The sequence below is a fragment of the Polaromonas sp. genome (assembly GCF_039930745.1).
Classification (GTDB): Bacteria; Pseudomonadota; Gammaproteobacteria; order Burkholderiales; family Burkholderiaceae_C; genus Polaromonas.
On the sequence record NZ_JBDTTH010000012.1, the window covers coordinates 1 to 57081 of the forward strand.

The window sequence follows — 57081 nt, forward strand, 5'->3', positions numbered from 1 at the left end:
CGTCATGTAACGCTTGTGCTTCGTTCCCCGTGGACCTTAATCAGCATTGCCCTAACGAATGTTTCTAGAATATCAAGTTCTTTTCATTAAACAATTTCTGAACTAACAAAATGACGTCTCTACTACACACCATGCTGCGCGTCGGCAACCTCCAGCGCGCCATAGATTTTTACACCCAGGTTCTGGGCATGAAACTGCTGCGCACTTCGGAAAACCCCGAGTACAAATACAGCCTCGCGTTTGTCGGCTACGGCAACAACCCGGAGCATGCCGAGATTGAACTCACCTGGAACTGGGGTACCGACAGCTACGACATGGGCACGGCCTTCGGCCACATTGCACTCGGTGTGCCCGACGCCTTCGCCGCCTGCGAAAAGATCAAGGCGGCTGGCGGCAATGTGACGCGCGAGGCCGGGCCGGTCAAGGGTGGTACGACCGTGATTGCGTTCGTGACTGACCCGGACGGCTACAAGATCGAGCTGATTGAGCGCAAGGAAGATGCCGGGGGCGCTGGCTTGCGTTGACTCTGCCGGGGATTTTTTTGCATCACGCGAAGATCTACGGCAGCTGGCTTGCCCACCTCAACGCGCCACCATGCGTTGTCCATCAACTACCCTGTGTTGCACTTGGACCTTAGACCGCCCCTTATTTCACAGGCGCATACCGCTATATTTTTCAGAGCGCACAGGAGCGAAACCCGCAAAAGATGTCATCCCGCTCAGGGAGATAAAAATTCCGGTACTTCGGATGTTTCATGCGCGCGCGCGTCGCGAAAGAGGCGCCGCGCAGCACCTTGTGCGTGCCGAACCAGGGCTGCGAATAATCCGCGTAGGGGCCCGGGGTGAAGCCCGGGTAGGGCCGGAAGGTGCTGCCCGTCCACTCCCACACATCACCCCAGCGAAAACCGCGCCGCGCCGCCGTGTGCGCCGCCACTTCCCATTCGACCTCAGCCGGCAGGCGGCGGCCGGCCCAGCGGCACCAAGCGTAGGCTTCCCACCAGCTCATGTGCATGGCCGGCTGGTTGCCCAGCATGCGCATGGCCTTGCCGAAACGGGTCTGCATCACCGCACCGCTGGCCACACCGATCTGCTCGACATAACGCGGCCCACGCCGGCCTTCGCTTTTCGCCGCAGCCTGAAGCCAGTCCCAACCTGCAGGTTGCCAGAACTCGGGCTGGTCGTAGCCGCCATCGTCGACAAACTCCACAAACTGCGCCCAGCTCACCGGCTGCGCATCGATCTCGAACTCGGGCACGCTGACTTCATGCTGCGCCTGCTCGTTGTCGAACACAAAACCAACCGCCTGCGCGGGCCCGGGACTGCCGAGTTTCCAGACCGTGGCCGGCACCAGCAAGGGCTCGCGCAAAGTCATGGTCGGCGGAGTGAAGGCCTGCAACAGGCCCTTGTCCAGGCTCAAGCCCAGCGTCTGCGCGGTGTAGCTCAGGGCTTCGGCATGCATGTCTTCGTGAAACAGGCAAAGGCGGTAGAAATAAAGCGCATCGTCATCATCGCCGGCCTTTTCCAGCAACTCCAGCGTACCCTCCAGCGTATCGAGCAAATAGGCCCGGCAGTTGGCCACTCCCGGCAAGTCCAGCGTCCAGCGCTGGCCATGCGGCACGTGGCCGGAGTCCCACCAGCGGTCGGCGCTGGGCTCGATCGACGCAAGTCGTGCATGAGAAGGATCACAACGCGGCCCGCGCGCGCGCTGCATATTGCGCCCGATCCACCACTCCTGGAACCAGCCGACATGGCCCAGCTCCCACAGCGGTGGATTGAGGGTAGGCAGTTCAGGCACCACAAAATGGACAACCTCCAGCGCCTGCTGGTATTGGCCGAGCAAATGCAGCGTGTGGTTGCGTGCATCCATCAGGGCCAGCGACAGGACGTCTCGCCCCGCGCTGCGCATCAGTGGCGAGTCCATCAGCCCGGTCCCCGTGGCGGTGGATGATTGAGGCGATGAATCGGGCAAAGCGTCTGAAGCCAAAACCGGTATCCTGGTAAGCCGGCCCTGCCGGATGCCACCCATGGCAACTGGCGCGCCGCGCACTGTTGGATCCAGAATAGCAGACGAAAGGCTGATCGCCGCAGCCAGCGTGCGACTTTCGGCTCCTGTGCAAAAAAACAGCTGAGCAGCCCACCAACCAGTCATGCGGCTTTCACGACCGGTTGTCAATCCGTGCCCATGCCCGGTTCCTAAGCGGCGAGGCCGGAGATAGACTCCGCAGGCCGGCCTGCGATCCAGGGCAGCTGGACGCCTTATCTGTTTTTTTTCGAACTTCAATCCACCAACCGGTCTGCCATTCATGCAATCCACCCCCCCGAATTCATCCCCCGCTGAACTCGATCTGACGGTTATCGATCTGGGCCCGCTGGCCTGGGTTCTGGACGAACTTCGAAAATCACTGGATACATCGACCAAGGCCGTGAAGCGTTTTGTGCGTGAGGCCGAGGTGGCAAGCGGTTCCGATCTGGCGGCCCTGGACGCCACCCAACTGCGCCTGGCCCGCCAACAATTGCACCAGGCAGTGGGTGCCCTGGAAATGGTCGGCATGAGCGCAGCCGCGCTGATGCTGCGGGCGATGGAAGCAACGGTGCAGAAATTCGTTCAACACCCGGCCCAATGCACCCAGGATGCTTCAGCCAAGCTTGAACTCGCCAGTTTTTCACTGACCGCCTACCTCGAGGATGTTCTGGCGGGCAAACCGGTGTCGGCAGTGTCGCTGTTTCCCCAATACCGTGACATTCAGGGCCTGATTGGCGCGGATCGCATCCACCCAGCGGATCTCTGGGCCTTTGAATGGCGCTGGATAGAGCCCCCGCTGAACCTGACTCTGGGCGCCAGAGACTACGGGGACGCATCCCGCCAGCTGCTGGATCGGCTGATGCTGACCCTGATTCGGACCGGTGACCAGGAAACGGCACAAAGCCTCAGTGATGTGTGCCTGGGTTTCGCGCAGGGACAGGCAGACGATGAGCCCCGCACATTCTGGAAAATTGCCGCGGGCTTTTTTGAAGCCCTTGCACAGGGTTTGCTGACGGTCGATCTTTATGTCAAACGGGCCACCTTGCGCATCCTGCTGCAATACGTCACCCTGGCGCGGGGCGGCACGGAGGCATCAACCAGACTCGCGCAAGACCTGCTTTTCCTTTGCTCGCAGGTCAAGCCCCACCGCCCTGGTGAAGCACCAGTGCTGGCGGCCGTTCGAAAAAGTTATGGCCTGGCCCGATTCAAACCGGTTGATTACGAGGCGGTCCAGTTCGGCCGCTTCGCCCCCGCACTGATCGCGCAGGCGCGCAAGCGAATCAGCTCGGCCAAAGAGACCTGGTCCCTGGTGACCGCCAGTGACCTGGGCAGGCTCAAGACGATGGCTGACCAGTTCAGCCTGGTGACCGATTCACTGGTGAAACTACACCCGCCCAGCGAGCCGCTGGCCCGCGTGCTGACCCGGGTGATCGAGGCCACAGCGCGCGCCGGTCAGGCTCCGCGCCCCGAACTGGCCCTGGAAGTGGCCACCGCTGTCCTCTATCTCGAAGCCATGTTCGACGATTTCGACCCCAACGATCCGAAACTCTGGACCCGGACGGCCCGGCTCGCGGAGCGGCTCGAGGGTGTGCGAACCGGTGGGCAGGCACAAGCGCTGGAATCGTGGATGGAAGAGCTGTACCAGCGCGTCAATGACAGACAAACCATGGGAACCGTGGTGGCTGAGCTGCGCGTTTCCCTGGGCGAGCTGGAAAAATCCCTGGACAGCTTTTTCCGCGCCCCGAAGGACAAGACGGTTCTGGCCGCGGTACCCGCACAGCTGGCACAGATGCAGGGTGTGCTGGCCGTGCTGGAGCTGGATCAGGCCGCCCTCGCGGTGATGCATATGCGCGAACTCGTCGAACACCTGCTCAAGAAGGATGTCACCGAACAGCAGGCCCGCGCTGCCGGTACGTTTGATCGCCTGGGCAACAACCTTGGCGCCTTGAGTTTCCTGATCGACATGCTCAACTACCAGCCAGCGCTGGCCAACAAGCTGTTTATTTACGACGCAGTGAAGGGCGAACTCAAGGCGGATGCCGTCACCGACGACGGCCAAAGCATCACCTGAGCTGTTAACCTCGTTCTTGGGCTCTTTCTGGCCCTTGAATCCGAGGTGATGATTGCGTAACGCGTCCGAAGCCAAACCCGCCAAAACCGTTGTCCTGGTCAGTCCGGCCCTCAGGGACGCCAACAACGGTAACTGGCACACCGCGAGGCGCTGGGCACAATGCCTGAGCGGTCATGCGCGTACCGCCCTGCTGCTGCAGTGGCCTCCATCCCCGCATCCGACTGATTCCGATGCCATGGTCGCATTGCACGCACGCCGATCGGCGCTCTCCATCGAAAACTGGGCGCGGCAATGTCCCGGCAAGCCATTGATCGTGGTCCTGACGGGCACCGATCTGTACCGCGACATCCATGAAAATGCTCCCTCCCGGCAATCGCTGGCGCTGGCAACTCACCTGGTGGTGCTGCAGGAAGACGGCCTGCAGGCGCTGCCCGCCGCCCTGCGAAACAAAACCCGCGTGATCTACCAGTCAGCCCGGCCCCTGAAGCCCGCGTTTAAGCCGGTGCGGCACCTGCGCGCCGTGATGGTCGGCCATCTGCGCGACGAGAAAGATCCGCTGACTTTTATGCGGGCCGCAGCGCGGCTGGCTGCGGAAAGCGCAGCCGGGGAAAAGCGCATCCTGTTTGATCACATCGGCGATGCGCTGACGTCCGACCTCGCCTTGGCCGCAAGCGCGGCGGAAAAAGCCGCTCCCGGCTACCGCTGGCTCGGGGGACTGCCACAAGCACAGACGCGCGAGCACATCAAACATGCGCATGTGCTGGTCAACAGTTCCCGCATGGAAGGCGGCGCCCAGGTCATCGGGCAAGCCATCCAGTCCGGCACACCGGTGCTGGCATCGCGGATCAGCGGCAACATCGGCATGCTGGGCACCGATTACACGGGCTATTTCCCGGTGGGTGATGATGCTGCGTTGGCGCTGCTGCTGCAGCGCTGCGCTGCTGAGCCGGGTTTTCTGGCACAGCTTGAACACCAATGCAACCAGCGCGCCCATCTGCTCGAGCCCGGGAAGGAAGAGCGCCTTGTCTTAAACTTGGTGCTCAGTGCACTCCACCCGGCACAGCCTTGAAAGTCCTCATGAACGCTCCCGACAAACGCACACCCTCCGTCCCGCGATTGAGCAGCCTTTCGCACGGTGGCGGCTGCGGCTGCAAGATCGCGCCTGGCGTGCTCAGCGAAATCCTCAGGAATTCCAGCAACCTCCCGATTCCGCCGCAACTGCTGGTCGGCATCGAAACTGCCGACGACGCCGCGGTGTACCTGCTCAACGATGAACAGGCGCTGATCGCCACGACCGATTTTTTCATGCCCATCGTTGATGATCCGTACGACTTCGGCCGCATTGCCGCCACCAACGCCATCAGCGACGTCTACGCCATGGGCGGCACGCCCATCATGGCGCTGGGGCTGGTCGGCATGCCGATCAACGTGCTGCCACTGGAGACCATAGGCGCCATTCTGCGCGGCGGCCAGGACGTCTGCCGCGATGCGGGCATTCCCATCGCAGGCGGCCACACCATCGATTCGGTCGAACCGATTTACGGCCTGGTGGTGCTCGGGCTGGTCCACCCTTCGCGCGTCAAGAAAAATTCGGGTGCCCGGGCTGGCGATGTGCTCGTTCTTGGCAAGCCGCTGGGTGTCGGCATCCTGTCGGCAGCGCTGAAAAAGGATGCACTCGATGCTGAGGGTTATGCGCGCATGATCGCCGTGACTACCCAGCTCAACAAGCCGGGCATCGCGCTGGCACAGATGGACGGTGTGCATGCCTTGACCGACATCACCGGCTTTGGCTTGCTGGGCCACGGCCTGGAGCTGGCGCGCGGCGCAAAACTCCAGATGCAACTGCAGTTCAGCGACATTCCATTGCTGCCGGGCGTGCTGGCACTGGCGGAGCAAGGCATGGTGACCGGTGCTTCGGGCCGCAACTGGGCCAGCTACGGCAGCGAGGTCAGCCTGCCCGCGACCATGAATCCGGCCCAGCAGGCCCTGCTGTCCGACCCGCAGACCAGCGGCGGCCTCCTGGTGTCCTGTGACCCTGCTATTGCCAGCGCGGTGCTTGCCTGTTTTCACAGCCAGGGCTTTACCGATGCCGCCATCATCGGCAGCATGGCCGAAGGCAACGGCGTCAAGGTTTTGTAAGGCACGCTACGGGATAACACCGTCACAAAGCTGTCAGCTGCCTTCTATAGTCGTCTATAGAATCCCATCCGCGCAGACCTGCATCCGGCACCCCTCTTCACGAGGGTCTGCCGGATGATTGTTAATGCGCGGACTCTTTTTTCTGGAGACAACAATGCGCGCCTTATTGAAATTTTCCAACGCCGTGGACTGGCTCAACGCCCAGATCGGCAAATACGTGATCTGGCTGATTCTTGCCTCCACCCTCATCAGCGCAGTCAATGCCGTGGTCCGCAAGGTTTTCAACATGAGCTCGAATGCCTATCTGGAAGTGCAGTGGTACCTCTTTGCGGCCGCTTTCCTGCTTGCCGCGGGCTACACCCTGCTCCACGGTGAACACGTCAAGATCGACGTAATTTCCAGCAAGCTGTCCAAACGCGGGCAAATCTGGATAGACATCATCGGCTTCGCCATTTTTCTCACCCCGGTTTGCCTGACGATCCTGTACTACGGCGTTCCATTCTTCCTGCAAGGCTATCGTTCCGGCGAAATGTCGGGCAATGCGGGCGGGCTGATCCGCTGGCCGGTGTACGCCATGATTCCGCTGGGTTTCACCTTGCTGATGGCGCAGGGCTGGTCCGAACTGATCAAGCGTGTGGCTTTCCTCAAAGGCTTGATTGAAGACCCGACGTCCAAGAAGGTTGAAAAGACGGCTGAAGAAGAGCTGACTGAGGCCATACGCCGCGTCGCCGAGTCCAAAACCGCCGGCTGAACAGGAACACCATCATGGCATTTTTCATTGCAAATCTCGCCCCCATCATGTTCATGGGGTTGATCGTTTTCCTGCTGATGGGCTTTCCGGTAGCGTTCAGCCTCGGCGCCTGCGGCCTGTTTTTCGGCTTCATCGGCGTCGAACTCGGTGTGCTGCCCGAGGCGCTGCTACAAGCCCTGCCTTTGCGCCTGTTCGGCATCATGCAAAACGACACGCTGCTGGCCATCCCCTTCTTCACGCTGATGGGCCTGATACTTGAACGCAGCGGCATGGCGGAGGACCTGCTGGACACCATTGGCCAGCTGTTCGGCCCGTTGCGCGGCGGCCTGGCTATTGCGGTCATTCTTGTTGGTGCACTGCTGGCAGCCACCACCGGTGTCGTGGCTGCCTCGGTGATCTCCATGGGCCTGATTTCGCTGCCCATCATGCTGCGTTACGGTTATGACCGGCGCATTGCCGCCGGTGCCATTGCGGCATCGGGCACATTGGCACAAATCATCCCGCCTTCGCTGGTGCTGATCATCCTGGCTGACCAGCTGGGCCGCAGCGTCGGCGACATGTACAAGGGTGCTTTCGTGCCCGGATTCATTTTGACTGGCATGTACGTGGGTTACGTTGTGGTGCTCGCCTTCATCAAGCCACAGTGGGTGCCCGCTCTGCCGGCCGAAGCGCGCACCATCCGCGAAGACAACGGCAAGGCCGGCCTGGTGTCGCTGCTGCTGCTGACGATTGTCTCTGCCGGTAGCGCCATCTACTTTGCCAAACACTACGCGGACGTTCTGGGTTGGTGGAAGGGTGAAGAGGTCACCTCGGTGGCCCTCGATGAAACCATCGTCGTGTCCATGTGCGTTGGTGTGCTGCTGGCATTCTTGATTGCCGTGATCAACAAGGTCACCCGGCTGGGGCTGCTGTCGCGCATGGCTGAACGCGTCACCTTTGTGCTGATTCCGCCGCTGCTGCTGATCTTCCTGGTGCTGGGCACGATTTTCCTCGGCATTGCCACCCCGACGGAAGGCGGGGCCATGGGGGCGCTGGGCGCCCTGATCATGGCATTTGCCCGCCGTCGCCTGAGTTTTTCGCTGCTCAAGCAGGCGTTGAATACCACCACCAAGCTGTCCTGCTTCGTGGTTTTCATCCTGATCGGTTCAACGATTTTCAGCCTGGTGTTTCAGGGCGTTGACGGACCGAAATGGGTGGAGCACCTGCTCAGCGGCCTGCCGGGTGGCCAGATCGGCTTCCTGATCGTGGTCAATGCGCTGATCTTCTTCCTGGCCTTCTTCCTGGACTTCTTCGAGTTGTCCTTCATCGTGGTGCCGCTGCTGGCACCGGTGGCCGAGAAGCTGGGCATCGATCTGATCTGGTTCGGCGTGCTGCTGGCGGTCAACATGCAGACCTCCTTCATGCATCCGCCCTTCGGCTTTGCACTGTTCTACCTGCGCAGCGTGGCCCCGATCAAGGCATATACCGACAAGGTCACCAAGAAGCTGATCGAGCCGGTAACGACCATGCAGATTTACTGGGGTGCCGTTCCATTCGTGGTGATTCAGGTGATCATGGTCGGCTTGATCATCTTCTTCCCGGGTATTGTGTCCAATAGTCTCGACAAGGTCGAGAAGATAGACCTGGACAAGGTCATCCTGGAGGTGCAGGAAGAGCCGGTCATGCCCGCCCCCGAGGCCGGAAGTCCGGCCGAGGCTGCAGCCGAACAGCAGCTGGCGGACGACGATCCGATGAAAGCCATGCAGGACTCCATGGACAAGGAAAAGAAAAAGAAAAAGTAAGCCTCACAGCCGTTCATCCTTAAAGCCCCGCCCCGCGGGGCTTTCTCATGAGCCTTGTAGAAGGCTGGACAGCTTTCAGCGGCTCTGGAGTCGGAACGTCGAACCCTTGCGGGCGAACCGCGCAAGCTTGTTGAGCGGGCTGGACTCATCATCGGCTCGCCAGCCGGCGCGACGGTTCAGGCAAAAAAAAGCCCCGCATTGCGGGGCTTTGAAAAGAAGGAAGCTTCAGAGCTTTTGTGCTTGCATGAAGTTGTCGAAACGCGCTTCGGTAAAGCGGAACCAGAGGTTCTGGTCTTTGCGGAAACTGGCGTAGTCGTCGTAGATCTTTTTCCAGCTCGGGTTCCGGGCGCTGATTTCGGAGTACAGGGCCATGGACTCTTTGAAAGCCAGGTCCAGCACGTCCTTGGGGAAAGGCAAAACCTTGGTCTTGCCGCCAACCAGCTGTTTCAGCGCAGTTGGGTTCTTGGCGTCGTACTTGGCTTGCATCTCGACGTGCGCATAAGCTGCGGCCGCCTCGACGATGGCCTTGTTCTCGGCAGACAGTCCGTCGTAAGCCTTGTTGTTGACGAACACGTCGAGCTCGGGACCACCTTCCCACCAGCCAGGGTAGTAGTAGTAGGGAGCCACCTTGTTGAAGCCCAGCTTCTGGTCATCGTAAGGACCGACCCACTCGGCTGCATCAATCGTGCCTTTTTCCAGTGCCTGGTAAATTTCGCCGCCAGGGATGTTCTGCGGCACCGAACCCATGCGCTCGAGCACCTTGCCGCCGAAGCCGCCGATGCGCATCTTCAGGCCCTTCATGTCCTTGACCGACTTGATTTCCTTGCGGTACCAGCCGCCCATCTGGCAGCCCGTGTTGCCGGCTGGGAAGTTCACGATGTTGTATTTCGCGTAGAACTCGCGCATCAGCTTCAGGCCATTGCCCTCGTACATCCAGGCCGTCATCTGGCGGCTGTTCAGGCCGAAAGGAATGGCGCAACCGAGTGCAAAACTCTCGTCCTTGCCGAAAAAGTAGTAAGGCGCGGTATGGCAGCACTCGACCGTGCCGTTCTGCACGCCATCAACCACACCGAAAGCGGGCATCAACTCGCCGGCTGCATGAGTGCTGATGGTGAATTTGCCACCGCTCATTTCGCTCACTTTTTTGGCAAAGGTTTCAGCACCGCCAAAAATGGTGTCCAGCGATTTAGGGAAGCTCGACGCGAGGCGCCAGCGAATAGCGGCGCCCTGGGCATGGACAGCTGGGGCTACGCCAGCAGCCAGTACACCGGCAATGCCGGCATTCTTGATAAGGGAACGACGATCCATGAGCTAACTCCTCAGTTATAAAAATTAAACAAGGTACAACCAGTCACGAGTTTAGGAGCCACCCAATCCATAGACATTGGGAGTTACCCACTCAGGGCTTAACCTCATTGACGGAAACTGCAAGCACAACGGCCTTGAGAGGCACGTTGCTGCGCGAATTGTAGGAGTGTGCCGAGGTTGACTTTCGCGGGTTTTCCCTTGAAAACCGGTCTACTGATCAGGCCTTCAGTGTTCTGTCAGCAAGCTAGGCCGGACCGGAAAAAATGGATCTGACATCGCTCACGCAAACGCAGCCGTATCCATTTTTTGTTGTACATCCATCCGAGAGATCACTCTGCAGCCCGATAGCCGTCCGGAAAGCAGCTTTCGTTTTCATGCATGCATCAGGCCACGGATTTCAGCGAGCGCCGGGCCGGTTTTGCCGGAACGGGCAAAGTGCCAAAACGGGCGACGATGGCCTGCTCGATGCCTGCTGCATCCAGTCCCTGCAGGGCCAGCAGCCGGGCCGGGTCGCCATGCTCGGTGAACTCGTCGCGCAGGCCCAGGTGCAGCAGCGGCCTGCTGATGCCGGCCGCTGCCAGTGCCTCGGCCACTGCACTGCCTGCGCCGCCCATGACAGCGCCCTCCTCCACAGTGACCAGCGCCTCGTGGCTGGCTGCGATCTGAAGCAGCAATTCCGTGTCGAGCGGCTTGGCCCAGCGCATGTTGACCACGGTGGCGCCCAGTTTTTCGGCCGCCTGCAGCGCGGGGTAAAGCAAGGTGCCAAAAGCCAGGATCGCCACCCCCGCACCCTCGCGGCGCAACTCGCCCTTGCCAAAAGGCAAGGCGTCCAGGTGCGCCTGTGTGGCTACCCCGGCGCCCGAGCCGCGCGGATAACGCACGGCCACAGGATGATTCTGTTCATAGGCGCTGCTCAGCAGCATGCGGCACTCGTTCTCGTCGGCCGGGCAGGCCACACTCATGTTGGGAATGCAGCGGAGGTAGGAAATGTCGTAGGCGCCGGCGTGCGTGGCACCGTCGGCGCCGACCAGGCCGGCACGGTCCAGCGCAAACACCACCGGCAGGTTCTGCAGCGCCACGTCGTGGATCAACTGGTCATAGCCGCGCTGCAAAAACGTCGAATAAATCGCCACCACCGGTTTCAGGCCTTCGCAGGCCATGCCGGCCGCAAACGTCACCGCATGCTGCTCGGCAATGCCGACATCGTAATAACGGTTGGGGAAGCGCTGATGAAATTCCACCATGCCGGAGCCCTCGCGCATAGCCGGCGTGATACCGACGAGGCGACTGTCCTTTTCGGCCATGTCGCAAAGCCAGTGGCCGAAAACCTGGGTGAAGGTCTGCTTGGCCGGCGCGGTTGATTTTTGCAGGCCCATGGCCGGGTCGAACTTGCCGGGGCCGTGGTAAGCCACCGGGTCGGCCTCGGCCAGCTTGTAGCCCTGGCCTTTTTTGGTCACCACATGCAAAAACTGCGGACCAGACAGATGCTTGATATTTTCCAGCGTGGGAATCAGCGACTCGAGGTCATGGCCGTCGATGGGCCCGATGTAGTTGAAACCGAAGTTCTCAAATAATGTGGCCGGCACCACCATGCCCTTGGCATGCGTCTCCAGCCGCTTGGCCAGCTCAAACAGCGGCGGCGCCACCTTGAGCACCTGCTTGCCGACGTTTTTGGCGGAGGCGTAGAACTGCCCGCTCATCAGCTGCGCCAGGTAGCGGTTCAGCGCACCGACTGGCGGGCTGATGCTCATGTCGTTGTCGTTGAGCACCACCAGCAGCTTGCAGTCGCAGACGCCGGCGTTGTTCAGCGCCTCGAAAGCCATGCCCGCGCTCATGGCGCCGTCGCCGATGATGGCGACCGCGTGGCGGTCTTCACCCTTTTGTTTCGCCGCCATCGCCATGCCGAGCGCGGCGGAAATCGAGGTGGACGAATGCGCCGTGCCGAAGGTGTCGTATTCGCTTTCATCACGCCGCGGAAAACCGCTGAGGCCGCCAAGCTGGCGCAGGCTGGCCATGCGTTCGCGCCGGCCGGTGAGGATCTTGTGCGGATAGGTCTGGTGGCCCACGTCCCACACCAGCCGGTCGTCCGGCGTGTTGAACACATAGTGCAAGGCCACCGTGAGCTCGACCGTACCCAGGTTGGAACTCAGGTGCCCGCCGGTCTGCGAAACGCTGTGCAGCACGTAGGCACGCAGCTCGTCGGCCAGCGTCTTGAGTTGCGCGCGCGGCAGCTGGCGCAGGTCGGCAGGACTGTTGATGGTTTCAAGCAAGGAGTACATCGTGGTGTCTTGTTTCTGGTGACTTGTTTCTTCGGGGGGCGCTGGCTGCCCTTCCTTCACGTCTCGCGGTTGACCAGCATGTCAGCCAGCGCGCTGAGCGCAGCCGTGTGCACGAGTTCACTGGCCTTCAGGCTGTGATGCGCCTGGGACAACAGCTCCTGCGCATAGTTGCGGGAGGCGGGCAAGCCCATCAGCGAGACAAAAGTCGGCTTGTCCTGGGCGGCATCCTTGCCGGCGGTTTTTCCCAAGGTGGCCGAGTCGGCCGTGACATCCAGGATGTCGTCGACCACCTGGAACGCCAGGCCCACGGCCGCGCCATAGTCGCGCAAGGCATTTTTTGCCGCGGCGGACGGCTTGCCGCAGGCAGCGCCCATCATCACGCTGGCCTGCAGCAGTGCGCCGGTTTTAAGCCGGTGCATGTCGTGCAACTGCTCCGACGACAAGGTCTTGCCGATACTGGCCAAATCGATGGCCTGGCCGCCGGCCATGCCCTGGTAACCCGCGGCCTGCGCCAGCATGCGGCACAAGCCTGCCTGGGTCGCAGCATCAACGGAGCCGTCTTCCGGCGTCAGAAGTTCAAACGCCAGCGCCTGCAGCGCATCGCCGGCCAGCAGCGCCTGTGCCTGGCCGAATTTCACGTGCACTGTGGGTTTGCCGCGCCGCAGCACGTCGTTGTCCATGCAGGGCATGTCGTCGTGCACCAGCGAGTAGGCGTGAATCAGCTCGACCGCACAGGCCACACGCAGTGCCGCCCGGGGATGGCCATCCACCGCCTCGCAGGCTGCCATGACCAGCAAGGGGCGCAGCCGCTTGCCGCCGTCGAGTACCGCGTAGCGCATCGCATCACCCAGCCCGGCAGGCGCCGGAACCGGTTCGAGGGGCGCTACCCAGCGCGTCAGGGCCTGCTCTACAGCGGCCAGTTGCCGGGCGCTCCAGGCGTCCAGCGCAAAAGGTGGGTGCTCAGTCAATGTCTTACTCTTGGTTCCAGGGCTTGAGCTCTTTGCCCTCCAGCACCTTGATCTGGTTTTCCACTGCTTCCAGTTTGTCGTGGCAGAACTTGAGCAATTCGGCACCGCGCTGGTAGCCGGTCAGCAACTGGTCCAGCGGCAACTGGCCGGACTCGAGGCGGACCACCAGAGTTTCAAGTTCTTCCAGCGCAGCTTCATAGCTGGCCGGTGCGGTGGGTGCGGGGGTGGGGGAGGTTTTGGCCATGGTTATTTGGTTGGAGCCTGATTTTAGGCCGTTGTGGCCCCTATTCAGATCAGCCCACCGTTCCTCAAGGCGTGGTCGCGTGTTTATGGAAGCAAGCCGCGCCCCCGGCAAGCGCGGCTTGGACGGAAAGAGCAGAGAGGGCACACGTTACAATTGAACGTAATTTTCATCCTGCCGCTCCTGGCCCGCCATGGCAAGGTTGCCTCTGCGCTTCTTGCGCTTCCCGAGTACTCACCCGAAATCCCAGTTTCGGAATCTGCATGTCTGATCTAAGCCTCCGTCTCCTGCAGGCCACCAGCCAGCTCCCCGTTTCCAGCTACTTTGATGCCGGTCTGTACCAGCGGGAGCAGCAGAAACTGTTTGCGCGCGGGCCGCGTTATGTGGGTCACGAGTTGTCGGTACCGAATCTGGGCGATTACTACGCCCTGCCGCAGGAACTTGGCGGCCGCGCCCTTGTGCGCAACGCAGGCGGCGTGGAGCTGATCTCCAACGTCTGCCGGCACCGGCAGTCCACCATGCTGCAGGGCCGCGGCAACACCGGCAGCAACATCGTCTGCCCGCTGCACCGCTGGACCTACAACACCAACGGCGAGCTGATAGGCGCGCCGCACTTTGAAGTTGATCCCTGCCTGAACCTGAACCGCTACAAGACCAGCAGCTGGAATGGCCTCGTATTTGAAGACAATGGCCGCGACATCGCCGCCGAGATGGCACCGCTGGGCGCCATGCCCGACCTCGATTTCTCGGGTTACCAGCTCGACAAGACCCACCTGCACGAGTGCAACTACAACTGGAAAACCTTCATCGAGGTTTACCTGGAGGATTACCACGTCGGCCCCTACCACCCCGGCCTGGGCGCCTTCGTGACCACCGACGACCTGCGCTGGGAGTTGACGCCAAATTACTCGGTGCAAACCGTGGGCGTGTCCGACAAGCTGGGCAAGCCCGGCACAGACGTTTATAAAAAGTGGCATGACGTGGTGCTGCAGTACCGGCGCGGCGTGCCGCCCAAATACGGCGCGATCTGGCTGACGTATTACCCCAATGTGATGGTCGAGTGGTACCCACATGCCCTGGTAGTCAGCACCCTGCACCCGCAGGGACCGGACAAGACGCTGAACGTGGTGGAGTTTTTCTATCCCGAAGAGATCTGCGCCTTCGAGCGCGAGTTCATGGATGCCCAGCAGGCCGCCTACATGGAAACCTGCGTCGAGGACGATGAGATTGCGCTGAGCATGGACGCCGGCCGCAAGGCCCTGATGCAGCGCGGCGACAACGAGTTCGGCCCTTACCAGAGCCCGATGGAAGACGGCATGCAGCACTTTCACGAGTGGTACCGCCGCGAAATGGGCGCCAGCAAGACCACGCAAATGCTCTGACGTCGGCGCTGCGCAGGCAGTTCACTATATTTTTTATAGCTGCCTGCGACCGCCCCATAAGGGCTAGAGCCACTTTTCACTCTCAACCCCCACCCAAGCCGACACATGCAAGCCCTCTGGATGTTAGCTGCCGCCTTCTTCTTCGCAAGCATGGCGGTTTGCGTCAAGTTCGCGTCGGAATACTTCAATAGCGCGGAGCTGGTCTGTTACCGCGGTCTGCTGGGCATGCTTTTCATGTGGGCCCTGGCCCGCACACGTAGCATTCCGCTGGCCACGCGTTTTCCCGGCATGCACATGTGGCGCAGCCTGGTGGGTGTGATCTCGCTGGGCGCCTGGTTTTATGCCATCGCCCACCTACCGCTGGCCACGGCCATGACCCTGAACTACATGAGCAGCGTCTGGATTGCGACCTTTCTGGTCGGCGGCGCGCTGCTGATGGGCTTGTTGCCAGCGCGCGGCGACAGCGTGGCACGAGAAGCAACAAGCGTGGGGGCTGGTCTGAGCCAGGGGCCGCTCGTCCTTACGGTGATCACGGGGTTTATCGGCGTCATCATGATGCTGCGTCCAACCATAGAGCAGAACCAGGCCTTCGCCGGCCTGATTGGCCTGATGTCCGGCCTGCTGGCGGCTTTTGCCTACATGCAGGTCATGGCGCTGGCACGCGTCGGTGAGCCCGAAACCCGCACCGTATTTTATTTCGCGGTCGGCTCGGCCGTGGCCGGCAGCGCGGGCATGCTGGTGGCCGGCATATCGGAATGGCCCGGGAAACCGGCGCTATGGCTGATCCCGCTGGGTGTGCTGGCCTCGTTGGGCCAGCTCTGCATGACGCGAGCCTACAGCCTGGCCAAAACCCGCAGCGCCACATTGGTCGTTGCAAATCTACAATACTCCGGCATTGTGTTCGGCGCCGTCTACAGCCTGGTCCTGTTTGGCGACCGGATTCCGTTGATCGGCTGGGCCGGCATGGCGCTGATCGTGGCCAGCGGTATCGCGGCTACGGTGTTGCGCGCGCGGGCCGCGCCAGGCTCACCTGCCGAGGAACATTGAGCCAGGTCTTGCAGGGATTTATTTTTCAACCGGGAGCCGCTCATGTACACCACCCTGATTTCCGCTGCGCAGTTGCAAGCCCTGATCGACAGCCGCCAGCCGCACCGGGTCTTTGACTGCAGCTTTGACCTCATGCAGCCGCAGGTCGGCAAACAGCAGTACCTGCAGGCCCACATCCCGGGTGCCGTCTATGCCAACCTCGATACCGACCTGAGCGCCAAACACGGCGTGCCCGGTGCCCACGGCGTGCTGACCGCCAGCGGCGGCGCCGATCTGCCCGCCTCAGGCGGGCGGCATCCGCTGCCGAACCGCGAGAAATTTGCGATATGGCTGTCCAGCGTGGGTTTTACCAACGACATGCAGGCCGTGGTGTACGACCGCAACGGCGCCAACTACTGCGGCCGCCTGTGGTGGATGCTCAAGTGGGCCGGCCATGAGGCCGTTGCCGTGCTCGACGGAGGACTGCAGACCTGGCAGGCGGCAGGTGGTGCCATTGCCAGCGGCGAAGAGCCGTCGCACTTCCAGTCCAACTTTTTCCCCGGCCCTGAAAAAGCAGCACTGGTCACCGCCCAAACTGTCGCCAGCCAGCTTGACCGGCCCGGTCAGACCTTGGTGGACGCGCGCGCACCCGCACGCTTTCGCGGCGAGGTCGAACCGCTGGACCCGGTGGCCGGCCACATACCCGGTGCGCTGAATCGCCCTTTCAGCGACAACATCGGCCCGGACGGCAAGTTCAAGCCCGCGGCCCAGCTCAGGAGCGAATTTGAAACATTGCTCGCCGGGCGCGACCCGGCCAGTGTGGTGCACCACTGCGGCAGCGGCGTCAGCGCGGTGCCCAACCTGCTGGCCATGGAAATCGCCGGCCTGGGCCGCACCGGCCTGTTCGCCGGCAGCTGGAGCGAGTGGTGCAGCGATCCCGGCCGGCCGGTGGCAAAGGGCTAGCTGGATCGGGTGGTGAAAACACATCCCTCCGCTGCAAGCGCCATGCATTACCATCAGCTGCAGCCCTATTCCCATGTCCTCCAACTCTTCCTTTCCTGACTCAGCCTACCTGCTTGCGGAAGAGTTGATCGACAAGCGCTATGTCTCCGGGCTGCGCTCCCTGCTGCTCGTACTCATGACAGGCTTGCCGCTGGTGCTGGGCCTGTCCGTTGCGCAACACAGCGGCGGCCTGCAGATCGCCACCGTGGCCTCTACCCTCGTCCTGACAGCCGTGTCTTACGGGCTGCTGCGCCGCGGCCACTACCAGTGGGCCAGCCACCTGCTGGTGTTTTCCCTGATCGGCTGCACGGCGGCGGGCGTCCTGGCTTACGGCTCCGTACGCGGTGCCATGGTGGTCGGTTTTGCCGGTGCCGTGATTGCTGCGGGCATGCTGCTGGAGAAAAAAGCCCTGATCGCCGCCGTGACGCTCAGCGCGGCCGCGCTGGGGGTGCTGACCTGGGCCGAGGCAAGCGGCCTGCTGGCCCAACCCGACTTCTCGGTGGGCCTCCGGTTCTGGCTAATCCACGTGCTTGTGCTCTGCGGTATTGCCATCAGCGTCTACACCAGCCGCCAGGTGGTCCTGGGTGCCTTGCGCAGCCAGCATACCGACCTGCGGCGCCGCGAACATGCCGAATACGAACTGCGCCTGAGCGAAGACCGCTTCAGCCGCATCTTCCGCAGCAGCCCGGCCGCCATCGTCGTGCAGTCGCTGGAAGACATGAAGGTGCTCGACGTCAACCCCGCCTTTGAACGGCTGTATGGCTATACGCGCGAGGAATTCCTGGGCGGCACCGATGCTGTTTTGTGGGACAAGCCGCAGGCCCGCAAGGACTTCCACCGCCAGATGGCCACCACCGGGCGCGTGATCAATCTCCCGCTGGAAGCTCGCACGAAGGAAGGCCGTCTGATCCACATCCTGCTCTCCACCGAAATTGAGGGCAAAGGCCAAGGGCGCATCGTGGTGTCCACCATCACCGACGCCACCGCCGAAACCCTGGCCCGGCAGGCAGCCCGGCAATCGGAGGAGCTGTTTTCCAAGGCCTTCGATTTCAGCCCGATCGACATGGCCATCACCCGCGTCTCCGATGGCACCTACCTTGCCGTCAATGCCATCGAAGGCCGACTCAACGGGTATACCTCAGCCGAACTGGTGGGCCGCACCTCGGTGGAAGCAAACGTCTGGCGCGATGAAGCGGAGCGTCAAAAATTTCTTGAACCCCTGCGTACACACGGCCGGGTGGAAAGCTTGGAAACCCAGATACGCCACAAGAACGGCAGTTTGATTGATTGCCGCATGTGGGCGGTGATCGTGGACATCGGCGGCGAGCCGTGCGTACTCAGTTCCGTCGTCAACATCAGCGAACAAAAGCGGCGCGAGGCCTTGCTGATCGACATGGCCAAGGGTTTGTCAGCGGAGACAGGCGAAGCCTTTTTCCGCGCCGTCGTCGAGCATTTGGGCAAGGCCGTGGCCGCCGACCTGGTGATGGTCGGCGAAACGGCGCCGGACCAGACCGTGACTTCGCTGGCCATGATGCAGGACGGTGTGCTCCAGCCTCCCCTCACCTATGCGCTGGCCGGCACACCGTGCGACATGGCCATAGGCCAGGTCGATTTGTGCATGTACGGTGACGGCGTGCAACAGCTGTTTCCGCAAGACCAGTTTCTGGTGGACGGCGGCTACCAGGCCTACGTCGGCGCGGCGCTGCGTGACGCGGACGGCACGGTCATTGGCATCGTCAACGCGTTCTGGCGGCAGCCGCAAGCCGCATCGGCGGACCGCGATGCATTGGTGAAAATTTTTGCCAGCCGCATCACCGCCGAGCTGGTCCGGCTGCGGCGCGACCGCGAAATCCGGCATCTCAACGAAACCCTCGAGCAGCGCGTCAGCGAACGCACCGAGCAGCTCAAGGCCACCAATGCGGAACTCGAATCCTTCGGCTACTCGGTCTCGCATGACCTGCAGTCGCCGCTGCGCAGCATCGAGGGCTTCAGCGTGCTGCTGGCACGGCGCCTGAAGGGGCGGCTCAGCGATGAGGAAGAACGGCTGTTCGAACGCGTCCGGCTCAACGTCGTGCGCATGCATGAGCTGATCAACGACCTGCTGGCGCTGGCCCGTGTCAGCAAGGGCAAGCTGACGCTGGAGGAGGTTGACCTCAGTGCCATGGCGCGCCAGGTGGTGGCGCAGGAAAAGCAGCGCGACCCCGGGCGCCAAGTGCAGATCACCATCCAGCCGGGACTCAGTGAACGCTGCGACAGCAAGCTCACGCGCATCCTGCTGGAGAACCTGATCGGCAATGCCTGGAAATACTCGCGGCATCGCGCCGACGCAACGATAGAGTTCGGTGTGTTGCCGAGCCGCGAGGATGGCCGCAAGATGCTGTTCGTCCGGGACAACGGCGCCGGCTTCAACATGGCCTATGCCGACAGCCTGTTCAAACCTTTTCACCGACTGCACCACGAAACCGAATTTGAAGGCAGCGGCATCGGGCTGGCGACGGTGCACCGCATCCTCGAGAGGCACGGCGGCATGATACGTGCCGAATCAGCCGAGGGCGCCGGTGCCTGCTTTTATTTTTCCCTGGACCCCCGCTTCGGAACAGTGGCGCTCTGAAGCGGTCAACCTTCAAGGACAGGCCCCCTGCAACGGGATCGAACGGGCCAGGAGGTTTTCCTACAAGCGGACACTTCATCGTCCGACTCCCGGAGAGACAGCACCTCGCCTACATTTGGCTCCATGCCTTCGGGAATGTGCAGAAGCACAAGCAGTACCGAATGCATCGAACTCCGCTTGAGGAACCCCTCCTCCCCCTTATCCCACGTGCTTGACGGTCCGTGGGATTTTTTTGCCGTGCCATGCAACGCAGGGCGCCCGCAGGGGCGCCCTGGCACTTCCACGCACAGCGTGTCAGGCCGAAACCTCGTAATTGGCCATCAATTCCTCCTTGAGGGTCTTGAGTTCCTGGACCATGCCCTTGAGGTCCAGCTCGCTCTTGCGCGCTTTCACAAACATTTCATTGCGTTCTTCCTCGACATGGTGATCGATGTACTCGCCGAGCACGATGACCTTGGCGTCGAACAGCTCTTCCCCGGCGCTCATCGCGGAAATCTGGGCAATCAGTTCCTTCGCGCTGGCATGCTCGACTTCGGCCTCATTGAGCAGGTCATCATCGTTGATGGCGGCACGCGCGGCGGGATAGAAAATCTGCTCTTCAATCTCGGCATGCACAGTCAGCTCCATGCAGATCTTGTCGGCCAGTGCCTTTCTTTTCTCTTCAGGCGCGCCGGCCTCGCTCAGTTTCTTGAATTCGGTAAACAGTTTTTTCACGGCAACGTGATCTGCGTCCAGCAGGTCAACAGCGTCGTTCTTTTTGGCAGGTGCCTTGCTCATGGTGGGCCTCTTTCTATCGTGGTTCATGTCGTTGACAACAGCGCCGAAAGCGCCGGATGCCGGCGGGATGCCAAGCACAGGCTCGACTCTAGGAAGGCCTTCTGCACCGCGCTGTGGGACGCTGTTGAACTTGTTGTAGGACGATTCTTCCCTGCGCACGGCTGCAGCCTCGCTTGCGCTTGTCCTACAAAAAAAACACCGCCGGGTTGACAGGGGCCGCACCTGACTTCTGCTCCCATGGGAGCTTGCAAACCATCCGACAAAGGCAGACATGGCAAGCAGAAAACCCACCGCCGACAAAGGCGACGAGCGCCGAGCCACCGTGCGCGTGCAACGCGAAATCCAGGCCGGGCAGGATGCCAGGGACAGCAGAAAAAAGAGCGAGCGTGCCGGCCAGCCCGGCGGCGCTCCCGACCCCGGCAAACCCAAAGCCGTGCAGGCTGGCGCGCGAAAGCAACCCGAAACACCTCTGCCGCGCCAGCACCTGGACAAGCCCGGGAACGAGTCCGACATGCAACTCAAGCCGCAGTTCCTGGCACCGGCTTATGAGGGCAGCAACAAGCTGCGCGGCAAGGTTGCGCTGGTCACGGGCGGCGACTCCGGTATCGGCCGCGCGGTGGCCGTCCTGTTTGCGCGCGAAGGCGCCGATGTGGCTGTGGCCTACCTCAGCGAAGATGAAGACGCGCGCGAAACCCAGCGCTGTGTGGAAGCGGAGGGACAAAGCTGCTTGCTGATTGCCGGTGACGTCAAAAACCCGGCGTTTGCGCGCAAGGCCGTCGAGAAAACCGTGCGCGAGTTCGGCCAGCTCGACATCCTCGTGAACAATGCCGCCTTCCAGGAGCATGCCGACACACTGGAGGACCTTGACGAAAACCGCTTCGAAGAAACTTTTCACACGAATATCTTCGGCTATTTCCACATGGCCAAAGCGGCGCTGCCGCATCTCGGCAAAGGCAGCTGCATCATCAACACGGGTTCGGTTACCGGGCTGGAAGGCAGCGCCAAACTGCTGGACTACTCGGCCACCAAGGGTGCCATCCACGCCTTCACCAAGTCGCTGGCCAGCAGCCTGGTTGACAAGGGCATACGCGTCAATGCCGTCGCGCCGGGCCCGGTGTGGACGCCGCTGAACCCCGCCGACAAGACAGCCGATGACATCCGCACCTTCGGAGAAAAGACCGACATGAAGCGCCCAGCCCAGCCCGAGGAGATTTCGCCCGCCTACGTTTTCCTGGCCGCTCCAGTGTGCTCGGGCTACATCACCGGCATCGTCCTGCCCATCACCGGCAGCGTCGGGCCCTGAGCGCGCATGCGGACGGCGCAGGGCCGCTTTCCGCTTTCTTCATGCAAAATAGGGCCCTAGCCCAGCAGGGTCGCGGCCGAACAGCTATGAATACCATAGCAATTTTGGAGTGCTAGGATTCCCGCACCCTGCACTGCGCGAGAACATTCCATGACAACCACCCTGGACGCCGTCACTTTCGGCGAGGCCATGATGCTGCTGGTGGCCGACCGCCCCGGGCCACTCGAAGACGCCACCTCTTTTTACAAACGCACCGCCGGCGCTGAAACCAATGTGGCCATCGGCCTGGCGCGCCTGGGCCTGAGAGTCGGCTGGGCCAGCCGGCTGGGCACCGACATGATGGGCCGCTACCTGATCAAGGCGCTGGCAGGCGAAGGCGTTGACTGTTCACAAGTGTCCCTGGCCAACGGACAGTCCACCGGCTTCATGATCAAAGGCCAGGTGCTGGACGGCAGCGACCCGCCTGTGGAATACCACCGCCAGGGATCGGCCGCCAGCCGCATGGATGCCAGCGATATTGACGAAACCTGGCTGCTGTCGGCGCGGCACCTGCACGCCACCGGTGTGTTTCCCGCCCTCTCAGCCAACACACTGGGCGTGGCGCGTCAAAGCATGGACCTGATGCAGGCCGCCGGGCGCACCGTGTCTTTCGACCCCAACCTGCGTCCCACGCTCTGGGCCACGCCCGAACTGATGCGCGAGTCCATCAACGACCTGGCTACCCGGGCCGACTGGGTCCTGCCGGGCCTGGAGGAAGGCCGCTTCCTCACCGGTGAAACAACAGCCGAAGGGATTGCCCGCTTTTACCTGAAGCGCGGCGCCCAACTGGTGGTCGTCAAGCTCGGCAGCGAAGGCGCTTATTTTGACGGCGAGGGTGGCAGCGGCCATGTCCCGGGCTTTCCGGTGCAGAAGGTGGTGGACACGGTTGGCGCCGGGGACGGTTTTGCCGTCGGCCTGATCAGCGCCCTGCTGGCTGGAGAAAGCGTGCCGGCTGCGGTCAGGCGCGGCGCCTGGATCGGAGCCCGCGCGGTTCAGGTACTCGGTGACACCGAGGGACTGCCGACGGCGGCCGAACTGCAAGCAGCCGACCTCTGACAGAGGCATGGTAAACAGGCAGCGCTGCTGCCTGAGCCTGCTTGCCGCGCTGTGACGCCGCCAGCTACATCGGCTGGGGTGTGGGTTGTACCTGGCCGGGGTTGGGAGGCGAGGCAATCGGCGGCACCGGCTCAGGCGGGGGAACGTTGGGGTCGGTAGCCACCGCGTCATTTCCTTTCCGGCGGGTCTGACGGATCTGAGGCAGGTTCTTCCGGCTTTTCCACTTCACGGATCATTCCCTCGCCTTCGGGATCGCGGCCATCAGAGGGGATATCGCGCTCATACGCGATCTCGGGCTCTTCCTTCTTCTCTTCTTTCTTCACTGCCCCGTCCTCCTGGGCCACCGTATCGACGGCGGGATTCCTTGCAGGCGCTCCTGGGGGATCGACGGGCAGCGGAGGCGTCGGGTCGTCGTTGCTGTCATCGCCCGGTGTCACGGCTTGTTCTTCTTCCTCTGGAATGGTCAAAGGCTCCGCATGCATGTCAGAGCCCTCCCAGCATGCCGGTGACCACTGCCGCGGCGGCAGCCACGCTGGCACACACGGTGGTGACATAGGCGGTGTAAGCCGCCCATGGGCGACGCACCCGGCGGGGTCGGGACGGCCCGGAAGTGAAAGTCGGGAGTTTCATGGCAGCCTCCTTGGAGAATGACTCCATGGTCGGGGCCCGCAAGCCGGGCCCCTATAGGCTGGCAGGCTCTTTGCCTGTCAGTGTCTGGCTGACACGTGCGACGCACCCGTCAGGAAGCGGCTTAATGCGAGTGCGCCAGCCCGCTGACCACCGTCACCAGGGCGATTCCCACGGCAAGCCAGGCGATTTGCGAAAAAGTCTCGCGGGCGCTCAGGCGTTTTTGCAATTGCGGGATCAGGTCAGCCAGCGCCACATACACAAAGCTGCTGGAAGCCACGACCAGGAAATACGGCAGCCAGTCGTGCAGCATGTCCACCAGCGCGTAACCAATCAGGCCGCCGAGCGCCGTCACCGCGCCAGCCAGCGACACCTTGACCAGGGCCGCACGCGAATTGCTCGAGGTCTGGCGCAGCACCACCAGGTCACCCATGTGATGCGGAATTTCATGCGCCAGCACTGCCAGCGCGGTGATGACGCCCAGCCGCATGTCCGCCACAAAGGCGGAGGCGATCAGGATGCCGTCGCCAAAGGCATGCACGCTGTCGCCCGTCAGGACGGCCCAGCTGCCGGATTTGGCCTGGCCCTCGTGACGATGGTGATGATGGTGCCCGTGGCCATGCTCCAGCGCGCCCGGTGATGTTTCCACCCGCTCGGCACGCTGGGAGTTGCCTGTGCGCACGGGTGCCAGCATGTAGCCCAGACCTTCTTTTCCCTCATGCGGGTCGTGGTGCTCATGGCCATGGTGATAAAGCTCGGCCTTGTCGAGCAGAAAGAAAAACACCAGGCCGACCAGCAGCGTGGCAAACAATTCCTGCGCACCGACCTGGCTCTCGAAGGCTTCGGGCAGCAGGTGCATGAAGGCCGTTGCGAGCAGTGCACCGGCGGCCAGGCTGAGCATGTGCGAGGTATAGCGTGCCAGCACACCAAAACTCAGCAGGGCCGCCAGCCACACGCTGCCGATACCGGCAGCCAGCGTGCCGATCAAAATTGCTATCAATGTCATAGCTGCCTGCGCCCGATCCATAAGGGCTGGAGCCCTAAAAAGGTTAGTAAAAATGCCAAATGCCGTGCCCACGAAAAAGCCGCCGCACATTGCTGTGGGGCGGCCTGGGCAACGCGGGCGCTGGTATTTAAGCGACGCCGTTGGCCTTGAACCACGCCAGAGCGCGTTTCCAGCCGTCTTCGGCCGGCTCTTTGCGGAAGCTCGGGCGGTAATCGGCGTGGAAAGCGTGCGGGGCATCAGGGTACACCACAAACTGCGAGGCCTTCGCCGCTGGGCTGCCGGCAGCCAAGGCAGCTTTCATCTTATCCACCGTGTCAAGGGGAATGCCACTGTCCTGCCCGCCGTACAGGCCCAGCACCGGGCCGTTCAGGATGGGGGTGATGTCGATCGGGTGTTTCGGCGTGAGATCAGTGCCGGTGCCAACCAGCCGGCCATACCAGGCAACACCGGCCATGACATTGGGGTTGTGCGCGGCATACAGCCAGGTGATGCGGCCACCCCAGCAAAAGCCGGTGATACCGACCTTCGCCGTGTTGCCTCCATTGGCACCGGCCCATTTCACGGCACCGTCGAGATCAGCCATGACCTGCGCATCCGGCACCTTGGAAACCACTTCGGCCATCAGCTTCGCGATTTCACCGTATTGCGTGGGGTCGCCCTGGCGGGCATACAGCTCGGGCGCGATGGCCAGGTAGCCGGCTTTGGCAAAGCGGCGCGCGGTGTCGGCGATGTATTCGTGCACGCCGAAAACTTCCTGGATCACCAGGATCACCGGAAGGTTGGTCTTGCCAGCGGGCGCGGCGTAATAGGCCGGCACCTTGAAACCGTTGACTTCAAAGGTGGTTTCGCCGGCTTTCAGGCCCTCGGCAGACGTCTTGATGGCGGTCTGCGCCATGATGGGCAACGCCGTGGCGGCGTAACCAACGCCGAGCGCAGTCTTCAGCGCGGTGCGGCGGGTGGCGCCGCTTTCCGTGCTTTGACCGGGCAAAAGGGAATCAAACTCGTTTTTCTGGTTGCTGTTGAGCATGGCGGCTTCCTGAGGGAGTGGTTGAAACAACCATCGGAGTTTAAGCAGACGCAGAAGTTCTTGCCGGCGCGGGAAATACAGGTGTTTCCCGCGCTGCGCCTGCCTTGTGCGGCCGCTCAGACGATTTTGACGCTGAGCTCGGGAAGGCCATCAATGTGGCACTCGATCACGTCGCCCTTGACCACCGGCCCGACATTTTCAGGTGTGCCCGAGTAAATGATGTCGCCGGGGAACAGCTCAAAGGCTTCGGACAGCCTGGAAATCTGCTCGGCCACCGACCAGATCATGTGGTTCAGCGTGGCCTGTTGCTTGGTCTGCCCATTGACCTTGAGCCAGATGGCGCCCTTGGTGTAATGGCCTGTCTGCGCCACCTTGTGGATGGGGCCGATGGGTGCCGACCTGTCGAAGCTCTTGCCGATTTCCCAGGGCTTTTTCTGGTCGCCCATGCCGCGCTGCAGGTCGCGGCGTGTCATGTCCAGGCCCACCGCGTAGCCATAGACACACTCCAATGCCTGGCTCATGGGAATGTTGCGCCCGCCTTTGAACAGGGCCGCCACCAGCTCAACCTCGTAGTGGTAGTTTTTGGTCAGCGTCGGATAGGGATGGTCAGCCACCTGGCCCGGTGGCACGGTCTGGATAGCATCGGTGGGTTTCTGGAAAAAGAAGGGCGGCTCGCGCGAGGGGTCCGAGCCCATTTCGATGGCATGCGCGGCGTAGTTGCGCCCTATGCAATAGATACGGCGCACCGGAAACATCTCGCTGCTGCCGGCTATCGGCACGTAGGTGTCTGCCACCGAAAAAGGCGTGGCCGGTGCATTGGCCGCCGTGCCGGGGGCCGCACAACCGGCGATGGCGCCCGCCGTCATCAATGCGCCCGATTGCAGAAGCCCGCGTTTATTCATGTCGGTCATGCTTGTCTCCTTGGAATGGTCATGAAATGTCGAGCAGCCAGCTTATGCCGCATCTCCACCACGTGCGCAGACGCATTTACGCATTCACCGGACGATTCAAAGAAGCCCCTGCGGCACCATGCGGACGCCGCGTTCGCCTCAGGTGGCGCCTGAAATTTTTGCGCGCACGCTGTCGCGGTAGACCTTGGGGGTCATGCCGAAACGCTGGCGAAATCGGCGCGCGAAATAGGCTTCATCGGCAAATCCCGAGGCATGAGCCACGCTGGCAATCAGCTGGCTGCTGTGCGCCAGCTGTTCCTGCGCAAACTCGAGCCTGCGCTCCGTCACCAGGTCGGTGAAGGTCTTGCCTGTTTCCTTCTTGAGCAGGTGCGCCAGATAATTAGGTGACAGAAAGGCCGCGGCGGCGGCATCGGCGAGGGTGATTTCGCCCGCCAGGTTGTCGCGTATGTAGCGCACCGCGCGCTGCAGACTGGCACGCCGGCTGCCCTGCTGCGCCTGGCTGGCGGCGAGGCGCAGCAGGTCCGGTTCATACTTGCGACAGACCAGCGCAATCAGCTGGAGCATCAGCCCGCGAATCATCTCTATCGAACCGAATCGGCGATGGGTATTTTCAAAAGCCAGCTTGTTGAGCAATACCTCGACTTCCGGGAACTCTTCTTCGGTGAACCAGAAGTCGGCATATTCCTGAAACAGAAACGGTGCGAGCTCGGGCGCCCTTGTCAACGGCACGTCTTCCAGGTCCAGCGGGTCCACATCCAGGCCAGGGCGCAGGAACTGCTGCGACATGTTGATGATGACGTAGCGCGAACCCTCAGGGTGCGGGATCACATGCACGCGGTAAGGCAGGATGAAACTGAGGTAGCCACGCCTGAAAGGCCGCACCGTGCCGGCGACGTTCTGTTCGGTGTCGCCCTGCAGGCTCACCTGGACCTGGAAGTACTCGTGCCGGTGCGGGCGCACCAGTGGCGGCCGAACCAGTTGGGAACGGATGTCGAAGTCGAGGTGGTCGGCCCGCTCGGACATCCCGTAGGTCTTGATGTCTGTCATGCACGTATTTTCAGGCGCTGTCAGTGCCGCCCGAAGAAAGTTAAATTCTGTATTGACAGAAATTTCAGACGATATATATTCGGAGTCATGGAACTCAGCACTGTCGCCCGAAAATTCGTTGTCCACTGGGGAGAAATGGGCACGGCCTGGGGCGTCAACCGCACCGTGTCGCAAATTCACGCACTCCTCTTTTTCCATGGCCGCCCTCTGCATGCCGAGGAAATTGCCGACACCCTGGCGGTGGCCCGCTCCAATGTGAGCACCAGCCTCAAGGAACTGCTGAACTGGAACCTCATCCGCACCACCCAGCTGCTGGGTGACCGGCGCGACTATTACGAAACTTCGCTGGATGTCTGGGAGCTGTTCCGCACCGTAGTGCGCGAACGCAAAGAGCGCGAGTTCGACCCCACAGTACGTATGCTCCGTGATCTGGTGAAGGAGGAAGGCTTTGATACCGAAGCCGCCGACGCCCAGGACCGTGTGCGTGAAACCCTGAGGCTCATGGAGTCGCTGGGCCTGTGGGCCGATGAAATGCTGCGCCTGTCACCCACCACGCTGGAAAAAGTCTTGCGCATGGGGGCGAGCGTGCAGAAATTTGTGCGCGGAGACAGCGATGTCAAACCCATGGATCCATCCGAGCTTTTACCGCCTACTTTTTGATCTGGATAACCGGCCAAGCTTCGGCCCTTTTTTTTGGCTATTAATTTCTGTTTGTACTGAAATTTCTAAAGTAGAGAAATATGACCAGCATTCATAACCTTCCTGACCTGGGCAACACCCGCTACGACAGCTTCAAGGCGGGACTGGATCCCACGATTTATCCGCTGACGCTTTTTTATGAATCTGCCTGCCCACTGTGCAATGCGGAGATGAGCAATCTCATGCTGCGCGACACCGGAGGGCATCTGCGCTTTGCCGATGTCTCGGCGCCGGACTTCACCGATGTGCCCGCCAGCGCCACCCTGCAAGACCTGCTGGACCTGATCCACGCGCGCACCGCGGACGGCCGCGTGCTCAAGGGTGTTGAGGTGTTCCGCCTGGCCTATGAAGCCGTCGGCCTGGGCTGGGTCAGCTCGGCCATGCGCATGCCTCTGCTGCGCCCGCTGGCCGAATGGGGCTACCCGGTGCTGGCCCGCAATCGGCACCGCATTCCCCGCAGCTTCGTGCGTTTGCTGTTTGAAGGCGCCGTACGGCGCGCTGCCGAACGCTCGGCAGCCGCCCGCTGCGATTCCGCCAGTTGCCCACGTTAATCAACCGAAAGGAAACACCATCATGAATGCCAACCTGAACGCCAACCTGTTTGTCATCTCGCTGCTGATCGCGCTGGTCGGGCCCGTCATTGCCATCACCTACCTCAAGCCGATCCTCTACAAGGTGCTTCGCATGCTGTGCGACGCGGACGGCGGCGCGGAGTTCTGGATACGCTGCGCCTACCTGTTGGCGGTGTCGGGCACCTTGCTGCTGATGCTGAGCTTCGGCGAGTTCAGCGAGCGCAGCAGCCTGGTCGACGCGGTGCGGCGCTCGCTGTCGCTGGTGATGGCGGGCGTGTTCTTCACCGTGGCCATCATTTCGCGCAATGTGTGGACGCAGGTGCGGCAGTGGGTGGCCGCGCAGGAACTGGCTGCCCATGCACAGGCTGCCCGCGGCACCGCGCCGGCCAAACCCGCCGCGGTTGATGCGCGCTGAGGGATGCCTCGCAGTAGCCAGAAACCGAAAGCACCACTGACGGAGGACAAAAATGAGCACCACAACACCGGTTGCCCACCGCATCGATACACCAACCAACCAGGGCAAGGAAGCACGGCTGGCGGACATCAGGTCTTACTACAACGCCGTAGCCGATGACTACCGTGCCTGGAGCCCCGGCATGAACATGCACTTCGGCTACTGGTCCTGGAAAGTCAACCCCTTGGGCCGCGAAGCCATGCTGGAACGCATGAACCTGGAAGTGTTGCGCCGCCTGGCCTTGCCACGCAGCGGGGCCGTGCTGCTGGCCGACCTGGGCTGTGGCGCGGGAGCTACTGCCAGGTCCATCGTCAAGAACCGCAAGCACAGCACCGTGGACGCCGTCACGCTGGTGGCGCGGCAAATTGTCCAGGGCGCCCAGCTCAACCAGGCTGCGGCCTTGCACAACCAGGTGCGCTTTCACCTGGCCGACTATGTGGACACCGACCTGCGTACAGGCGCTTACGACGGCGTTTACGCGCTGGAAAGCGCCTGCCATGCGCCCGGGGCCGACAAACGCGCACTGGTGCGCGAGGCGACACGCTTGCTGCGGCCCGGTGGCACGCTGGTGATTACCGACGCCTTTCGGCGCAACAGCAAGCCTCTGCCCGGATTCATGGAGCGAATCTACAGGCTTTGGTGCCGCAACTGGGCGGTCAACGAACTGGCGGAGAAACACGCGCTGCACGCTGCGCTTGCCAGCCACGGATTCACCGACATCCGTTTTCAGGACATCAGCCTGCGCCTGGCGCCCAGCGCCCTGCAGATCCCGTTGTTCGCCACACGCTTCGCATTGCGTGAACTATGGCGAGCCCGGTTCCGCCTGTCGCCGCTGCGCCGCGGCCACATCGTGGCGTCCTATGCGGCCTTCCTGCTGGGCATGTGGCTGCCGGGTTTTGGCTACTACATGGTCACCGCCCGCAAACCGGCGGACAGTGATACATTGCCACGGCATAAAATCAACTGATCAGTGCGCTTTTTCCCAGTTGGCGCCAATGCCGATCTCGGCCAGCAGCGGCACCTTGAGTTCGGCCACACCGGCCATCAGGCGCGGGATCTCGGTGCGTAACCATTCGACTTCGGCCTCGGGTACCTCAAACACCAGCTCGTCATGCACCTGCATGATCATCCTGGTGGCGCGCTTTTCCGCATCGAGCACGTCCTGCACCTTGACCATGCTGAGCTTGATCAGGTCGGCCGCCGTGCCCTGCATAGGCGCGTTGATGGCCTGCCTTTCGGCTGCTTTTTTTCTGGGGCCATTGCCGCCGTTGATCTCCGACAGGTACAGGCGCCGACCGAACACGGTCTCGACGAAGTGGTTCTCGCGGGCAAACACCACGGTCTGTTCCATGTAGTTCTTCACGCCGGGGTAACGCTGGAAATATTTGTCGATGTAAGCCGCAGCGGCCTTGGTCTCGATGCCCAGGTTGCGCGCCAGACCGAAGCTGCTCATGCCGTAGATCAGCCCGAAGTTGATGACCTTGGCATAACGCCGCTGCTCGCTGCTGACTTGGGCCAGGTCTACGCCGAACACTTCAGCGGCCGTGGCGCGATGCACGTCCAGGCCGTCGGTGAAAGCGCGCAGTAGCGCCTCGTCACCGCTGAGGTGGGCCATGATGCGCAACTCGATCTGTGAATAGTCGGCGCTCGCAATCACGCTGCCGGCAGGCGCCACAAAAGCCTCGCGCACGCGCCGGCCTTCCGGCGTGCGCACCGGGATGTTCTGCAGGTTGGGGTCGTTGCTGGACAGGCGCCCGGTCACGGCCACGGCCTGCGCATAGTGTGTGTGCACCCTGCCCGTGCGCGGCAACGCGAGCTGCGCCAGCTTGTCGGTGTAGGTGCCCTTGAGCTTGCTGAGCGAGCGATGCTCCAGCAGCTTGGCCGGCAGCGGGTAATCCTCCGCGAGTTTTTCAAGCACCTCCTCGTCGGTGCTGCGCGCGCCGCTGGGCGTCTTCTTGATCACCGGCATGCCCAGCTTGTCGAAGAATATTTCGCCGAGCTGTTTCGGGCTGCCGAGATTGAAAGGCTGGCCAGCGATTTCGTAGGCTTCTGCTTCGAGCTGCAAGATGCGCTGGCCCAGTTCGTGACTTTGCGTGGCCAGCATGGGCGCGTCGATCAGCACGCCATTGCGCTCGATGCGGTACAGCGCCTCGCTGCTCTGCATTTCGAGCTCATAGATAAAGCGCAACTTCTCGTTGGCCTGCAGCTGCGGCCACAAGACACGGTGCACGTCCAGGGTCTGGTCCGAGTCTTCGCACGAATACTCGGCCGCCTTCGCAATGTCAACCTGGTTGAACTTGATCTGGTGCGCGCCCTTGCCGCACAGGTCTTCGTAGTTGATGCCGCTGCGGCCCACATGGCGCTCGGCCAGGCTGGCCAGGCCATGCGGCTTGTGCACTTCGAGCACATAACTCTGCAGCATGGTGTCGTGCTGATACCCCTGCACCTCGATGCCGTGGTTGGCAAGCACATGGCGGTCGTACTTGACGTGTTGTCCCAGCTTGGCTCTGGCCGGGTTTTCCAGCCAGGGTTTGAGCCGCGCCAGTACCTCGCCCTGCGGCAGTTGCGCCGGCGCGTCCGGGTAGTCGTGCGTCAGGGGAATGTAGGCCGCCTCGCCCGGCGTGACGCTGAAGCTCAGGCCCACGATCTGGGCCAGCATTTCGTCCAACGAAGTGGTTTCGGTGTCTAGCGCAACCAGCTCAGCCGCCTCGATCTTCGCGAGCCAACGGTCGAAGGCTTCCCAGGTCAGCACGGTGTCATAGTTCAGGTTGCTTGCGCGTTCCGCCGGCGGTGTCTCGACGAGAGGCGCTTCGTCAAAAAGACCAGGGGAGTCCGCCCTGCCGCCCGTACCTCCCGGGGGGGGTGGCTTGTGCCGCCCCTCGGGTCCGCCAATCAGCTCCGGCGGCGTGCTTTCGATGTCGATCTGCCGGACCAGGCCCTTGAAGCCATATTTTTCATAAAAAACCTTCAAAGCCTCCGTCTGCTGGGCGCCAATTGCTATTGAATCCAGAGCAGGCAGGCCGGCGACGTAGTCCACAAGCTCGCAGTCTTTCTTGATGGTCAGCAGCTCGCGGCCCTTGGGCAGCCAGTCCAGCGACTGGCGCAGGTTCTCTCCAACGACACCCTTGATTTCGCCAGCACGGGCCACCAGCGCGTCCAGCGAGCCGTATTCGAGCAGCCATTTCACCGCCGTCTTGGGGCCGACCTTGGGAACGCCGGGCACATTGTCCACCGCATCACCAACCAGGGCCTGGTAGTCCACCATCAGCCGCGGCGGCACGCCAAATTCAGCCTCGACCCCGGCTAGGTCACGCCGGCGGTCGTTCATGGTGTCGATCACGGTGATGTGTTCATCGACCAGTTGGCTCAGGTCCTTGTCGCCGCTGGAGATGATGACTTCGATGCCCTGCTTCGAGCCCATGCAGGCCAGGGTGCCGATCACGTCGTCGGCCTCCACGCCGGGCACGGTCAGGACTTTCCAGCCCAGCAGCTCGACCACTTCATGGATGGGTTCGACCTGGCTGCGCAAGTCGTCGGGCATGGGCGAGCGCTGGGCCTTGTACTCGGGATACAACGCGTCACGAAAGGTTGGACCTTTGGCGTCAAACACGCAGGCGGCGTAGTCGGCCCGAACGTCCTTGCGCAGCTTCTGCATCATGTTGACCATGCCGCGTATGGCGCCCGTCGCCGGGCTTTGCGGGTCACCGGGGTTGGCGCGCAGGTCCGGCATGGCGTGAAAGGCGCGGTAAAGGTAGCTGGAGCCGTCCACCAGCAGAAGTGTTTTTTTATCGGTGCTCATGGCGCCAATTGTCACCGTTTTGCAGGCTCTATCCACCGTGGTTCCGGCCCCCTACAATGCAGGCATGCAACACCCTTTTTGCTCCCTTTTGCTCGCCACTGCTGCCTCTGTGCTGGCTTGCGTCCCGGCCCTGGCCCAGACAGCCGCACCCGCTGCGGCCCCGGCACCAGCCCCTGCCGTGGAGCCCGGCACCAACCCGGCCAGCCGCCGGCCGGATGCCGCAATTCAGCGCATCCGCACCGAAGACGCCGGTTCGCGCATCGACGAAGTGCGCGTCGGGGGTGAGACGCAAAGCATCACGGTACAGCCCAAAACCAATGTGCCGGCCTACGAAGTGCTGCCATCGGACTCCACCAAGGGCGGCGGCACGGCCCCGTCCAAATCAGGCGCCGGCGCTACCGGCAGCCGTGTCTGGAACGTCCTCAAGTTCTAGTTTTCCCTTCAGTTTCAGTTTCAGTCCCAGGCATGGCCGTTTACACCGAAGTCTCGTTCGACGAGGCCGCTCCCCTTTTGCATTCGCTCGGACTGGGGCAGCTGCAAACCCTGGACGCCTGTTCGGGCGGCATTGAAAATACCAACTACTTCGCCGACACCGACCAGGGCCGTTACGTCCTGACCCTGTTTGAGCGCCTGGGCTTTGAGCAGTTGCCGTTTTATCTGCATCTGATGAAACACCTGGCGCAGCGCGGCATTCCGGTGCCCGAACCGCACGCCGCCGTCACGGCAGACGCCGGCAGCCAGCCCGGCGACATCCTGCACCGGCTCAAGAACAAACCCGCCGCCGTCGTGGACCGTTTGCGCGGCGGCAGCGAACTCGCTCCCACGCCTGCTCACTGCGCTGCAGTGGGCGACATGCTGGCGCGCATGCACCTGGCGGGGCAGGATTTTCCGCGCCAGCAAGCCAACCTGCGCGGCCTGCCCTGGTGGAACGAAACCGTGCCGGTGGTGCTGCCCTACCTCAGCGCTGAACAATCCAGCCTGATCCTGTCCGAGCTGGCCTACCAGAACCATGTAGCGGCGTCCTCGGCCTGGCAGGCTTTGCCACGCGGGCCTGTCCATGCCGACCTGTTTCGCGACAACGTGATGTTCGAGGGTGAAGGCAGCCAGATGCGCCTCACCGGATTTTTTGATTTTTACTTCGCCGGCTGGGACGCCCTGCTGTTTGACATCGGCGTCAGCCTCAACGACTGGTGCGTGGACCTGGCCACCGGCGAGGGCGACGCCGCGCGGACCCGGGCCTTCCTGGCAGCCTACCAGGCCGTGCGTCCACTCACTTCGCAGGAGCGCAGCCTGCTGCCGGCCATGCAAAGGGCCGGTGCCCTGCGTTTCTGGATCTCGCGACTGTGGGACTTTTACCTGCCGCGCGAGGCAGCCCTGCTGCAGGCGCACGACCCGGGCCATTTCGAGCGGGTGCTGCGCCAGCGGGTGGCCCACCCCTGCGGCCTAGCATCCTGAATTTGTGAGCTCGCTGCCGGCCGCAGGAAACTGGCAAGCCGCCGTTTTTGAAGCAAACTGCCCTGCCGGCGTTAAATTGTTCACCGAGTCCGCCTTTTTTAGCCTTTTTGACTGAGCCTGGACAGGCTTGACCCCTCAACATGCACCTCACGCAATGAAACTAAACATCGTTCCCGCACGTACTGGCATCACATGGGTCAAGCTCGGCATACAAACCTTCTTCAAGCAGCCACTGGCGCTGGCTGGCCTGTTTTTCATGTACATGGCGGCGGCTACGCTGGCATCGCTGATTCCCTTCGTTGGCGTGGTTCTGGCGCTGGCCATCGTGCCGGCAGCCACACTCGGGCTGATGGCGGCCACGCTGGAAGCCACCAAAGGCCGTTTCCCCATGCCCGCCATCCTGGTCAGCGCTTTCCGGGCGGGCCAGCAGCGCGGCCGTGCCATGATGGTTCTGGGCTTCCTGTACGCGGCGGCATGCCTGCTGATTGTTTCCGTGGTGCCGCTGTTTTTCGAGGTGCCGGTCAGCCGCGAAAGTGCCCTTGCCCCGGAGATGCAGGGCGCGATGCTGATGATCATGGTCCTGTATTTGCCGATTTCAGTGCTGTTCTGGCATGCCCCTGCCCTGGTGCACTGGCATGGCGTGGCGCCGGTCAAAAGCCTGTTTTTCAGTGCCGTCGTCTGTTTCAGGAATGCCGGCGCCTATGTGCTGTTCGGCCTCACCTGGATGGTGGTGCTCATGGTCATTGGCCTGGCCGTGAGCTTGCTTGCCGGCCTGCTGGCCAGCCCCGAAGCGGCAGCCGCGCTGGTCATGCCGGCCGCACTGCTGATGGCCGCCATGTTTTCAAGCTCGCTTTATTTCACCTTTCGCGACAGTTTTGATGCTTCCCCGACCGACGATCCTGACAACACCGACAACAACCCCACCCCAGGAGAAACACCATGACACAGCACCTGCTGCAAGGCCGGCAAGAAAAAGAAATTTTGTGGTTCCAGAGGCGTGACGCGCTCAAGGCCGCCGCGGCCTGGGTGGCCATGGGCGGATTGCCGGCCGCCCTCGCACAGCAACGCAGCAACATCGTGCAGCTGAACGGCGACGCCACCATCAATGGCAATCGCCTGAATCCACAGCAAACGATTCAGACCGGGGACGAGATCCAGACCGGACCGGGCGCCAGCCTGGTGTTCGTGATCGGCAATTCGGCCTTCCAGGTACGTCAGAACTCGCGCCTGTCGGTGGAACGCGGCGCCACGCTCAATGCGGTCAGCCTGCTGCGCCTGCTGACAGGCGCCGTGGCCAGCGTCTGGGGCAAGGGGGTGAACCGCTCGATTGTCATGCCTACCCTGACTGCGGGCATACGCGGCACCGGCGTGTATGCGGAGGTTTTTGCCGACCGGGGCAACCGCAACTATTTCTGCAACTGCTATGGCACGGTGGACCTGGGCGCGAGCGGGCAAAAGCAGCTGTCCCAGGCGCAATACCACCAGTCCTTCTGGGCCGACGCCGAGCCCAAGAACGGGCTTTACCTGTCCCCGGCCCAGGCCCTGAACCACACTGACGAAGAGCTGGAATTCCTGGCCGGGCTGGTGGACCAGCGCACAGCCTGGCAGATTGTCGGCCGAAAAGGGACCAAGGACGGCAGCGGCAGGATGACGTACTGAGCCTTGAGGAAGCCAGCCGACAAGCGGCTTTCAAGCGCCGCAACGGCGCCCCTTGCGCTCAGTTCTTCGCCTTGTACTCCGTGATTGCCTTGCTGAGGTCTGCGTACTCTTCGCAGGTCTTGTTGCCGCAGATTTTTTCCAGCTCAGCCAGATGTTTTTCGGCCTCCTGCGGCCGTTTCTCCGTCAAGTAAGCCTGCCCGATGTACTCATGCGCACCCTTGTGCCGGGGGTCGAGTTTGAGCGCCGTGTAGTAGTGCTCGAACGCCTTGGTGATGTCGGGCGTGGGACGCTTCCTGTAGCTATAACCCAGCAGGTTGTGCACGTCCGCGTTGCGCGGCTCCTCACGCGCAGCGACGGTCAGCTCGGACATGGCCCGATTCCAGTCCTTGGCCGCAATGGCCGTGCGGGCGTTGCCCAGGCGGTCGCTCACTGACGTACGTGGCGCGGTGGGGTTGCTGCCGGGGGTGTCGGCGGCATGGGCCACAGCGGTGCAGGCCGCCAGGGCAAGAAACAAGAGCTTGATGTTCATCGCAAAGTCTCCGGAAAAAGGCGTTGGTGCCGACTATATGCACGCAGGAAAACGCCAACTGGATGCGGCATCATGTCACGATTCCTGAAATCAAAAAGGTGCCAGGCGAGCTGCGCCATGACGCAGCCGGCAAAAACTGCGCCCTGCTTTAAAACGCGTCGCCGGAGGCGTTCTGCAGCCTCCTGACCAGGGCCACCAGTTGCGGCCGCACCTGGGTCATCAAAAACTGCGGCGACAGGTTAAAGCCCGGGCCGCCGCAATTGACCACCATCATCGAACGCCCGCCGGTCGGGCGGAAGGCAGCGGCAATCGCATTGACGTCCTTCTGCCAATCGCCAAACGAGGCGCAGCAGCCGTGCTCGCGGTAGTGCGCCAGCGCCGACTCCAGCGCCTCCCGGGTTTGGGGCCAGGCCGCCTCATCCTGGCCTCGAATGCGCTCCATGAGGTCGCTGCGCTCACTGTCGCTGCAACCGGACAGGTAGGCGCGGCCCATCGCGGTACTGGCCAGCGGGATACGTGAACCGACATCCAGGCTGAGCGTGAGCGCGGACTCGCTACGGCAGTTTTCGACGTAAATCATACTCAGGCGGTCGCGAATGCCTAGCGACACCATGGCCTGCGAACTCTCGGCCAGCTCCTGCATCACTGGTCTGGCCAGCTGGCGCATATCCATGCGCGCCAGCATGGCGCTGCCGAGTGCCAGCACCGCACTGCCCAGCCGGTAGCCGGCATGACCATGGTTGTCCTGGGCGTGCTCCAGATAGCCATGTTTGGTCAGCGTGTAGGTCAGGCGCGAAATCGTCGACTTGGGCAAGCCGCAGCGGCGCGCCAGCTCCTGGTTGCCCAGCGTCCGGTCGCGTGAGCGAAAAGCGCTCAGCACATCCAGCCCACGTGCCAAAGCTGTCACAAAGTGCCGGTCTTCCTTGGCATGAACAAGGCTGACTGTTCTGGAGATCGTCAGGGTGGAAACAGGAGTTCTGGACATCGGTAGTTCTGCATTGCGGAATTAAAAGCCCAATCATTGTGGCATCTAGACAGTCTGTTTATCCCCACAACTCGGGAAATCCATAAGTGTAAATGTGTCAGAGTGTTTCAGAATCAGCTTGTGGGATTAAGAAATTAGTTCTGCAATGCAGAACACGCAGACGTCATCAACCATTGAGGAGAACCTGATGCAAAACAAGATAATTCAGCCCGCGGTCTGGGCCCTGGGCTTTGCCGCCTTGCTGTCGTTTGTCCTTCCCGGCCACGCGGCGCCGGGACGCGAAGATCTGGTGATCGGGCAGGTGGCGCCGCTGACTGGCGTGATCGCTGGAACCGGCAACGAATACGTGGCCGGTGGCGCAGCGTATTTCGCTTATATCAATGACAACGGCGGCATTTACGGCCGCAAGATCCGCGTTGCCCTCAAGGACGACAGCTACAAGCCGGATCAGACCCTGGCCCTGACGCGCCAACTGCTGGCCGAAGACAAGCCGCTGGCGCTGTTCGGCTTTGTCGGCACCGGCAACGTGCTGGCCCTGAACAAAAACAAGGTGCTGGAAGACGCCGGCATTGCGCTGCTGGCGCCTTATACCGGAGCCAAGGATCTGCGCGACCCGATGAACCCGCAGATCTTCCACATCCGGGCCAGCTACACCGACGAGACCGCGCGCATGGTGGAGCATCTGCACACCATCGGCCTGCGCCGCTTCGCCGTGATGTACCAGGACGATCCTTTTGGCAAAAGCGGCCTGGTGGGTGCTGAAAGCGCGTTGCAAAAACTCGGCATGAAGGCTGTGGCCACGGGCGCTTATGACCGCACCAAGCCTGACGAAGTTGATGCAGCGGTCGCCGCCATTGCCCCGGCCAATCCAGACGCCATCATCATGGTCTCGGTCAACCGGGCCTCAGCTGCCTTCATCAAAAAAATGCGGGCGCAGGGCAGCAAGGCTCGGCTGTTCAGCATCTCAGTGGTGAATTTCAAGGAGCTATTGAAAAACGCCGGCGAGGACAACGCCCGCGGCATCGGCATTTCACAGGTCATGCCTTATCCCTATTCCACGCTGGCGCCAGTGGCCCGCGAGTTCCAGACCCTGATGGCCAAGTACCAGCCGGACAAGGTGATTTCCTACGCCAGCATGGAGTCCTTCATCGCAGCCAAGATTCTTGTGGAAGCCATACGCCGCAGCGGTGCCGATCCTACCCGGGCGAAAATCATCAGCCAGCTCGAAAAAATGAACAGCTATGACGTGGGAGGCTTCAAGGTGAGTTTCTCGCCGGAAAACCACGTCGGCTCGAAATTTGTCGAAGTGACCGTGATCGGACGGGACGGAAGGCTGCTTAGATAGCGCGACGTACTTCCAGGATCTCGTACTCGATCGCTTCCCGGTAGGTCCTGGCATCATGCAGCGCCAGGTGCAGCAGGATCCGGGCGGCATGCGCCTTGATGACGCGGGGCAGCAAGGCGCCGACAAGCACCAGTGGCAGCCCCCACCACACATAGCCGGACAGGGCCAGCGCCGCGCCTATGCCCAGGAGCGGCAATGAAATGCCGATCACGAACAGCCGGTGCTTGACGTATTTCTGCGCACGCTCTGGGTTGACGATCAGACGAAAACGGCCCATGGGCAGGCCGGTCTTGAACTCCTGGTGGCTGACCTCGACGGTCGCCTCGTCTGCTTCAGGATTGATTTCTGTCTCGTTCATTGTTCTCTCGCGGGCGGTTTGGTCGTCTGGCCGATCTTAACCAAGGCTTAAACCACCGTGAGCTTGGCCACACTCAGCGCCAGCCATTTCACCCCATGCCGCGTGAAATTGATTTGTGCCCGGGCATCGTCACCGCTGCCCTCGAGCATCATCACCTTGCCTTCGCCAAACCTGGCGTGAAACACCTCGATGCCGGTTTTCAAGCCATGCGAAGGCGCATTGCGCTGCGGCGGCACCGGTGGATTGGTGAATTTGTCGCCGCTCTGGTTTTTTGAGGAAAAAGCGGCCTTGGCCCAATCCCCACGGGCGCCAGCGGCTCCTGAATTTGTAGCGCCCCAGGCACCTCCGTGACCACCATAGGCCTGCGCGAAACCCTGATTTTTCGTCGTGATCCATTTCAGCGCCGCCTCCGGCAGCTCATCAAAAAAGCGGCTTTTCAGGTTGTAGCGGGTCTGGCCATGCAGCATGCGCGTCTGCGAATGGCTGAGGTACAGGCGCTGGCGCGCACGCGTGATCGCCACATACATCAGGCGACGCTCTTCCTCGATGCCACCGGCGTCGCTCAATGAATTTTCATGCGGAAAGATGCCGTCTTCCAGGCCGGAGATGAATACGCAGTCGAACTCCAGGCCTTTGGACGAATGCACCGTCATCAGTTGCACCGCATCCTGCCCGGCCTGCGCCTGGTTGTCACCGGACTCAAGCGCGGCGTGGGTCAGGAAAGCGGCCAGCGGCGACAGTGTTTCGCCGGTCTCCTGGTCTGGCGCCAGCAATTCCGGCAGTGGCTCGTCGCTTGGCGCCACGGATGGGTCCAGCCCCTGGCTGGCTGGCGATTGCGACAGCGCAGTGCCGAGTTCATCGACCGGCAGTGCCACCGCATCGCGGCCGAAACCCTCCATGCTCACAAATGACTCGGCAGCGTTCACCAGTTCGCCCAGATTCTCGAGCCGGTCCTGGCCTTCCTTCTCGAGCTGGTAATGCTCTTCCAGCCCGCTGTGCTGCAGCACCAGTTCGATGATCTCGCGCAGGCTCAGGCCCGGCGTCTGCTCGCGCAGCACATCGATTTTGGCGACGAAGGCGCCGAGGTTGGTGCCAGCCTTGCCGGGCACGGCACTGACCGCGTCATGCAGCGAGCAGCCCGAGGCGCGCGCCACGTCCTGCAACTGCTCGATGCTACGCAGGCCAATGCCGCGCGGGGGGAAGTTGACGATGCGCATGAAGCTGGTGTCGTCATGCGGGTTGTCCATCAGGCGTAAATAAGCCAGGGCGTGTTTGATCTCGGCTCGCTCGAAAAAGCGCAGGCCGCCATAGACGCGGTAAGGAATCCCGTTGTTGAACAGCGCGGTTTCCATGACCCGGCTTTGCGCATTGCTGCGGTAGAGCAGCGCGATCTCCTTGCGCTCGGTGCCGTCACGCACCAGTTGCCGCACTTCGTCGACAAACCACTGGGCCTCGCCGAAATCCGACGCCGCTTCAAACACACGCACCGGCTCACCAGGGCCGGCCTCGGTGCGCAGGTTTTTGCCCAGGCGCTTGCTGTTGTGGCTGATCAGTTCGTTGGCCGAATCCAGAATGTTGCCGAAGCTGCGGTAGTTGCGCTCCAGTTTGATCTGATGCTGCACATGGAACTCACGCACGAAATCGGCCATATTGCCCACACGTGCGCCGCGGAAAGCGTAAATGCTCTGGTCATCATCGCCCACCGCCACCACGGAGCCGCCCGGCATCGCGTGATCACCCGTCGCGGCATCGTCACCCTGCCCGGCCAGCATCTTGATCCAGGCGTACTGCAGCTTGTTGGTGTCCTGGAACTCGTCGATCAGGATGTGCCGGAAGCGCCGCTGGTAATGCTCGCGCACCGGAGCGTTGTCGCGCAGCAGCTCATAGCTGCGCAGCATCAGCTCGCCGAAATCGACCACGCCTTCGCGCTGGCACTGCTCTTCATAAAGCGCGTAAATCTCGGCCTTCTTTCGCGTCTCTTCATCGCGCATCACCACGTCTTTGGCGCGCTGGCCGTCTTCCTTGCAGCCCGCGATGAACCACATCAGTTGCTTGGGTGGAAAGCGCTCGTCGTCGATGTTGAACTGCTTGCACAGGCGCTTGATCGCCGACAGCTGGTCCTGCGTGTCCAGGATCTGGAAGGTGGACGGCAGGTTGGCGAGCTTGTAGTGCGCGCGCAAAAAGCGGTTGCACAGACCGTGGAAGGTGCCTATCCACATGCCGCGCACATTGACGGGCAGCATGGCGGAAAGGCGCGTCAGCATTTCCTTGGCCGCCTTGTTGGTAAAGGTCACCGCCAGGACGCCGCCGGGCGAAACGTAGCCGTTTTGCAGCAGCCAGGCGATGCGGGTGGTCAGCACCCGCGTCTTGCCGGAACCGGCGCCAGCCAGGATCAGCGCATGCGTGTTGGGCAGCGTGACCGCTGCGAGTTGCTCCGGATTGAGGTTGTGCAGGAGGGGGGAGCTGGGGACTTCTGGGAACATCCCCCATTGTAGAAAGAACACCGGCACCGTCACGGTGCAGGGATGCTTCCCCGTCCGCTCGAAGCAGATTTCTCTTAATCAGCCAGGGCCGCGGGTCTGGCTTTGCCAGCCCGCAGGCGCAGCGCCCCCTCGGGGGGCAGGGAGTTACACGCAGTGAGCGACCGTGGGGGCTCTAGCTCCCGTCCGTCTTCAGAATGGTCTCGCCCTTGAGCGCGCCTACGTCACGGATGGCCATGCGGTGGCGCTTCCAGCCGCCCCAGGTGCGGCGAAAATTCGCCAGTGAAATGCCGTAGTAGATCGCCTTGAACACCCGCAACCGCCCCCAGAACGGCGTCTTGCCAAAAATGTCTCCGGCCAGGAGCGATAGCAGTGCTTCCTTGACGCGAAAGGGATTGGCGGGATGCATGAACATCTCCCGAATGGTCGGATTGGTGACGCGGTAAATGAACCACGAATACTCGCTCGGCCCTTTGCGCATCATGGTCTCAAAGCTTTTGCGCACGGCAGGGAGGTCAGCCGGCTGATCCAGCGCAGTGGCGACCAGCTCCGCGCCGTCGAATGCACTGTGCATCGCCAGATACACGCCCGAAGAAAACATCGGGTCGATGAAGGTATACGCATCACCCAGCATCAGGTAGCGGTCACCGGTAGCGTGGGTGCTGCTGTAGGAAAAATTGCCGGTGGCGTGCACCGCGTCATCCACGAGCGTGGCATTGGCCAGGCGTCGCTTGAGTTCTGGCGCCAGAGCGATGGTGTCCATGAAAAACTCGCGCAGCGGCTTCTCGCGGGTCTTCAGGTAATACGGCCAGCACACTGCACCGACGCTGGTTGTGCCATCGGCCAGCGGAATGAACCAGAACCAGCCGTGCGGGAACCAGCAGATGCTGATGTTGCCTTCGCGCTTGCCCTCCAGCCGCTCGACGTTGGTGAAATGGCCAAACAAAGCGGTGCTGTTGTGCTCCCTGCTTTTTGCCTTGGAACGCAACTTGTTGGCCAGCAGCGTATCGCGGCCGGAAGCGTCCACCACGAAGCGGGCGCGCCAGCTGCGCTTCGCCCCGTCATTCATCTCGGCCTGAACGCTGGCGCCCTCCGCGTCAAACACCACATCGCGTACGGTACAACCTTCGATTGTTTTCGCCCCGCGCGTTGCGGCATTGCGAAACAGAAGTTCGTCCAGCTCGGAACGCCGCACCTGCCAGGCCGAAGGCATCGTTTTGTCCCATGCATCGGCAAATTCGATGTAGCTGCAGTGTGCATGTTCCGGTGACACAAATTCGATGCCCCACTTGGGCATGCCGATGCGATCCACCTGGTCGCGTACACCCAGCCGTTCAAAAAGCTCCACATTAGCCGGAAGCAACGATTCACCGATATGAAACCGGGGATGGTGCGTCTTTTCAAGCAGTACGACGTCTCGTCCTTGAGCGGCCAGCAGGGCCGCAATCGTAGAGCCGGCGGGGCCGCCACCTACAACAAGCACATCACAGCAGGGAATCGGGTTTTCGTTCATGGGTAGGCCGGTGGGGTAAAGACACATGCGCTGCATATGCCTGCGATGACAGAAGGACCCGCAGGGTACCACCCCGCCCCCATGAGGGCACAAACTTTTACAGCGGCCCTGACCGCCAGCACTCATTTATATATAGAGATATAGAGCCGGTAGAGGCTTGGCAACGATTGCATCGCCGCACATTGCGGTACCAGCCATATTTTTGTGCGCTCGCACCCAGCCATGCACTGGAAGTGCACAGCCCGCAGCTTTTGCCCTGGTCACTGGCGGGTTTTACGCACCTTTATAGATATTGGAAAGCGCTGAAAGGCCATTTTCGGCTGGCACAGCTTTTGCTCAGCATAACTTGTCATAACAAGTTGGTGCCCACATGAATCCCAGGCTTCGCAACACCCCGCTCCACGCGGTCCCGGAAAGCCCGCAGCCCACGGCTGAGGCGGTCATGCAACCCGAATCGCCCACGCCCTTGTACGCACAGATCAAGGACATCCTGCGGGCGCGCATTCTTGACGGCAGCTACCAGCCGCACCAGCAGATGCCCTCGGAAAGCGAAATGATGGCGCTCTTCAATGTGAGCCGCATCACGGTGCGCCAGGCGCTGAACGACTTGCAGAACGAAGGCCTGATTTTCCGCATGCACGGCAAGGGCACCTTTGTCTCCAAGCCCAAAGCCTTCCAGGATCTGGGCCGGCTGCAGGGCTTTGGCGAAGCGATGCGCCAGATGGGCTACGAAACCTTTGCCCGCGTTGTCTCAATTCGAACCGTGACGCCCACCGCGCAAGTACAAGAACGGCTCCAGTTGCCGAAAAGGGCACGCGTCACCGAACTGCAGCGGCTGCGCTTCCTCAACCGTGAACCGATTTCACTGGACGTCACCTACTTGCCGACCGCTCTGGGTAACCGGCTTGCCAAGGAAGACCTCGCCACCCGCGACGTATTTGTGATTCTCGAAAACGACTATGGGCTCTCGCTCGGCCACGCTGATTTGCAGATTGGCTCAACCCTGGCAGATGACAACCTCGCCACCCAGCTGCGCGTGGAAGAGGGCTCGCCTGTGCTGGTCATAGAGCGCACTACGCATACCAGCGATGGCACGCCGGTGGACTATGAGCACCTCTATTACCGCGGCGACGCCTTCCAGTACCGGGTGCGCGTCGATCGCGTTCCTGTCCAGCACGTTTGAACCGAAAGGCACACATGAAAACGATTGAACTCGAATACGACATCGTGGTGGTCGGTGGAGGCACCGGCGGCCCGATGGCGGCTGTGAAAGCCAAGGAAAAAAACCCGAAGCTGCGCGTCCTCCTGGTGGACAAGGCCAACGTCAAGCGCAGCGGCGCCATCTCCATGGGCATGGACGGATTGAACAACGCCGTGATTCCCGGCCATGCCACACCCGAGCAATACACCAAGGAAATCACCGTCGCCAACGATGGTGTGGTGGACCAGAAAGGCGTGTACGCCTATGCGGCCAACAGCTTCGCCATGATCGAGGAGCTCGACAAGTGGGGCATCAAATTCGAGAAAGACGAAACCGGTGACTACGCGGTGCGCAAGGTACACCACCTGGGCAGCTATGTGTTGCCCATGCCCGAAGGCCACCACATGAAACGCGTGTTGTACCGGCAACTTAAGCGCGCACGAGTCGAGATAACCAACCGAGTGGTGATGACCCGCCTGCTCACCGGCCCATCCGGGGAAGTCGCCGGCGTCATGGGTTTCGACTGCCGCACCGCTGATTTTTATGTCATCAAGGCCAAGTCGGTCGTGATCTGTACCGGGGCCGCCGGACGCCTGGGGCTGCCGGCTTCTGGCTATCTGTTCGGCACCTACGAGAACCCCACCAACAGCGGAGAAGGCCATGTCATGGCTTATCACGCGGGAGCCGAGTTGACCAACCTGGAATGTTTCCAGATCAACCCCTTGATCAAGGACTACAACGGTCCTGCCTGCGCCTACGTGACAGGCCCGTTCGGCGGCTACACCTCGAACAACGCCGGCGAGCGTTTCATCGAGTGCGACTACTGGAGCGGCCAGATGATGATGGAGTTCTTCAACGAACTCGAAGGCGGCAAGGGCCCGGTATTCCTCAAGCTCGACCATCTGGCCGAAGAAACCATCTCGGAGATCGAGCACATCCTGCACACCAACGAGCGACCAAGCCGTGGCCGCTTCCATGAAGGGCGTGGCACAGACTACCGCAAGAGCATGATCGAGATGCACATCTCCGAGATCGGTTTTTGCAGCGGCCACAGCGCATCCGGCATCTGGACCAACGAAAAGGGCGAGTGCTCGATCCCGGGGCTGTACGCTGCCGGGGACTGCGCCAGCATTCCGCACAACTACATGCTCGGTGCCTTTGTCTACGGCAAGTTCTGTGGCGAAAACGCGGCCGACTATGTTTCGGGCATTGAGCAACCGCGCTTCGAGCAGGACAAGGTGCAGGCCGAGCGCGAGCGCGTGCTGGCCCCCCTGTCGCGCAGCGAAGGCCTCACGCCCTTCCAGGTGGAATACAAGACCCGCCGCATCGTCAACGACTACCTGCAGCCGCCCAAGGTCACGCGCAAGATGGAGATCGGCCTGCAGCGCTTCGATGAGATCCGCGAAGACCTTGATTCCATGATCGCCGCCGACCCGCACGAACTGATGCGTGCCATGGAAGCCCACACCATCCGCGACTGCGCCGAACTGGCGGCCCGTGCCTCCCTGTTCCGCACCGAAAGCCGCTGGGGCCTGTACCACCTGTGTGTGGACCATCCGGAAAAGGACGACGAGAACTGGTTTTGCCACACCAACGTCACCAGCGACGCAAAAGGCAAGGCCGTGTTCCGCAAACGCGCCATCGAACCCTACGTCGTCGAGCTCAACGAGCAGGAAAAGTCCGCCTACCAGCGCCTGCGCGTCGCCCGCCCCGCCCAAGCCGCCTGAACCCCTACCCCCGGAGAAATACCATGACCATTGCCATCACCCGCACCCAGGCCCCCGTCGTAGTCGACGAGGAGAAATGTATCGCCGACAAGGGCTGCACGGTCTGTGTCGACGTCTGCCCGCTGGACGTTCTAGCCATCGACCTGGTGAAAAACAAGGCCTTCATGAAGTTCGACGAATGCTGGTATTGCATGCCCTGCGAAAAGGACTGCCCCACCGGTGCGGTGCACGTCAACATCCCCTATCTGGTGCGCTGAGGAAGCTGACCATGAATGCCATGATCACACCCACTAGCATCCATGAACGCCTGCGCAGCCCCGACGCCGGCGTGCGCCGGATCGCCGTGATTGACCTGCCTTATACCGACGAGGAAGACGACGTTGCCCCGCTGCTCACCGCGGCCCTGGCCGATACCGATGCGCAAGTCCGGCTGGAAGCCGCGAAGGCGCTGGAGGGCTTCGAGGAAGCCGAGGTGCTGGTGCAACTGGTACCCCTGCTCAAGGACAGCTCCGCTGAGGTGCGCGACGCCGTCGCTTACACCCTGGCCGAGTTGAAGCAGCCGGCTTCAGCCACCCAGCTTCTACCCTATCTCACCGACAGCGACCCCGGCGTGCGTGCCGCTGCGCTGCACGCGGTGCGCGCCCTGCGGGTCAACGAAGCTTTTGAACCGGCCCTGCACGCATTGCAGCACGAAGACGCCATGGTCAGGCGTGCTGCCGTGGGGGTGTTGGGTTACCTGAAGAATCCGCAGGCCATCGGCACCCTGACCCAGGCGGCGGTTCATGACGCGGATCCGGAAGTACGCCGCGTGGCCGTGGGGGCCCTCGGTTACGCCGGCGAGTCGGCCGAGATCAGTGTCCACCCGGCGCTGAGCCGGGCCCTGACCGATCCGGCCTGGCAAGTCCGCGAGGAAGCAGCCACCACCTTTGCCAAGCTGGGCTCGGCGCTGGGTGTCCCCGATCTGGTGCGTGCCATGGACGACGACTATTGGCAGGTTCGCGTCAAGGCGGCGCGCAGCCTGGGCAAGCTCAAGGCCAGGGGCGGTGTCGAGGTGCTTTGCCAGGCCCTGCAACATGCAGTGAGCAACCTGCGCAAGGAAGCGGTGATTGCACTGGGGGAAGTGGGCGATCCGCGAGCGATCACGCACCTGGAGCGCGCCCTTCACGACAGCGACCCCGATGTGCGCAAACTCGCCAAGCTGGCCCTGGCCAGCATCCAGATGAGCGGGGCCATTGCAACAGGAGACCTGCCATGACCCACCTTGTCACCGAAGCCTGCATACGCTGCAAATACACCGACTGCGTGGCCGTTTGTCCGGTGGAGTGTTTCCACGAAGGACCGAACTTCCTGGTGATTGACCCGCAGGTCTGCATCGATTGCGGCGTCTGCATTCCGGAGTGTCCCGTGGAGGCCATCGTCGAGGAAAAAGACCTGCCCGCCGGTCAGAAGGAATACCTGGCACTGAATACGGAACTGGCCGCGAAATGGCCCCTCATTACCCAGTCGCGTGAGCCACTTCCCGACGCCGACGACTGGGCGAACCGACAGGACAAAAGAGCGCTGCTGACGGAGAGCGCCTGATTCGCCGAAGGAGACAGACGTGGTATCGAACTTGCGATACCGACCCCGAGGACTTGTGAAACCAGCCTGGAGATCATGATGACTTCTTACCTCTCTGCCTTTTCGTCCCTTCACGCCAAGCTTGCGATGCCGCGCTGGCGACCCACCCTGCTTCTCGCCCTTGCGCTGCTGCCCGGCCTGGCGGCGTCCCAGGCCAAGGAGGTGGTGACCATCGGCATCGGCACCCAGAACACCACCACCAACACCGTCACCGGTGGCGTGGTGCTGAAGGAAATGAAGCTGATCGAAAAATACCTGCCCAAGACCGGCAAGTACAAGGACATCGAGTTCAAGCTCGACTGGCAAAACGCCACCTCGGGCCCGCCCATCATCAACGGCATGATGGCCAAGAAGCTGCAGATCGGCATGATGGGTGACTACCCGCTGCTGGTGGCGGGCGCTACCGGCCAGTCGCAGCCGGGCAACGAAACCCAGCTCATTGCCACCATCGCCTACAACGCCTTCGGCTCGGGCAACGGCATCGTCGTGCACAAGGATTCACCCTACTACGAGTTCGCCGATCTCAAAGGCAAGGTCGTCTCGGTGCCTTTCGGCTCCGCGGCGCATGGCATGGTGCTGCAGGCGCTGCAGTCGCGCAACCTCCCGCCCGACTTCTTCAGTCTCGTGAGCCAAAGCCCCGAGGTGGGCACCACCAACCTGCAGGAAAAGAAAATCGACGCGCATGCCGACTTCGTGCCCTTCGCGGACCTGCTGCCCTACCGTGGTTTTGCCCGCAAGATCTTCGATGGCGTGCAAACCAATGTGCCCACCTTCCATGGCGTGATCGTGCGCAAGGATTTCGCCGAGCAGTACCCCGAGGTGGTGGTCGCTTACATCCGCGCGCTGATGGAAGCCAACGCCTGGCTCAAGGCCGACCCGGTGCGCGCCGCGACAAAGGTGGAGGAATGGACCAAGATCGAGAAGGAAGTCGCCTACCTGTACCTTGGCCCAGGCGGCATCCATACGCTCGATCCGACCATCAAGCCGCGCTGGCTCGACACGATCAAGATCGGCCACGGCGTGCTCACTGAACTCAAACGCGTGAAACCGCTGGACATCAATGCCTGGGTCAACGAAACCTACGTGCGTGAGGCATTCAAGCAGGTCAAGCTCGACTACGACGCACAAAAGCAGTCGATGGCATCGTTCGACATCACCGGCACCGACAAGCTGTGCAAGACCCCTGTCGCGCGGCCCAAGGAAGCCGGCGAGGTGTGGATCGACGGTGCAGGTGTGGAGCCGCACGCCTCGCCGCTGTGCACCTTGGGTGCCATCGCCAAGCTTGAAGCTGCGGGCAAAAAGATCCGTGTGGCCTACCTGATCGACCACGCCCTGGGCATCAAGGTGTTTGCCGACAAGGCCTTCTACGCCATCAACGCAAGCGACGCCAAAAAGCCTGTGATCGTGCCTTTCCTGCTGAAAAAGGATGCCGAGAGCCACGCAGCCAAAATCGGCGGCAAGCTCGCCAGCTACAGCGAAGCTCTGACGACCGCGTCGGCCCCCTTCTGATCGGTTTGCCGGAGTCCACCATGTCCATTGCCCCGCTGCGCCGCGTCCAAGACGCAGAAACCTTTGTCCCCCGGGTCGCGGCCGAGCCGGCCGTGGCCCAGAATCACCTGGCCGAGGTTGTCAAACTGCCTGCAGCCGAACACGAACCCCCGTTCCATCCTGCCGTCGCGCCCTCCCACGACGCCGTGACCTGGCTGGGCGACTGGGTTCGGCGCCAGGGCCTCGCGGCCGTGCTGGCGGTGTGCTCCCTGGGCGGCATGGTGTTGTTCTGGCATGTGGTCACGACGTACCGGATCGACTTCTACATCCGCTTCGCCAACATCCCCACCCCGGCCGATGTGTGGCAGTCGGTCGTGCAGGCGGGCAGCAACGGTAAATTCATCACTAACGTCGGCATGAGCTTGCGCCGCATTTTCATCGGCTTTGCGCTGGCTGGCGTTCTCGGCGTGGCCATCGGCCTGGTGATCGGGCGTTACCGAAGGATGCACGAGCTGCTGTTTCCCGCGATGGAAGCACTGCGGCCCATTCCAGCCATCGCGTGGGTGCCGATCTCCATCATGTTATGGCCCGACAACGAAGTGAGCATTGTCTTCATCACTTTCATCGGCGCCTTTTTCCCCATCCTGCTCAACACGGTGAGCGGCGTGCAGGCGGTGGACTCGGTGCTGCTGCGTGCAGGCCAGTGCCTCGGTGCCCTGGAGCGGCAAATCCTGTGGCACGTGGTGCTGCCAGGCGCCGCGCCGCAGATTTTCACCGGTCTGGCGGTAGGCATGGGCGTGGCATGGGTTTCGCTGATTGCAGCCGAAATGATCTCGGGCCAGTTCGGCATTGGCTACTTCACCTGGGAAGCCTATTCACTGATCGCCTACGCCGACATCGTGCTCGGGATGATCACCATCGGCGTGCTCGGCCTGCTGTGCAGCTGGCTCATTCGTGCCGCGGGAAAACTCCTCATGCCCTGGCTTGAATTTTCGAAGCTCGGAGGTCGCTCATGAACCCGAATCACGACACCGGCCATATCGAGGTGCGAAACCTCAGCATGGTCTTTGGCAGCGCGCAGCAGCGCGTACACGCCATCAACGATGTGTCGCTGCATGTGGCGCCCGGCGAGTTTGTCTCAATCATCGGACCTTCAGGCTGCGGAAAATCCACCCTGCTCAACGTGGTGGCTGGTTTCAGCCAGGCCACGCAGGGCGAAGCGCTGCTCGACGGCCGCAAGATCACCGGTCCGGGCTCCGACCGCGGCGTGGTGTTCCAGCAGTACTCCCTGTTTCCGTGGATGTCGGTTCGACGTAACGTCGAGTTCGGCCTGAAGATGCAAAACGTTGCGCCGAACAGGCGCGAGACTACGGCACGCACCCTGCTCGGCCTGGCGGGTTTGCTGGCCTTCGAGAATCACTACCCCGACCAGCTCTCCGGCGGCATGAAGCAACGCGTGGGTATCGTGCGGGCGCTGGCCACCAGCCCGCAGGTGATGCTGATGGACGAACCTTTCGGCGCGCTCGATTCGCAGACCCGCGTGGTGATGCAGCAGATCCTGACCAACATGTGGCAGCGCATGCGCCTGTCGGTGTTGTTCATCACACATGACATAGAAGAAGCCATCTTTCTCTCTGACCGCGTGTACGTGATGACAGCCCGCCCAGGGCGCATCAAGGCAGAGATCGAAATTCCGTTGCCGCGCCCGCGAACCGCCGAGATGATGTCTTCGATGGCCTTCACACAGGTGCTGCACAAGCTACGAAACCTGATCCGCGAAGAGAGCCTGGCTGCCATGGGCAACGAGCTCGACAGCGGTGGCCTGGAAGGTTTTGCGGTCGATGTCAATGCCGGGGGCGTCGGCGAGCTAATCTAAATCTGAATGCGGCCCGACAGGCGATATGGCCTTTTTTGTGCAGCAGCCTCATAGCCCCAAAACCATGAATTACATCTACCCCTCCGACATCACCGACCACCGCCAGAGCGGTGTACTCGAAATCGCCTGGCCAGACGGCAAGGTGGGACACCTCTCCCACAGCTTGCTGCGATTGCGTTGCCGTTGCGCTGGCTGCGAGCAATTGCGGCGAAGCGGCACGCTGCCCACCCAGGCCGACCCGTCGCTGCGTCTGGTGGCCATCGAGCCGGTAGGCGACAAAGGGCTGAACCTGACGTTCAGCGACGGCCATGACCGGGGCATTTACCCCTGGCCCTATCTTCACGAACTCTCATTGGGAGGCCCTGCATGAGCAATTTCTTCGAGGCGAAAGTTCTGACGGTGCACCACTGGACGGACCGGCTGTTTTCCTTCACCTGCACCCGGGACCCGGGCTTCCGTTACCAGAGCGGACAGTTCACGATGATCGGGCTCAACGTTGACGGGCGCCCGTTGATGCGTGCGTACAGCATGGTGAGCCCCCACTACGACGAAACCCTTGAATTTCTCAGCATCAAGGTGGCCGACGGTCCCCTGACCTCCCGGTTGCAGCACATCCAGCCGGGCGATACCGTGCTGGTGGGCCGCAAGGCTTCGGGCACGCTACTGACGCAGAACCTGCTTCCCGGCCGCACCTTGTACCTGCTCGGCACCGGCACCGGGCTGGCGCCCTTCATGAGCATGATTCGCGACCCCGAGGTTTACGAGCAGTTTGAAAAAGTTGTCCTGATACATGGCTGCCGCCAGGTGGCCGAGCTGGCCTATGCCGGACTGATCACCACCGAGATGCCGCGCAACGAATGGTTTGGCGAGCAGGTCAAGCGTCAGCTGGTCTACTATCCCACCGTCACACGCGAAGCCTTTCGCCACCAGGGGCGTATTCCGACCTTGCTGGAGACCGGCCAGCTCTGTAGGGAAGCAGGACTTGCGGCGCTGGACCCGGCGCACGACCGCTTCATGCTGTGCGGCAGCCCGGCCATGCTCAAGGACACGCGGGCGCTTCTGGACAAGCTGGGGCTCGCCGAGGGCAACATGAGCCACCCCGGCCACTACGTCATCGAACGCGCGTTTGTCGACAAGTAGGCATGCGGTCGATGATGCTGCGCTACATGCGCATGCCTGCCTGGCAAAGCTGGGGACTGGCGCTGCCGGGCGCGGGTCTGTGTGTGCTGATTGCCATGGCTGCGAGCTTCGTGGCCAGCCTGCAGGGCGGCACGCCGATGCTGTATGCGCTGCTCTTCGGCACAGCCTTGCATTACCTGCACGCGGAAGTCCGAACGGCGCCTGGCGTTCGCTTTTGCGCCGGCACGCTTTTGCGCCTGGGCGTCGGCCTGCTCGGTGCCCGCATCACCCTGAGCCAGATTGCCGCCCTGGGCTGGCCGACCGTCCTCATCACCATCCTCGGCGCAGCGAGCACCTTGCTGGCAGGGGTGGCGCTAGCGCGGCGCCTGCGCCTGCCGGCTAGCCTGGGGGTGCTCGCGGGTGGGGCCACTGCCATCTGCGGGGCTTCCGCCGCCATGGCCATTGCTGCCGTGCTGCCTCAGAGCGCTGAGCGGGAACGCGAGACCCTGTCCGTGGTGGTGCTGGCCACCTTGCTGTCCACGGTCGCGATGCTGGCCTACCCATTGGCCGCCAGCTTTCTGCACCTGCCGCCCGCACTTGCCGGCTTGTTTATAGGCGGCAGCATCCACGATGTGGCCCAGGTGGTGGTGGCCGGGTATGCACTCGGCAATGAGACGGGGGACGCCGCGTCCGTCGTGAAACTGCTCAGGGTCAGCCTGCTCGCCCTTGTGGTGATGGGGGTGGCGCTGGCGTTTCGTCAGCGGGGCGGTGCCGCGCTGCCAGCATCCAGCCGGCCGCCCCTGGTTCCCGGTTTTGTGCTGCTCTTCCTCGCCATGGCGGCCTGGCATTCGCTGGGCTTGTTGCCAGTCCCGTTGCAGGCCGGCCTGGGTCAGGCTTCGCAGGCCTGCCTCACCGTCGGTGTGGCGGCGCTCGGCATGAAGACTTCCTTCCTCGAACTGACGCGCTCGGGCCGGCGCACGGCCTTGCTCATGGGCTTCACCACCGCCTGGATAGGCTTCTTGATGCTGGGCGGCGCACTGTGGCTGCGGATGGAAAACCCATAAAGTTCTGCCCGCCTGCAACTTCTGCGAACATACGCAGAATTTTTGGGGTACGCATGACTACAGGTTTTGGCTCTTCAGGGTCCGCATGGCTGGCAGCCTGCCTTTTAGCTGCCGGCGTCGGCTTGGCCGGCATTGCACGCGCGCAGTCGTCCTGTTCCAGCGATGGCCAAAGCCGGCCGGTGGTGCTGCTTGAACGTTTCATCAACGCCGACTGTGCCGATTGCTGGACAGACCCCGCCACACCGCGTGCCGGCCGGGGGGCGGTAGTGCTGGACTGGGTGTTGCCCGGTGGCCAGGGCGACAACGCCCCGCTCTCCGCGGTGGCCAGCCGCGACGCACTCAAGCGCCTGGAAGCGCTGGGCATCACACCACCACCCGCGGGCCTGAACCGCAAAACCCAGGTGCAGGGACAAGGCAGCAAGCTGCGCGTGGCTCGTGGCCTGCCGGTTTCCGGCTACATGGGCGCCTCGATAGAACTTCAGGCGCCTGCCCCTGCCACCGCCCAGACCTGGACCGCCTGGCTCGCGCTGGTGGAAGTCCTGCCCGCAGGCACCGAAAGCTCGCCCGTACCTCGAAATTTGGTTCGAAACCTCATCCAGCCCATATGGGACGGGCGCAAGCAGCTATCAAATAAAGAGCGACTGCGCTTCATCGAATCACGCTCAATGGACATTCCTGCTGGCATGAAAGCCGACAGAGCCCAGGTGATTGGTTGGGCAGAGGATGCGCAGGGGCGCGTGGTGGCCGCAGCACAATCCCGCTGCGGCGGCAAATAAAGCGCATTCGTGTTTTTGTATAGCCGCTATATGCGGGCAGGCCTCGTCCCGGCCCGCACAAGCGCATAGAATCAGTCACCGGGCCCAAGCAATTGCGCCCGGTTTTTTGTTTCTGCGCCAGCCGCAGGACGAACCGGTCCAGTCCAAGTGCCAAAGGATGCTCTGCCTAACTCCCGCCATGCGCGTTCGGATCCACAACGGGATGATTTGCTCGCCAACACCACGCAGCGTGTGCTGAAGCACACGCAAGGGGTTTGGTGAGGAAAGCGCCCGTTTTGGTCCGAACCCGAAGGGGCGTGGTTTTGCGGGCGATCCGCTTCGTTGCAAAACCAGGCAAGGCAGCCAGCCTTGCCTTGGGTTTTGCGCCTCGCGGCTCATCCCGCAAAAGCCCCGCCGAGCACGGCGCGAGTTAGGCAGAGCATCCTCAGTCTCCAACAGTTTTTAAAGGCTTGGGATTCATGGAAATCTTCGACTACGACAATGTTCTGCTGCTGCCGCGCAAATGCCGCGTGGAAAGCCGGTCCGAATGCGACGCGGGGGTCACGCTGGGCAACCGGCACTTTCGCATCCCCGTGGTGCCCGCCAACATGAAAACCGTGATCGACGAATCGATCTGCGTGTGGATGGCGAAAAGCGGGTATTTCTATGTAATGCACCGCTTCGATCTGGACAACCTGGCTTTTGTGAAACGCATGGCGACCGAGGGCGTGTATGCGTCGATCTCGCTGGGCGTCAAGAAGGCGGATTACGACACGGTAGACCAGCTGGTCGCCCACGGCCTGGCGCCCGACTACATCACCATCGACATTGCCCACGGCCATGCCGACACGGTGCAGCGCATGATCGGCTACCTCAAGGAAAAACTGCCCTCCTCCTTCGTAATTGCCGGCAACGTGGCCACGCCGGAAGCCGTGATTGATCTGGAAAACTGGGGCGCCGACGCGACCAAGGTCGGCATCGGCCCCGGCAAAGTCTGCATCACCAAGATGAAAACCGGCTTTGGCACAGGCGGCTGGCAACTCTCGGCGCTCAAGTGGTGCGCACGTGTAGCCACCAAACCCATCATTGCCGACGGCGGCATCCGGGAGCATGGCGACATTGCGAAATCCATCCGCTTCGGCGCGACCATGGTGATGATCGGCTCCATGCTGGCCGGGCTGGAGGAAAGCCCAGGCAAGACGGTGGAGGTTGATGGCCGGCTGTTCAAAGAGTACTACGGCAGTGCTTCGGACTTCAACAAGGGTGAATACAAACACGTTGAGGGCAAACGCATCCTGGAGCCGGTCAAGGGAAGCCTGAAAGACACGCTGCGCGAGATGGAAGAAGACGTGCAGAGCGCCATCAGTTATGCGGGCGGCACTCGGTTGATGGACATCCGCAAGGTCAACTACGTCATCCTGGGTGGCGACAACGCGGGCGAACATCTGCTGATGTAACAAGCTGTGGCAGCTCCCGGGGAGGGTACAGTCACCGCTCCTCCATGAAAATCCAAAACTGTGCCCACCGCTGCTATTGAAATACGACGGAAATATTCCCCCGAAGAAGAAGCCGCCCTGATGGCTGCCGTGCAGGACGCGATGACGCTGGCGTTGAAAGTTCCGCACTGGACGACGTCCATCCGGCTTTTTGTGCATGAGCCGCACCGCTTCACTGGCCCGCCGGACAAAGGCGACCGCTACACCCTGGTCACGATCGACTGCTTTGTCGGGCGCTCTGTCGAAACCAAGCGCGTGCTGTACCAGGCCATTGTGCAGAACCTGGGTTTGTGCGGCGTTCCCGCTGACCATCTCAAGGTGCTGCTGCGGGAAGCCCCGCGCGAGAACTGGGGCATTCGCGGCGGCCTGTCAGCTTCCGACATGGAACTGGGGTACGACGTCGATATCTAGTACTGCAACCCGGAAGTAGCGAAACAAGATGAAAGTGATGGCTTCGCGCCCAGGGCAAGGCGCAAGCCGCAGCGAAGGCTGTGCGCCTTCGCAAGGGTTGCAACGCCGCCATGGGGGCGAAGACGCGCTTTCATGTTTCGATATTTTCGGGTTGCAGTACTAGGGCTTGGCCGTTGCCGAAAGCAGCTCCAGCGCCAACCGGTGCAGGCGATGATCTGTATCCACCAGCGCCTCCAGCACGCTGAAGTGGTTCTTGCTGAGCAGCGCTTCACGCACCGGCACCACCTGCTGGCCCCAAGCCTGCTCGATCAGTACGTTGTGGCGCAGGAACTCCTCACTTTCGTCGGCACCCGCCACGGTGTAGAGCACCCTGTTTGCCGGTGCGGGTAGCCAGGCCGGACTGGCCTGCGCCACTTGGTCCGGTGTCAGCTGCAGCGAGTCTTTCAGGAACGGGGTGTGCATGATGGACTCCAGCTCGTACAGGCCGGAAATTGACAGCGCGTTTTTGACAAGATCTGTCGGCAAATCCTTCGCATAAGCGGGCCACAGACAAGCCAGCAGCATGGCCGCCAGATGGCCCCCGGCTGAATGGCCGGCGACGGTGATGCGCTTCGGGTCGCCGCCAAAACGCGCTGCATGGCGGTAAGTCCATGCAAGCGCCTTGACCATCTGCAGTGTGATGTCGGGAATGGTCACAGCGGGGCACAAGTCGTAATTGGGGATGACCACACACGCGCCTGCCGCAGTGAAGGCGGGCGCCACAAATGAGTGTTCGGCCTTGTCGAGCGAGCGCCAGTAGCCGCCGTGAATAAACACCAGCACGGGCGCACCGCCGGCCTGGGGCTTTGCTGCCGGAAAGACATCGAGCTTTTCGCCTGGGCTCTCGCCATACGCGATGTCCAGCGTGTTCGGCTGGCTGCTTCGCGCCTGCGCCGAGCTTTGCGCCCAATGGCTGAAATGCAGCGCGTGCTCTGGCACCAACTCGCGGTTGTTGTACATGCGGTCCAGCCAGGCAGGGTCGGGGCGGGTCATGGGAAGTCCTGAAGTGGAAGTGAAATGCCGCCATCTTGGCACAGCTCGCCCTTGGCGGCGAAGACAAGGG

The 57081-nt window shown here is 62.0% G+C and carries 54 protein-coding genes; 35 read left to right on the forward strand and 19 right to left on the reverse strand.

What is annotated here, in order from left to right; genetic code table 11:
* The first annotated feature begins 110 nt into the window (after positions 1–110).
* Positions 111–524: a lactoylglutathione lyase gene (gene gloA, locus ABI660_RS06370; protein WP_348066058.1), complete on the forward strand. Its 414-nt coding sequence runs from the start codon at positions 111–113 to the stop codon at positions 522–524.
* Between the two features lie 151 nt (positions 525–675).
* Here the strand turns inward: gloA and senA are convergent, their stop codons facing one another.
* Positions 676–1905, reverse strand: coding sequence for a selenoneine synthase SenA (gene senA, locus ABI660_RS06375; RefSeq protein WP_348066196.1), 1230 nt, complete (start codon positions 1903–1905; stop codon positions 676–678).
* A 397-nt stretch (positions 1906–2302) separates the two neighbouring features.
* On the opposite strand from senA, the gene ABI660_RS06380 reads away from it, so the two are divergent.
* The 5 genes from ABI660_RS06380 to ABI660_RS06400 all read left to right on the forward strand — a co-directional run bounded on the left by ABI660_RS06380 (position 2303) and on the right by ABI660_RS06400 (position 8764).
* On the forward strand, positions 2303–4093 hold the full coding sequence (locus ABI660_RS06380; protein WP_348066060.1) for a hypothetical protein: 1791 nt from the start codon (positions 2303–2305) through the stop codon (positions 4091–4093).
* A gap of 52 nt (positions 4094–4145) precedes the next feature.
* Positions 4146–5162 carry a selenoneine biosynthesis selenosugar synthase SenB gene (gene senB / locus ABI660_RS06385; protein ID WP_348066062.1) on the forward strand — a complete coding sequence of 339 codons (1017 nt, stop codon included), beginning with the start codon at positions 4146–4148 and terminating at the stop codon, positions 5160–5162.
* An 8-nt stretch (positions 5163–5170) separates the two neighbouring features.
* Positions 5171–6232: a selenide, water dikinase SelD gene (gene selD / locus ABI660_RS06390; protein ID WP_348066064.1), complete on the forward strand. Its 1062-nt coding sequence runs from the start codon at positions 5171–5173 to the stop codon at positions 6230–6232.
* Positions 6233–6386: 154 nt separating this feature from the next.
* Positions 6387–6983, forward strand: coding sequence for a TRAP transporter small permease subunit (locus tag ABI660_RS06395; protein WP_348066066.1), 597 nt, complete (start codon positions 6387–6389; stop codon positions 6981–6983).
* A 14-nt stretch (positions 6984–6997) separates the two neighbouring features.
* Positions 6998–8764, forward strand: a complete 1767-nt coding sequence (locus ABI660_RS06400; protein WP_348066068.1) for a TRAP transporter large permease subunit — start codon at positions 6998–7000, stop codon at positions 8762–8764.
* 225 nt (positions 8765–8989) lie between these two features.
* Here ABI660_RS06400 and ABI660_RS06405 read toward each other — a convergent pair whose 3' ends face one another.
* From ABI660_RS06405 to ABI660_RS06420, 4 genes are all read right to left on the reverse strand, one after another.
* The gene (locus ABI660_RS06405; RefSeq protein ID WP_348066070.1) at positions 8990–10072 is read right to left on the reverse strand and encodes a TRAP transporter substrate-binding protein; all 1083 of its coding nucleotides are present in this window, start codon (positions 10070–10072) and stop codon (positions 8990–8992) included.
* A gap of 383 nt (positions 10073–10455) precedes the next feature.
* A complete protein-coding gene (gene dxs, locus ABI660_RS06410; RefSeq protein ID WP_348066072.1) occupies positions 10456–12351 on the reverse strand; it encodes a 1-deoxy-D-xylulose-5-phosphate synthase in 1896 nt (631 codons plus the stop codon).
* A gap of 56 nt (positions 12352–12407) precedes the next feature.
* The gene (locus tag ABI660_RS06415; RefSeq protein ID WP_348066074.1) at positions 12408–13319 is read right to left on the reverse strand and encodes a polyprenyl synthetase family protein; all 912 of its coding nucleotides are present in this window, start codon (positions 13317–13319) and stop codon (positions 12408–12410) included.
* 4 nt (positions 13320–13323) lie between these two features.
* Complete coding sequence (locus ABI660_RS06420) at positions 13324–13563, reverse strand: exodeoxyribonuclease VII small subunit (protein WP_348066076.1); 240 nt, start codon at positions 13561–13563, stop codon at positions 13324–13326.
* 260 nt (positions 13564–13823) lie between these two features.
* Between ABI660_RS06420 and ABI660_RS06425 the strand changes: the two genes are divergently transcribed.
* The 4 genes from ABI660_RS06425 (at position 13824) to ABI660_RS06440 (ending at position 19581) form a co-directional block, all read left to right on the forward strand.
* Positions 13824–14942, forward strand: a complete 1119-nt coding sequence (locus ABI660_RS06425) for an aromatic ring-hydroxylating dioxygenase subunit alpha (RefSeq protein WP_348066078.1) — start codon at positions 13824–13826, stop codon at positions 14940–14942.
* Between the two features lie 105 nt (positions 14943–15047).
* Entirely contained in the window at positions 15048–15989 is a 942-nt protein-coding gene (locus ABI660_RS06430) for a DMT family transporter (protein WP_348066080.1), read from the forward strand.
* Between the two features lie 42 nt (positions 15990–16031).
* Positions 16032–16931: a sulfurtransferase gene (locus tag ABI660_RS06435; protein ID WP_348066082.1), complete on the forward strand. Its 900-nt coding sequence runs from the start codon at positions 16032–16034 to the stop codon at positions 16929–16931.
* Positions 16932–17004: 73 nt separating this feature from the next.
* A complete protein-coding gene (locus ABI660_RS06440) occupies positions 17005–19581 on the forward strand; it encodes a PAS domain S-box protein (RefSeq protein WP_348066084.1) in 2577 nt (858 codons plus the stop codon).
* A gap of 294 nt (positions 19582–19875) precedes the next feature.
* Here the strand turns inward: ABI660_RS06440 and ABI660_RS06445 are convergent, their stop codons facing one another.
* Positions 19876–20358: a hemerythrin domain-containing protein gene (locus ABI660_RS06445; RefSeq protein WP_348066086.1), complete on the reverse strand. Its 483-nt coding sequence runs from the start codon at positions 20356–20358 to the stop codon at positions 19876–19878.
* 271 nt (positions 20359–20629) lie between these two features.
* Here ABI660_RS06445 and ABI660_RS06450 point away from each other — a divergent pair, with 271 nt between their 5' ends.
* Together ABI660_RS06450 and ABI660_RS06455 are read left to right on the forward strand one after the other, a co-directional pair.
* Complete coding sequence (locus ABI660_RS06450; RefSeq protein WP_348066088.1) at positions 20630–21661, forward strand: SDR family oxidoreductase; 1032 nt, start codon at positions 20630–20632, stop codon at positions 21659–21661.
* A 150-nt stretch (positions 21662–21811) separates the two neighbouring features.
* Entirely contained in the window at positions 21812–22756 is a 945-nt protein-coding gene (locus ABI660_RS06455) for a sugar kinase (RefSeq protein WP_348066090.1), read from the forward strand.
* Positions 22757–22923: 167 nt separating this feature from the next.
* Here the strand turns inward: ABI660_RS06455 and ABI660_RS06460 are convergent, their stop codons facing one another.
* From ABI660_RS06460 to ABI660_RS06485, 6 genes are all read right to left on the reverse strand, one after another.
* Complete coding sequence (locus ABI660_RS06460) at positions 22924–23238, reverse strand: hypothetical protein (RefSeq protein ID WP_348066092.1); 315 nt, start codon at positions 23236–23238, stop codon at positions 22924–22926.
* Position 23239: 1 nt separating this feature from the next.
* On the reverse strand, positions 23240–23386 hold the full coding sequence (locus tag ABI660_RS06465; protein WP_348066094.1) for a hypothetical protein: 147 nt from the start codon (positions 23384–23386) through the stop codon (positions 23240–23242).
* Positions 23387–23507: 121 nt separating this feature from the next.
* Positions 23508–24389 (reverse strand): ZIP family metal transporter, encoded by an 882-nt coding sequence (locus ABI660_RS06470; protein ID WP_348066096.1) that lies wholly within the window; start codon positions 24387–24389, stop codon positions 23508–23510.
* A 127-nt stretch (positions 24390–24516) separates the two neighbouring features.
* Positions 24517–25416 (reverse strand): dienelactone hydrolase family protein, encoded by a 900-nt coding sequence (locus tag ABI660_RS06475; RefSeq protein ID WP_348066098.1) that lies wholly within the window; start codon positions 25414–25416, stop codon positions 24517–24519.
* Positions 25417–25532: 116 nt separating this feature from the next.
* Positions 25533–26327 carry a fumarylacetoacetate hydrolase family protein gene (locus tag ABI660_RS06480; protein WP_348066100.1) on the reverse strand — a complete coding sequence of 265 codons (795 nt, stop codon included), beginning with the start codon at positions 26325–26327 and terminating at the stop codon, positions 25533–25535.
* A 138-nt stretch (positions 26328–26465) separates the two neighbouring features.
* Positions 26466–27374 carry an AraC family transcriptional regulator gene (locus ABI660_RS06485; RefSeq protein WP_348066101.1) on the reverse strand — a complete coding sequence of 303 codons (909 nt, stop codon included), beginning with the start codon at positions 27372–27374 and terminating at the stop codon, positions 26466–26468.
* Positions 27375–27461: 87 nt separating this feature from the next.
* Here ABI660_RS06485 and ABI660_RS06490 point away from each other — a divergent pair, with 87 nt between their 5' ends.
* From ABI660_RS06490 to ABI660_RS06505, 4 genes are all read left to right on the forward strand, one after another.
* On the forward strand, positions 27462–28034 hold the full coding sequence (locus ABI660_RS06490; RefSeq protein ID WP_348066102.1) for a MarR family transcriptional regulator: 573 nt from the start codon (positions 27462–27464) through the stop codon (positions 28032–28034).
* A gap of 80 nt (positions 28035–28114) precedes the next feature.
* Complete coding sequence (locus ABI660_RS06495; protein WP_348066104.1) at positions 28115–28624, forward strand: DUF393 domain-containing protein; 510 nt, start codon at positions 28115–28117, stop codon at positions 28622–28624.
* 22 nt (positions 28625–28646) lie between these two features.
* Complete coding sequence (locus ABI660_RS06500) at positions 28647–29060, forward strand: hypothetical protein (protein WP_348066106.1); 414 nt, start codon at positions 28647–28649, stop codon at positions 29058–29060.
* Positions 29061–29112: 52 nt separating this feature from the next.
* Complete coding sequence (locus tag ABI660_RS06505; RefSeq protein WP_348066108.1) at positions 29113–30066, forward strand: methyltransferase domain-containing protein; 954 nt, start codon at positions 29113–29115, stop codon at positions 30064–30066.
* Here ABI660_RS06505 and polA read toward each other — a convergent pair whose 3' ends face one another.
* On the reverse strand, positions 30067–32898 hold the full coding sequence (gene polA, locus ABI660_RS06510; protein ID WP_348066109.1) for a DNA polymerase I: 2832 nt from the start codon (positions 32896–32898) through the stop codon (positions 30067–30069).
* Positions 32899–32962: 64 nt separating this feature from the next.
* Here polA and ABI660_RS06515 point away from each other — a divergent pair, with 64 nt between their 5' ends.
* The 4 genes from ABI660_RS06515 (at position 32963) to ABI660_RS06530 (ending at position 36012) form a co-directional block, all read left to right on the forward strand.
* Complete coding sequence (locus tag ABI660_RS06515; protein ID WP_348066111.1) at positions 32963–33331, forward strand: hypothetical protein; 369 nt, start codon at positions 32963–32965, stop codon at positions 33329–33331.
* Positions 33332–33363: 32 nt separating this feature from the next.
* Positions 33364–34353 carry a homoserine kinase gene (locus ABI660_RS06520; RefSeq protein ID WP_348066113.1) on the forward strand — a complete coding sequence of 330 codons (990 nt, stop codon included), beginning with the start codon at positions 33364–33366 and terminating at the stop codon, positions 34351–34353.
* A 154-nt stretch (positions 34354–34507) separates the two neighbouring features.
* Complete coding sequence (locus ABI660_RS06525; protein ID WP_348066115.1) at positions 34508–35296, forward strand: BPSS1780 family membrane protein; 789 nt, start codon at positions 34508–34510, stop codon at positions 35294–35296.
* Positions 35293–36012: an iron dicitrate transport regulator FecR gene (locus ABI660_RS06530; RefSeq protein WP_348066117.1), complete on the forward strand. Its 720-nt coding sequence runs from the start codon at positions 35293–35295 to the stop codon at positions 36010–36012. The genes ABI660_RS06525 and ABI660_RS06530 overlap by 4 nt, the downstream gene beginning before the upstream one ends.
* A gap of 58 nt (positions 36013–36070) precedes the next feature.
* Here ABI660_RS06530 and ABI660_RS06535 read toward each other — a convergent pair whose 3' ends face one another.
* Positions 36071–36541 (reverse strand): tetratricopeptide repeat protein, encoded by a 471-nt coding sequence (locus tag ABI660_RS06535; RefSeq protein ID WP_348066119.1) that lies wholly within the window; start codon positions 36539–36541, stop codon positions 36071–36073.
* A 148-nt stretch (positions 36542–36689) separates the two neighbouring features.
* A complete protein-coding gene (locus ABI660_RS06540) occupies positions 36690–37526 on the reverse strand; it encodes an IclR family transcriptional regulator (protein WP_348066120.1) in 837 nt (278 codons plus the stop codon).
* Between the two features lie 187 nt (positions 37527–37713).
* Here ABI660_RS06540 and ABI660_RS06545 point away from each other — a divergent pair, with 187 nt between their 5' ends.
* Complete coding sequence (locus ABI660_RS06545; protein ID WP_348066122.1) at positions 37714–38871, forward strand: ABC transporter substrate-binding protein; 1158 nt, start codon at positions 37714–37716, stop codon at positions 38869–38871.
* Here ABI660_RS06545 and ABI660_RS06550 read toward each other — a convergent pair.
* From ABI660_RS06550 to ABI660_RS06560, 3 genes are all read right to left on the reverse strand, one after another.
* On the reverse strand, positions 38864–39229 hold the full coding sequence (locus ABI660_RS06550) for a hypothetical protein (protein WP_348066124.1): 366 nt from the start codon (positions 39227–39229) through the stop codon (positions 38864–38866). The genes ABI660_RS06545 and ABI660_RS06550 overlap by 8 nt on opposite strands.
* Positions 39230–39276: 47 nt before the next feature.
* A complete protein-coding gene (locus ABI660_RS06555) occupies positions 39277–41712 on the reverse strand; it encodes a UvrD-helicase domain-containing protein (RefSeq protein WP_348066126.1) in 2436 nt (811 codons plus the stop codon).
* A 172-nt stretch (positions 41713–41884) separates the two neighbouring features.
* Positions 41885–43222 carry an NAD(P)/FAD-dependent oxidoreductase gene (locus ABI660_RS06560; protein ID WP_348066128.1) on the reverse strand — a complete coding sequence of 446 codons (1338 nt, stop codon included), beginning with the start codon at positions 43220–43222 and terminating at the stop codon, positions 41885–41887.
* 442 nt (positions 43223–43664) lie between these two features.
* On the opposite strand from ABI660_RS06560, the gene ABI660_RS06565 reads away from it, so the two are divergent.
* The 14 genes from ABI660_RS06565 to ABI660_RS06630 all read left to right on the forward strand — a co-directional run bounded on the left by ABI660_RS06565 (position 43665) and on the right by ABI660_RS06630 (position 55979).
* Positions 43665–44405, forward strand: coding sequence for a GntR family transcriptional regulator (locus tag ABI660_RS06565; protein ID WP_348066130.1), 741 nt, complete (start codon positions 43665–43667; stop codon positions 44403–44405).
* A 14-nt stretch (positions 44406–44419) separates the two neighbouring features.
* The gene (locus ABI660_RS06570; protein WP_348066132.1) at positions 44420–46150 is read left to right on the forward strand and encodes a fumarate reductase/succinate dehydrogenase flavoprotein subunit; all 1731 of its coding nucleotides are present in this window, start codon (positions 44420–44422) and stop codon (positions 46148–46150) included.
* 23 nt (positions 46151–46173) lie between these two features.
* Positions 46174–46407 carry a ferredoxin family protein gene (locus ABI660_RS06575; RefSeq protein ID WP_305347446.1) on the forward strand — a complete coding sequence of 78 codons (234 nt, stop codon included), beginning with the start codon at positions 46174–46176 and terminating at the stop codon, positions 46405–46407.
* A gap of 11 nt (positions 46408–46418) precedes the next feature.
* Positions 46419–47405, forward strand: a complete 987-nt coding sequence (locus ABI660_RS06580; protein ID WP_348066135.1) for a HEAT repeat domain-containing protein — start codon at positions 46419–46421, stop codon at positions 47403–47405.
* Positions 47402–47731 carry a ferredoxin FdxA gene (gene fdxA / locus ABI660_RS06585; protein ID WP_348066137.1) on the forward strand — a complete coding sequence of 110 codons (330 nt, stop codon included), beginning with the start codon at positions 47402–47404 and terminating at the stop codon, positions 47729–47731. Before ABI660_RS06580 ends, fdxA begins: the two co-directional genes overlap by 4 nt.
* 78 nt (positions 47732–47809) lie before the next feature.
* Positions 47810–49279 carry an ABC transporter substrate-binding protein gene (locus ABI660_RS06590; protein ID WP_348066139.1) on the forward strand — a complete coding sequence of 490 codons (1470 nt, stop codon included), beginning with the start codon at positions 47810–47812 and terminating at the stop codon, positions 49277–49279.
* Positions 49280–49299: 20 nt separating this feature from the next.
* A complete protein-coding gene (locus ABI660_RS06595) occupies positions 49300–50274 on the forward strand; it encodes an ABC transporter permease (RefSeq protein WP_348066141.1) in 975 nt (324 codons plus the stop codon).
* On the forward strand, positions 50271–51134 hold the full coding sequence (locus ABI660_RS06600) for an ABC transporter ATP-binding protein (protein ID WP_348066143.1): 864 nt from the start codon (positions 50271–50273) through the stop codon (positions 51132–51134). The genes ABI660_RS06595 and ABI660_RS06600 overlap by 4 nt, the downstream gene beginning before the upstream one ends.
* A gap of 64 nt (positions 51135–51198) precedes the next feature.
* Complete coding sequence (locus ABI660_RS06605; protein ID WP_348066145.1) at positions 51199–51504, forward strand: DUF971 domain-containing protein; 306 nt, start codon at positions 51199–51201, stop codon at positions 51502–51504.
* Entirely contained in the window at positions 51501–52274 is a 774-nt protein-coding gene (locus ABI660_RS06610) for a ferredoxin--NADP reductase (RefSeq protein ID WP_348066147.1), read from the forward strand. Before ABI660_RS06605 ends, ABI660_RS06610 begins: the two co-directional genes overlap by 4 nt.
* Positions 52275–52276: 2 nt before the next feature.
* Positions 52277–53317 (forward strand): putative sulfate exporter family transporter, encoded by a 1041-nt coding sequence (locus ABI660_RS06615; protein WP_348066149.1) that lies wholly within the window; start codon positions 52277–52279, stop codon positions 53315–53317.
* 53 nt (positions 53318–53370) lie between these two features.
* Positions 53371–54093 (forward strand): hypothetical protein, encoded by a 723-nt coding sequence (locus ABI660_RS06620; protein WP_348066151.1) that lies wholly within the window; start codon positions 53371–53373, stop codon positions 54091–54093.
* A gap of 458 nt (positions 54094–54551) precedes the next feature.
* Positions 54552–55529, forward strand: coding sequence for a GMP reductase (locus ABI660_RS06625; RefSeq protein WP_348066153.1), 978 nt, complete (start codon positions 54552–54554; stop codon positions 55527–55529).
* Positions 55530–55589: 60 nt separating this feature from the next.
* Positions 55590–55979 carry a tautomerase family protein gene (locus tag ABI660_RS06630; protein WP_348066155.1) on the forward strand — a complete coding sequence of 130 codons (390 nt, stop codon included), beginning with the start codon at positions 55590–55592 and terminating at the stop codon, positions 55977–55979.
* Between the two features lie 159 nt (positions 55980–56138).
* Here the strand turns inward: ABI660_RS06630 and ABI660_RS06635 are convergent, their stop codons facing one another.
* Complete coding sequence (locus tag ABI660_RS06635; RefSeq protein WP_348066157.1) at positions 56139–57011, reverse strand: alpha/beta hydrolase; 873 nt, start codon at positions 57009–57011, stop codon at positions 56139–56141.
* Between the last annotated feature and the right edge of the window lie 70 nt (positions 57012–57081).

Coding starts and splice junctions, on each gene's coding strand:
- ABI660_RS06425 (WP_348066078.1), top strand. CDS start 13,824: ATGTCTGATCTAAGCCTCCGTCTCCTGCAGGCCACCAGCCAGCTCCCC.
- ABI660_RS06380 (WP_348066060.1), top strand. CDS start 2,303: ATGCAATCCACCCCCCCGAATTCATCCCCCGCTGAACTCGATCTGACG.
- ABI660_RS06405 (WP_348066070.1), bottom strand. CDS start 10,072: ATGGATCGTCGTTCCCTTATCAAGAATGCCGGCATTGCCGGTGTACTG.
- dxs (WP_348066072.1), bottom strand. CDS start 12,351: ATGTACTCCTTGCTTGAAACCATCAACAGTCCTGCCGACCTGCGCCAG.
- ABI660_RS06525 (WP_348066115.1), top strand. CDS start 34,508: ATGAAACTAAACATCGTTCCCGCACGTACTGGCATCACATGGGTCAAG.
- ABI660_RS06460 (WP_348066092.1), bottom strand. CDS start 23,238: ATGCATGCGGAGCCTTTGACCATTCCAGAGGAAGAAGAACAAGCCGTG.
- ABI660_RS06440 (WP_348066084.1), top strand. CDS start 17,005: ATGTCCTCCAACTCTTCCTTTCCTGACTCAGCCTACCTGCTTGCGGAA.
- ABI660_RS06495 (WP_348066104.1), top strand. CDS start 28,115: ATGACCAGCATTCATAACCTTCCTGACCTGGGCAACACCCGCTACGAC.
- ABI660_RS06575 (WP_305347446.1), top strand. CDS start 46,174: ATGACCATTGCCATCACCCGCACCCAGGCCCCCGTCGTAGTCGACGAG.
- ABI660_RS06465 (WP_348066094.1), bottom strand. CDS start 23,386: ATGAAACTCCCGACTTTCACTTCCGGGCCGTCCCGACCCCGCCGGGTG.
- ABI660_RS06540 (WP_348066120.1), bottom strand. CDS start 37,526: ATGTCCAGAACTCCTGTTTCCACCCTGACGATCTCCAGAACAGTCAGC.
- ABI660_RS06600 (WP_348066143.1), top strand. CDS start 50,271: ATGAACCCGAATCACGACACCGGCCATATCGAGGTGCGAAACCTCAGC.
- selD (WP_348066064.1), top strand. CDS start 5,171: ATGAACGCTCCCGACAAACGCACACCCTCCGTCCCGCGATTGAGCAGC.
- ABI660_RS06605 (WP_348066145.1), top strand. CDS start 51,199: ATGAATTACATCTACCCCTCCGACATCACCGACCACCGCCAGAGCGGT.
- ABI660_RS06500 (WP_348066106.1), top strand. CDS start 28,647: ATGAATGCCAACCTGAACGCCAACCTGTTTGTCATCTCGCTGCTGATC.
- ABI660_RS06610 (WP_348066147.1), top strand. CDS start 51,501: ATGAGCAATTTCTTCGAGGCGAAAGTTCTGACGGTGCACCACTGGACG.
- ABI660_RS06570 (WP_348066132.1), top strand. CDS start 44,420: ATGAAAACGATTGAACTCGAATACGACATCGTGGTGGTCGGTGGAGGC.
- ABI660_RS06560 (WP_348066128.1), bottom strand. CDS start 43,222: ATGAACGAAAACCCGATTCCCTGCTGTGATGTGCTTGTTGTAGGTGGC.
- ABI660_RS06485 (WP_348066101.1), bottom strand. CDS start 27,374: ATGACAGACATCAAGACCTACGGGATGTCCGAGCGGGCCGACCACCTC.
- ABI660_RS06475 (WP_348066098.1), bottom strand. CDS start 25,416: ATGCTCAACAGCAACCAGAAAAACGAGTTTGATTCCCTTTTGCCCGGT.
- ABI660_RS06435 (WP_348066082.1), top strand. CDS start 16,032: ATGTACACCACCCTGATTTCCGCTGCGCAGTTGCAAGCCCTGATCGAC.
- senA (WP_348066196.1), bottom strand. CDS start 1,905: ATGCGCAGCGCGGGGCGAGACGTCCTGTCGCTGGCCCTGATGGATGCA.
- ABI660_RS06505 (WP_348066108.1), top strand. CDS start 29,113: ATGAGCACCACAACACCGGTTGCCCACCGCATCGATACACCAACCAAC.
- ABI660_RS06520 (WP_348066113.1), top strand. CDS start 33,364: ATGGCCGTTTACACCGAAGTCTCGTTCGACGAGGCCGCTCCCCTTTTG.
- ABI660_RS06565 (WP_348066130.1), top strand. CDS start 43,665: ATGCAACCCGAATCGCCCACGCCCTTGTACGCACAGATCAAGGACATC.
- ABI660_RS06620 (WP_348066151.1), top strand. CDS start 53,371: ATGACTACAGGTTTTGGCTCTTCAGGGTCCGCATGGCTGGCAGCCTGC.
- ABI660_RS06450 (WP_348066088.1), top strand. CDS start 20,630: ATGGCAAGCAGAAAACCCACCGCCGACAAAGGCGACGAGCGCCGAGCC.
- ABI660_RS06490 (WP_348066102.1), top strand. CDS start 27,462: ATGGAACTCAGCACTGTCGCCCGAAAATTCGTTGTCCACTGGGGAGAA.
- ABI660_RS06480 (WP_348066100.1), bottom strand. CDS start 26,327: ATGACCGACATGAATAAACGCGGGCTTCTGCAATCGGGCGCATTGATG.
- ABI660_RS06430 (WP_348066080.1), top strand. CDS start 15,048: ATGCAAGCCCTCTGGATGTTAGCTGCCGCCTTCTTCTTCGCAAGCATG.
- polA (WP_348066109.1), bottom strand. CDS start 32,898: ATGAGCACCGATAAAAAAACACTTCTGCTGGTGGACGGCTCCAGCTAC.
- ABI660_RS06625 (WP_348066153.1), top strand. CDS start 54,552: ATGGAAATCTTCGACTACGACAATGTTCTGCTGCTGCCGCGCAAATGC.
- ABI660_RS06470 (WP_348066096.1), bottom strand. CDS start 24,389: ATGACATTGATAGCAATTTTGATCGGCACGCTGGCTGCCGGTATCGGC.
- ABI660_RS06515 (WP_348066111.1), top strand. CDS start 32,963: ATGCAACACCCTTTTTGCTCCCTTTTGCTCGCCACTGCTGCCTCTGTG.
- ABI660_RS06530 (WP_348066117.1), top strand. CDS start 35,293: ATGACACAGCACCTGCTGCAAGGCCGGCAAGAAAAAGAAATTTTGTGG.
- ABI660_RS06615 (WP_348066149.1), top strand. CDS start 52,277: ATGCGGTCGATGATGCTGCGCTACATGCGCATGCCTGCCTGGCAAAGC.
- ABI660_RS06395 (WP_348066066.1), top strand. CDS start 6,387: ATGCGCGCCTTATTGAAATTTTCCAACGCCGTGGACTGGCTCAACGCC.
- ABI660_RS06580 (WP_348066135.1), top strand. CDS start 46,419: ATGAATGCCATGATCACACCCACTAGCATCCATGAACGCCTGCGCAGC.
- ABI660_RS06455 (WP_348066090.1), top strand. CDS start 21,812: ATGACAACCACCCTGGACGCCGTCACTTTCGGCGAGGCCATGATGCTG.
- ABI660_RS06635 (WP_348066157.1), bottom strand. CDS start 57,011: ATGACCCGCCCCGACCCTGCCTGGCTGGACCGCATGTACAACAACCGC.
- ABI660_RS06595 (WP_348066141.1), top strand. CDS start 49,300: ATGTCCATTGCCCCGCTGCGCCGCGTCCAAGACGCAGAAACCTTTGTC.
- ABI660_RS06535 (WP_348066119.1), bottom strand. CDS start 36,541: ATGAACATCAAGCTCTTGTTTCTTGCCCTGGCGGCCTGCACCGCTGTG.
- ABI660_RS06400 (WP_348066068.1), top strand. CDS start 6,998: ATGGCATTTTTCATTGCAAATCTCGCCCCCATCATGTTCATGGGGTTG.
- ABI660_RS06445 (WP_348066086.1), bottom strand. CDS start 20,358: ATGAGCAAGGCACCTGCCAAAAAGAACGACGCTGTTGACCTGCTGGAC.
- ABI660_RS06420 (WP_348066076.1), bottom strand. CDS start 13,563: ATGGCCAAAACCTCCCCCACCCCCGCACCCACCGCACCGGCCAGCTAT.
- ABI660_RS06545 (WP_348066122.1), top strand. CDS start 37,714: ATGCAAAACAAGATAATTCAGCCCGCGGTCTGGGCCCTGGGCTTTGCC.
- ABI660_RS06550 (WP_348066124.1), bottom strand. CDS start 39,229: ATGAACGAGACAGAAATCAATCCTGAAGCAGACGAGGCGACCGTCGAG.
- fdxA (WP_348066137.1), top strand. CDS start 47,402: ATGACCCACCTTGTCACCGAAGCCTGCATACGCTGCAAATACACCGAC.
- ABI660_RS06555 (WP_348066126.1), bottom strand. CDS start 41,712: ATGTTCCCAGAAGTCCCCAGCTCCCCCCTCCTGCACAACCTCAATCCG.
- ABI660_RS06590 (WP_348066139.1), top strand. CDS start 47,810: ATGACTTCTTACCTCTCTGCCTTTTCGTCCCTTCACGCCAAGCTTGCG.
- gloA (WP_348066058.1), top strand. CDS start 111: ATGACGTCTCTACTACACACCATGCTGCGCGTCGGCAACCTCCAGCGC.